This window comes from Streptomyces sp. NPDC060232, from assembly GCF_042726555.1.
GTDB lineage: Bacteria > Actinomycetota > Actinomycetes > Streptomycetales > Streptomycetaceae > Streptomyces.
On sequence record NZ_JBHXAG010000008.1, the window covers coordinates 115,343 to 171,832 of the forward strand.

The 56,490-nt window shown below is 72.9% G+C and carries 51 protein-coding genes, 1 tRNA gene and 1 riboswitch (2 of these 53 only partly in view); of the genes, 14 read left to right on the forward strand and 38 right to left on the reverse strand.

Annotated features, from left to right (window positions below; all coding sequences use genetic code 11):
* Positions 1-335: the beginning of a LysR family transcriptional regulator ArgP gene (locus tag ACFWFZ_RS14210; RefSeq protein ID WP_387121572.1), read on the reverse strand. 574 nt of this gene lie to the left of the window's left edge; the window shows 335 of its 909 coding nt (coding positions 1-335); its start codon is at positions 333-335; the stop codon falls past the left edge of the window.
* Positions 336-404: 69 nt separating this feature from the next.
* Here ACFWFZ_RS14210 and ACFWFZ_RS14215 point away from each other — a divergent pair, with 69 nt between their 5' ends.
* The 3 genes from ACFWFZ_RS14215 (at position 405) to ACFWFZ_RS14225 (ending at position 3,425) form a co-directional block, all read left to right on the forward strand.
* Positions 405-1,028 carry a LysE/ArgO family amino acid transporter gene (locus ACFWFZ_RS14215; RefSeq protein WP_387121575.1) on the forward strand — a complete coding sequence of 208 codons (624 nt, stop codon included), beginning with the start codon at positions 405-407 and terminating at the stop codon, positions 1,026-1,028.
* 129 nt (positions 1,029-1,157) lie between these two features.
* Positions 1,158-2,192: an NUDIX domain-containing protein gene (locus ACFWFZ_RS14220; RefSeq protein ID WP_387121578.1), complete on the forward strand. Its 1,035-nt coding sequence runs from the start codon at positions 1,158-1,160 to the stop codon at positions 2,190-2,192.
* Between the two features lie 42 nt (positions 2,193-2,234).
* Positions 2,235-3,425, forward strand: a complete 1,191-nt coding sequence (locus ACFWFZ_RS14225; protein ID WP_387121581.1) for an MFS transporter — start codon at positions 2,235-2,237, stop codon at positions 3,423-3,425.
* Positions 3,426-3,528: 103 nt separating this feature from the next.
* Here ACFWFZ_RS14225 and ACFWFZ_RS14230 read toward each other — a convergent pair whose 3' ends face one another.
* From ACFWFZ_RS14230 to ACFWFZ_RS14245, 4 genes are all read right to left on the reverse strand, one after another.
* Positions 3,529-4,974, reverse strand: coding sequence for a glyceraldehyde-3-phosphate dehydrogenase (locus ACFWFZ_RS14230; RefSeq protein WP_387121584.1), 1,446 nt, complete (start codon positions 4,972-4,974; stop codon positions 3,529-3,531).
* A 222-nt stretch (positions 4,975-5,196) separates the two neighbouring features.
* Positions 5,197-6,342, reverse strand: coding sequence for a PP2C family protein-serine/threonine phosphatase (locus ACFWFZ_RS14235; protein ID WP_387121587.1), 1,146 nt, complete (start codon positions 6,340-6,342; stop codon positions 5,197-5,199).
* 258 nt (positions 6,343-6,600) lie between these two features.
* The gene (locus tag ACFWFZ_RS14240) at positions 6,601-7,512 is read right to left on the reverse strand and encodes a hypothetical protein (RefSeq protein WP_387121590.1); all 912 of its coding nucleotides are present in this window, start codon (positions 7,510-7,512) and stop codon (positions 6,601-6,603) included.
* Entirely contained in the window at positions 7,509-8,921 is a 1,413-nt protein-coding gene (locus ACFWFZ_RS14245) for a phenylacetate--CoA ligase family protein (RefSeq protein ID WP_387121593.1), read from the reverse strand. The genes ACFWFZ_RS14240 and ACFWFZ_RS14245 overlap by 4 nt, the downstream gene beginning before the upstream one ends.
* Before the next feature lie 369 nt (positions 8,922-9,290).
* On the opposite strand from ACFWFZ_RS14245, the gene ACFWFZ_RS14250 reads away from it, so the two are divergent.
* The 5 genes from ACFWFZ_RS14250 (at position 9,291) to ACFWFZ_RS14270 (ending at position 15,950) form a co-directional block, all read left to right on the forward strand.
* On the forward strand, positions 9,291-10,139 hold the full coding sequence (locus ACFWFZ_RS14250) for an IclR family transcriptional regulator (RefSeq protein ID WP_387121596.1): 849 nt from the start codon (positions 9,291-9,293) through the stop codon (positions 10,137-10,139).
* Between the two features lie 357 nt (positions 10,140-10,496).
* Positions 10,497-11,711: a cytochrome P450, cyclodipeptide synthase-associated gene (locus ACFWFZ_RS14255; protein WP_387121599.1), complete on the forward strand. Its 1,215-nt coding sequence runs from the start codon at positions 10,497-10,499 to the stop codon at positions 11,709-11,711.
* Positions 11,712-11,823: 112 nt separating this feature from the next.
* Positions 11,824-12,216 (forward strand): nuclear transport factor 2 family protein, encoded by a 393-nt coding sequence (locus ACFWFZ_RS14260; protein ID WP_387121602.1) that lies wholly within the window; start codon positions 11,824-11,826, stop codon positions 12,214-12,216.
* A 155-nt stretch (positions 12,217-12,371) separates the two neighbouring features.
* Entirely contained in the window at positions 12,372-14,372 is a 2,001-nt protein-coding gene (locus ACFWFZ_RS14265; protein ID WP_387121605.1) for an ATP-binding protein, read from the forward strand.
* Positions 14,373-14,591: 219 nt separating this feature from the next.
* Entirely contained in the window at positions 14,592-15,950 is a 1,359-nt protein-coding gene (locus ACFWFZ_RS14270) for a carotenoid oxygenase family protein (RefSeq protein ID WP_387121609.1), read from the forward strand.
* A gap of 152 nt (positions 15,951-16,102) precedes the next feature.
* Here the strand turns inward: ACFWFZ_RS14270 and ACFWFZ_RS14275 are convergent.
* From ACFWFZ_RS14275 to ACFWFZ_RS14325, 11 genes are all read right to left on the reverse strand, one after another.
* Positions 16,103-16,179: transfer RNA gene (locus ACFWFZ_RS14275), tRNA-Pro, on the reverse strand.
* A gap of 104 nt (positions 16,180-16,283) precedes the next feature.
* The gene (locus tag ACFWFZ_RS14280; RefSeq protein ID WP_387121612.1) at positions 16,284-16,646 is read right to left on the reverse strand and encodes an MmcQ/YjbR family DNA-binding protein; all 363 of its coding nucleotides are present in this window, start codon (positions 16,644-16,646) and stop codon (positions 16,284-16,286) included.
* A gap of 149 nt (positions 16,647-16,795) precedes the next feature.
* Positions 16,796-17,341 carry a GAF domain-containing protein gene (locus ACFWFZ_RS14285; protein ID WP_387121615.1) on the reverse strand — a complete coding sequence of 182 codons (546 nt, stop codon included), beginning with the start codon at positions 17,339-17,341 and terminating at the stop codon, positions 16,796-16,798.
* Complete coding sequence (locus tag ACFWFZ_RS14290; protein ID WP_387121618.1) at positions 17,341-17,949, reverse strand: ATP/GTP-binding protein; 609 nt, start codon at positions 17,947-17,949, stop codon at positions 17,341-17,343. The genes ACFWFZ_RS14285 and ACFWFZ_RS14290 overlap by 1 nt, the downstream gene beginning before the upstream one ends.
* The gene (locus tag ACFWFZ_RS14295; protein WP_387122008.1) at positions 17,927-18,262 is read right to left on the reverse strand and encodes a DUF742 domain-containing protein; all 336 of its coding nucleotides are present in this window, start codon (positions 18,260-18,262) and stop codon (positions 17,927-17,929) included. Before ACFWFZ_RS14295 ends, ACFWFZ_RS14290 begins: the two co-directional genes overlap by 23 nt.
* 98 nt (positions 18,263-18,360) lie before the next feature.
* Entirely contained in the window at positions 18,361-18,816 is a 456-nt protein-coding gene (locus tag ACFWFZ_RS14300; RefSeq protein WP_387121621.1) for a roadblock/LC7 domain-containing protein, read from the reverse strand.
* A complete protein-coding gene (locus ACFWFZ_RS14305; protein ID WP_387121625.1) occupies positions 18,813-21,026 on the reverse strand; it encodes an ATP-binding protein in 2,214 nt (737 codons plus the stop codon). The genes ACFWFZ_RS14300 and ACFWFZ_RS14305 overlap by 4 nt, the downstream gene beginning before the upstream one ends.
* Positions 21,027-21,320: 294 nt before the next feature.
* A complete protein-coding gene (locus ACFWFZ_RS14310) occupies positions 21,321-21,752 on the reverse strand; it encodes a TspO/MBR family protein (protein WP_387121629.1) in 432 nt (143 codons plus the stop codon).
* A gap of 358 nt (positions 21,753-22,110) precedes the next feature.
* Positions 22,111-23,352 (reverse strand): MBL fold metallo-hydrolase, encoded by a 1,242-nt coding sequence (locus tag ACFWFZ_RS14315; RefSeq protein ID WP_387121632.1) that lies wholly within the window; start codon positions 23,350-23,352, stop codon positions 22,111-22,113.
* A gap of 612 nt (positions 23,353-23,964) precedes the next feature.
* Positions 23,965-24,750: an SGNH/GDSL hydrolase family protein gene (locus ACFWFZ_RS14320; RefSeq protein WP_387121635.1), complete on the reverse strand. Its 786-nt coding sequence runs from the start codon at positions 24,748-24,750 to the stop codon at positions 23,965-23,967.
* A 163-nt stretch (positions 24,751-24,913) separates the two neighbouring features.
* A complete protein-coding gene (locus tag ACFWFZ_RS14325) occupies positions 24,914-25,879 on the reverse strand; it encodes a LysM peptidoglycan-binding domain-containing M23 family metallopeptidase (protein ID WP_387121638.1) in 966 nt (321 codons plus the stop codon).
* A 4-nt stretch (positions 25,880-25,883) separates the two neighbouring features.
* Positions 25,884-26,091: riboswitch (cyclic di-AMP (ydaO/yuaA leader) on the reverse strand.
* Positions 26,092-26,372: 281 nt separating this feature from the next.
* Here ACFWFZ_RS14325 and ACFWFZ_RS14330 point away from each other — a divergent pair.
* Positions 26,373-27,164, forward strand: coding sequence for a tyrosine-protein phosphatase (locus tag ACFWFZ_RS14330; RefSeq protein WP_387121641.1), 792 nt, complete (start codon positions 26,373-26,375; stop codon positions 27,162-27,164).
* Positions 27,165-27,229: 65 nt separating this feature from the next.
* Here ACFWFZ_RS14330 and ACFWFZ_RS14335 read toward each other — a convergent pair whose 3' ends face one another.
* The 15 genes from ACFWFZ_RS14335 to ACFWFZ_RS14405 form a co-directional block, all read right to left on the reverse strand.
* Positions 27,230-28,636 carry an aspartate aminotransferase family protein gene (locus tag ACFWFZ_RS14335; protein WP_387121644.1) on the reverse strand — a complete coding sequence of 469 codons (1,407 nt, stop codon included), beginning with the start codon at positions 28,634-28,636 and terminating at the stop codon, positions 27,230-27,232.
* Entirely contained in the window at positions 28,633-29,664 is a 1,032-nt protein-coding gene (gene hpnH / locus ACFWFZ_RS14340) for an adenosyl-hopene transferase HpnH (protein ID WP_387121647.1), read from the reverse strand. Before hpnH ends, ACFWFZ_RS14335 begins: the two co-directional genes overlap by 4 nt.
* Positions 29,665-29,669: 5 nt before the next feature.
* Positions 29,670-30,356 carry a 1-hydroxy-2-methyl-2-butenyl 4-diphosphate reductase gene (locus ACFWFZ_RS14345; RefSeq protein ID WP_387121650.1) on the reverse strand — a complete coding sequence of 229 codons (687 nt, stop codon included), beginning with the start codon at positions 30,354-30,356 and terminating at the stop codon, positions 29,670-29,672.
* On the reverse strand, positions 30,356-32,581 hold the full coding sequence (gene shc / locus ACFWFZ_RS14350; protein WP_387121653.1) for a squalene--hopene cyclase: 2,226 nt from the start codon (positions 32,579-32,581) through the stop codon (positions 30,356-30,358). The genes ACFWFZ_RS14345 and shc overlap by 1 nt, the downstream gene beginning before the upstream one ends.
* 120 nt (positions 32,582-32,701) lie before the next feature.
* A complete protein-coding gene (locus ACFWFZ_RS14355) occupies positions 32,702-33,802 on the reverse strand; it encodes a polyprenyl synthetase family protein (RefSeq protein WP_387121656.1) in 1,101 nt (366 codons plus the stop codon).
* A gap of 74 nt (positions 33,803-33,876) precedes the next feature.
* Positions 33,877-35,256 carry a hydroxysqualene dehydroxylase HpnE gene (hpnE, locus tag ACFWFZ_RS14360; protein WP_387121659.1) on the reverse strand — a complete coding sequence of 460 codons (1,380 nt, stop codon included), beginning with the start codon at positions 35,254-35,256 and terminating at the stop codon, positions 33,877-33,879.
* Positions 35,257-35,554: 298 nt separating this feature from the next.
* Positions 35,555-36,535 carry a presqualene diphosphate synthase HpnD gene (gene hpnD / locus ACFWFZ_RS14365; RefSeq protein WP_387121662.1) on the reverse strand — a complete coding sequence of 327 codons (981 nt, stop codon included), beginning with the start codon at positions 36,533-36,535 and terminating at the stop codon, positions 35,555-35,557.
* Positions 36,532-37,416, reverse strand: coding sequence for a squalene synthase HpnC (gene hpnC / locus ACFWFZ_RS14370; protein WP_387121665.1), 885 nt, complete (start codon positions 37,414-37,416; stop codon positions 36,532-36,534). Before hpnC ends, hpnD begins: the two co-directional genes overlap by 4 nt.
* A gap of 593 nt (positions 37,417-38,009) precedes the next feature.
* On the reverse strand, positions 38,010-38,792 hold the full coding sequence (locus tag ACFWFZ_RS14375) for an ABC transporter ATP-binding protein (protein ID WP_356811940.1): 783 nt from the start codon (positions 38,790-38,792) through the stop codon (positions 38,010-38,012).
* A complete protein-coding gene (locus tag ACFWFZ_RS14380) occupies positions 38,785-39,714 on the reverse strand; it encodes an ABC transporter permease (RefSeq protein WP_387121669.1) in 930 nt (309 codons plus the stop codon). Before ACFWFZ_RS14380 ends, ACFWFZ_RS14375 begins: the two co-directional genes overlap by 8 nt.
* Positions 39,715-39,808: 94 nt before the next feature.
* On the reverse strand, positions 39,809-40,690 hold the full coding sequence (locus tag ACFWFZ_RS14385; protein WP_387122010.1) for a glycosyltransferase family 2 protein: 882 nt from the start codon (positions 40,688-40,690) through the stop codon (positions 39,809-39,811).
* Positions 40,691-40,698: 8 nt separating this feature from the next.
* A complete protein-coding gene (locus tag ACFWFZ_RS14390; protein WP_387121672.1) occupies positions 40,699-41,478 on the reverse strand; it encodes a CDP-alcohol phosphatidyltransferase family protein in 780 nt (259 codons plus the stop codon).
* Positions 41,456-42,517, reverse strand: a complete 1,062-nt coding sequence (locus ACFWFZ_RS14395) for an iron-containing alcohol dehydrogenase family protein (protein WP_387121675.1) — start codon at positions 42,515-42,517, stop codon at positions 41,456-41,458. The genes ACFWFZ_RS14390 and ACFWFZ_RS14395 overlap by 23 nt, the downstream gene beginning before the upstream one ends.
* Positions 42,505-43,257: a sugar phosphate nucleotidyltransferase gene (locus ACFWFZ_RS14400; protein ID WP_387121678.1), complete on the reverse strand. Its 753-nt coding sequence runs from the start codon at positions 43,255-43,257 to the stop codon at positions 42,505-42,507. Before ACFWFZ_RS14400 ends, ACFWFZ_RS14395 begins: the two co-directional genes overlap by 13 nt.
* Entirely contained in the window at positions 43,254-44,888 is a 1,635-nt protein-coding gene (locus tag ACFWFZ_RS14405; protein ID WP_387121681.1) for a DUF5941 domain-containing protein, read from the reverse strand. The genes ACFWFZ_RS14400 and ACFWFZ_RS14405 overlap by 4 nt, the downstream gene beginning before the upstream one ends.
* Here ACFWFZ_RS14405 and ACFWFZ_RS14410 point away from each other — a divergent pair.
* The 3 genes from ACFWFZ_RS14410 to idi all read left to right on the forward strand — a co-directional run bounded on the left by ACFWFZ_RS14410 (position 44,865) and on the right by idi (position 47,554).
* A complete protein-coding gene (locus ACFWFZ_RS14410) occupies positions 44,865-45,002 on the forward strand; it encodes a hypothetical protein (protein ID WP_387121684.1) in 138 nt (45 codons plus the stop codon). The two genes, ACFWFZ_RS14405 and ACFWFZ_RS14410, sit on opposite strands and share 24 nt — an antisense overlap.
* 439 nt (positions 45,003-45,441) lie before the next feature.
* Positions 45,442-46,752, forward strand: coding sequence for a GNAT family N-acetyltransferase (locus tag ACFWFZ_RS14415; protein ID WP_387121687.1), 1,311 nt, complete (start codon positions 45,442-45,444; stop codon positions 46,750-46,752).
* 202 nt (positions 46,753-46,954) lie between these two features.
* Entirely contained in the window at positions 46,955-47,554 is a 600-nt protein-coding gene (gene idi / locus ACFWFZ_RS14420) for an isopentenyl-diphosphate Delta-isomerase (RefSeq protein WP_030899773.1), read from the forward strand.
* 44 nt (positions 47,555-47,598) lie between these two features.
* Here idi and ACFWFZ_RS14425 read toward each other — a convergent pair whose 3' ends face one another.
* A complete protein-coding gene (locus tag ACFWFZ_RS14425) occupies positions 47,599-48,129 on the reverse strand; it encodes an ATP-binding protein (protein ID WP_387121690.1) in 531 nt (176 codons plus the stop codon).
* Positions 48,130-48,223: 94 nt separating this feature from the next.
* On the reverse strand, positions 48,224-48,919 hold the full coding sequence (locus ACFWFZ_RS14430; protein WP_387121693.1) for an HdeD family acid-resistance protein: 696 nt from the start codon (positions 48,917-48,919) through the stop codon (positions 48,224-48,226).
* Positions 48,920-49,005: 86 nt separating this feature from the next.
* On the opposite strand from ACFWFZ_RS14430, the gene ACFWFZ_RS14435 reads away from it, so the two are divergent.
* Entirely contained in the window at positions 49,006-49,758 is a 753-nt protein-coding gene (locus tag ACFWFZ_RS14435; RefSeq protein ID WP_387121696.1) for an enoyl-CoA hydratase/isomerase family protein, read from the forward strand.
* 24 nt (positions 49,759-49,782) lie between these two features.
* Here ACFWFZ_RS14435 and ACFWFZ_RS14440 read toward each other — a convergent pair whose 3' ends face one another.
* Positions 49,783-50,412 (reverse strand): DJ-1/PfpI family protein, encoded by a 630-nt coding sequence (locus tag ACFWFZ_RS14440; protein WP_387121699.1) that lies wholly within the window; start codon positions 50,410-50,412, stop codon positions 49,783-49,785.
* Positions 50,413-50,567: 155 nt separating this feature from the next.
* Here ACFWFZ_RS14440 and ACFWFZ_RS14445 point away from each other — a divergent pair, with 155 nt between their 5' ends.
* Entirely contained in the window at positions 50,568-52,205 is a 1,638-nt protein-coding gene (locus ACFWFZ_RS14445) for an ABC-F family ATP-binding cassette domain-containing protein (protein ID WP_387121702.1), read from the forward strand.
* Positions 52,206-52,220: 15 nt separating this feature from the next.
* Here the strand turns inward: ACFWFZ_RS14445 and ACFWFZ_RS14450 are convergent, their stop codons facing one another.
* The 4 genes from ACFWFZ_RS14450 to ACFWFZ_RS14465 form a co-directional block, all read right to left on the reverse strand.
* Positions 52,221-52,997 carry an SDR family NAD(P)-dependent oxidoreductase gene (locus tag ACFWFZ_RS14450; RefSeq protein WP_387121705.1) on the reverse strand — a complete coding sequence of 259 codons (777 nt, stop codon included), beginning with the start codon at positions 52,995-52,997 and terminating at the stop codon, positions 52,221-52,223.
* Entirely contained in the window at positions 52,994-54,196 is a 1,203-nt protein-coding gene (locus ACFWFZ_RS14455) for an MAB_1171c family putative transporter (protein WP_387121708.1), read from the reverse strand. Before ACFWFZ_RS14455 ends, ACFWFZ_RS14450 begins: the two co-directional genes overlap by 4 nt.
* Positions 54,186-54,686 (reverse strand): hypothetical protein, encoded by a 501-nt coding sequence (locus tag ACFWFZ_RS14460; RefSeq protein WP_387121711.1) that lies wholly within the window; start codon positions 54,684-54,686, stop codon positions 54,186-54,188. The genes ACFWFZ_RS14455 and ACFWFZ_RS14460 overlap by 11 nt, the downstream gene beginning before the upstream one ends.
* Before the next feature lie 343 nt (positions 54,687-55,029).
* Positions 55,030-56,490, reverse strand: the 3' portion of a protein-coding gene (locus ACFWFZ_RS14465) for a Tex family protein (RefSeq protein WP_387121713.1). Its footprint extends 1,005 nt past the window's final position; the window shows 1,461 of its 2,466 coding nt (coding positions 1,006-2,466); its start codon lies beyond the right edge, outside the window; the stop codon is at positions 55,030-55,032.

Genomic DNA, 56,490 nt, shown 5'->3' on the forward strand with positions numbered 1-56,490 from the left:
AGCGCCGGCAGGAACCATGTCGCGAGGGAGTCGGCGTTCACCGCGATCGGCAGCCGCACGGGGCCCCGCTCGTCGGCCATGCCCAGCTCGGCGCGCGCGTCCCGCTCCAGCCGGGCCAGCTGCCGGGCGAAGCGGACCACCACCTCACCGGACTCCGTCGCCCGCACCGGCTTGGTCCGCATCAGCAGCACCCGGCCGGTGCGCTGTTCGAGGGCCTTGACGCGCTGGCTGACCGCCGAAGGCGTCACGTGCAGGGCGGCCGCCGCCGCGTCGAAAGTGCCCTCGTCGACCACGGCGAGGAGGGTGCGTACCTGGTCCAGGGGAAGCTCATCCATCACAAACACTAATGGTACGTAAAAATCTTTAGCTGTACTGAAAAGTGTCGGCTGCCTACGGTCGGAGCCATGACACACGGCATCATCACCGCCGCCCTGGCCGGCTTCGGCACCGGGCTCTCCCTCATCGTCGCCATCGGCGCGCAGAACGCCTTCGTCCTCCGCCAGGGCGTGCGCCGACACGCGGTCCTCGCCGTGGTCGCCATCTGCGCCGTCTCCGACGCGCTCCTCATCGCCCTCGGCGTCGCCGGCGTCGGGGCGTTCGTGACCGCCTGGCCGGCCGCCCTGACGGTCGTGGGGCTGGCCGGGGGCGTCTTCCTCGTCTGTTACGGGGTCCTCGCCGCGCGCCGGGTGCTGCGGCCCGTCCCCGGTGCCGCCCTCACCACGGAGGGAGCGTCCGCCGGATCCGCCCGCCGGGCCGTACTGACCTGCCTGGCCATGACCTGGCTCAACCCGCACGTCTACCTCGACACCGTGCTGCTCGTCGGATCCCTCGCCGCCGACCGCGGCGACCTGCGCTGGGCCTTCGGCGTCGGGGCCGGCCTGGCCAGCCTGACCTGGTTCGCCGGCCTGGGCTACGGGGCCCGGCTGCTGAGCGGCCTGCTCGCCCGCCCCTCGGCCTGGCGGGTCCTGGACGGCCTCGTCGCGGCGACGATGGTCACCATGGGCGGCTTCCTCCTGGCCCGCGCCTGATCCCTGGCGGGCTCGGCAGGACGGCCCCGGTCCGCCCGCCGCCGTCGGGGGTCCCGCATGTCGGCGCGGGGCGGCGGCCGGCGCCCGGCATAGTGCTCCTGCCGACGACCCGAGCCCCAGGAGCCCGCCGTGCCCGACCGTCCCTCCCCCGACGCGGTGCGCGCGTACTACGCCGCGCAGCCGGCGCCGCTCGTGGCCGCCACCGGGATCGTCCTGGACACCCGCGGGCGGGTCCTCGTGCTGACCACCTCGTACAAGGCGGACCTGGAGCTGCCGGGCGGCTCGGTCGAGGACACCGAGACGCCGGAGCAGGGGCTGGCCCGCGAGCTGCGGGAGGAACTGGACCTCGGTGTGCCGGTCGGCCGGCTGCTGGCGGTGGACTCGCGGCCGCCCGGCCGGCTCGGCCGTTCCCTGATCGTGCACGTCCACCTCGTCGGGCCGCTCTCGCCCCAGGAGGCCGCGGCGATCGCCTTCGCCGACGGCGAGATCACCGGGGCGCGCTGGCTGGGGCCGGAGGAGGCCTGCGCGGTCCTGCCCGACCGGGTCGCGCCCCGGCTGCGCGCGGGACTGGCCGCCCTGCACGCCGGTTCCTTCGCCCACCTGGTCGACGGTGTGCCCCAGCCGGGCTCGCCGGCCGGTCTGGATCCGGCGCGTCGGGCGGCCCTGGAGCACGCGGGCGCACTCGACGCGGCCAGCCACCGGGCCAGCCGGCCGAAGGTGCTGACCGCGGCGAGCGTGGTGTTCACCGCCGCCGACGGCGGGATCCTGCTGGTGCAGCCCGCGTACGGCCGCACCGACCGCTGGAACCTGCCGGGCGGCGGCATCGACAGCGACCTCGGTGAGATCCCGCGCGCGGCGGCCCGGCGGGAGGTCCGCGAGGAGCTCGGCCTCGACCTCGCCCCGGGCCGCCTGCTCGCCGTGAACTGGTCGCACAAGCCCGGCCGCCCGGCCCGTATCCGCTTCCTCTACGACGGCGGCGTCCTCGACGCCCCCACCCTCGCCCGGATCCGGCTGGACCCCACCGAGCTCCTCCAGTGGCGCACCGTCCCGCGCGAGGAACTCCCCGCCCTGGTCAAGGGTGCGCTGCGGCGCCAGATCACCGCCTGCCTCGACGCGCGGGCCAGCGGCGCCGGCCCGTTGGAACTCCACGCGGGCCGCCCCTGACCCGCCCTGCGGGCCCGCGGAGGCCGCGTTACCGTCGGCGGCATGGACGGTGATCGCCGAGGGTGGCGCCAGTGCTTGCTCAGCGGGGCGGTGTTCGCCGTGTGCATGGCCGGCACCACGCTGCCGACCCCGCTCTACGGCCTCTACCAGGAGAAGTTCGGGTTCTCCGAGCTGGTGGTGACCGTCGTGTACGCCGTGTACGCCTTCGGGGTCATCGGCGTGCTCCTGCTGGCGGGCAACGCCTCGGACGCCGTCGGCCGGCGGCCGGTGCTGCTGGCGGGCCTGGGGTTCTCCGCGGCCAGCGCCGTCTGCTTCCTGTGCGCCACCGCGATGGGCTGGCTGTACGCCGGGCGGCTGCTGTCAGGCCTCTCCGCCGGGCTGTTCACCGGAGCCGCCACGGTCTACGTGATGGAACTGGCGCCGCCCGGCGGGGCCTCCCGGGCCACGTTCGTGGCCACGGCCGCCAACATGGGCGGGCTGGGCTGCGGGCCCCTCCTCGCCGGGGTGCTGGCGCAGTACGCCCCCTGGCCGCTGTACCTGCCGTTCGCCGTGCACCTGTTCCTGGTGGCCGTCTCGGCCGCCGTCGTGCTGGGGCTGGACGAGACCGTACGGGAGCGGCGGCCGCTGAGCACCGTACGGCCGCAGCGGCCCGGCGTACCCCCGCAGGTGCGGTCCGTCTTCGGGCCCGCCGCGGTCGCCGCGTTCGCGGGCTTCGCGCTGTTCGGGGTGTTCACCTCGGTCAGTCCGGCCTTCCTCGCGCAGTCCCTCGACGTGACCGACCACGCCGTGAGCGGGCTGGTCGTCGCGCTGGCCTTCTTCTCCTCGACCGCCGGACAGCTGGCGGTCGGCCGGGTCGGGGTGGCACGGTCGCTGCCGCTGGGCTGCGCGGGACTGCTCGCCGGGCTGGCGCTGCTCGCGGGCGCTCTGGTGTGGGACCTGCTGGCACTGGTGGTGGCGAGCGCGGTCGTCGGCGGGGCCGGGCAGGGGATGGCGTTCCGCGCGGCGCTGGCGGCGGTGGCCGCGGCCTCGCCGCCGGACCGGCGCGCGGCGGTGATCTCGACGCTGTTCGTCGTGGCCTACGCGGGCATCTCCGTACCGGTGATCGGTGTCGGACTGCTCGTGGACCCGATGGGCCTGGAGGGCGCCGGGCTGGTGTTCATCGTGTGCATGGCCGCTCTGGTCGGGGCCGCCGCCGTCTACCTGCTGCGACGGCCGGTGCCCGCGGACGCCTGAGCGGGCGGGCAGGCCCGGGGGGGCGGAGGACCGGGCGCGGGAAACACCGCCGCCCCGCGGCGCGGAGCGGCGGGGCGGCGGTGCGGACACCGGTCGGGCGGGATCAGACCGCCGGAGCCGGGTAGGTCGGGTACTCCACGCCGGAGACGTGCTGGACGACGCGGATGACCTGGCACGAGTAGCCGAACTCGTTGTCGTACCAGAGGTAGAGGATCGCGTTGTCGCCGTCGACCTTGGTCGCGCCGGCGTCGACGATGGACGCGTGGCGCGAGCCGACGAAGTCCATGGAGACGGCGTCGGGGGCGGTGGTGAAGTCGATCTGGCGCTTCAGCGGCGAGTTCAGCGAGACGTCGCGCAGGTGGTCGAGGACTTCCTCGCGGGTGGTCTCGCGGCCCAGGCGCAGGCTGAGGATGGCGATCGAGACGTCCGGGACGGGGACGCGGATCGAGCTGCCGGTGATCGGCGCCTTGAGCTCGGGCAGCGCCTTCGCGACGGCGGATGCGGCGCCGGTCTCGGTGATGACCATGTTCAGCGGCGCGGAGCGGCCGCGGCGGTCGGCCTTGTGGTAGTTGTCCAGCAGGTTCTGGTCGTTCGTGAACGAGTGGACGGTCTCGACGTGGCCGCGCAGGACGCCGTACTCGTCGTCCATGGCCTTCAGCGGCGGGACGATCGCGTTGGTGGTGCAGGACGCGCAGGACAGGATCCGCTCGTCCGGCTTGACGGTGTCGTGGTTGACGCCGTGCACGATGTTCGGGACGTCGCCCTTGCCCGGGGCGGTCAGGACGACCTTGTCGATGCCGGGGCGCAGGTGCTTGGACAGGCCCTCGCGGTCGCGCCACTTGCCCGTGTTGTCGATGAGGATGGCGTCCTTGACGCCGTACGCCGTGTAGTCGATCTCGGAGGGGTCGTTGGCGTAGATCACCTTGATCGCGTTGCCGTTGGCGACGATGGTGCTGTTGGCCTCGTCGACGGTGATCGTGCCCTGGAACTGGCCGTGGATCGAGTCGCGGCGCAGCAGCGAGGCGCGCTTGACCAGGTCCTGGTCGCCGCCGCCCCGGACGACGATGGCCCGCAGGCGCAGGCCCTTGCCGGAGCCGGCCTTCTCGATGAGCAGGCGGGCGACCAGGCGGCCGATGCGGCCGAAGCCGTACAGGACGACGTCGCGGCCCTCGCTGCGCTCCAGCTTGTTCTCGCCCGTGGCGCCGGCGACGGCCTGGGCGGTGAACTCCTCCACCGACAGGCCGTGGTCGTCGGCCTTGTACGTGGCGGCGAGCATGCCGAGGTCGATCTGCGAGGGACCGAGGTCGAGGGCGGTGAGCGCCTGCAGGAACGGCATGGTCTCGGTGACCGACAGCTCCTCGCCGTCGATCTGCCGCGCGAAGCGGTGGGTCTTGAGGATGCTGACCACCGATTTGTTCACCAGGGAGCGGCTGTGGAGCAGGATGTTGACGTCCCGCTCCCGGTGCAGCTTCCCGATGATCGGGATCATCGCCTCCGCGATCTCCTCGCGGTGGTTCCAGTTGGTGAACGAGTCCTCGTTGACAGTCACAGGCTTTATCTTTCGAGCTAGGCGGCGCTCATATGCTAACCCCACTGCCCATTGGCCGCTTAAGGGGTACCCGTCCAAGGACACGGCGTACCGGTTCGCCCGCGTTCACGCTGGTACGCGGCGCCCTCGGACCGGCCGCGGCCGCCGCCCGGAAGGCCTCGAAGGCGGCGACGGGCTCGCACAGCGAGCGCCGCGCACCAGGAGCCACTGCACGCGTGTCTGTCATCGGGCCTGCCCTCCGGCGTCGTCGAGCCGGTCGACGACGATCATCGCCACGTCGTCGTCCAGCCGGTCCTCGGTATGGCGGACCAGTGCCTGGCACAGCCGGTCCAGGAACTCCCGGGGCCCTCGGTCGGGCATCGCCTCCATGGCCTCCGGCAGGGCGAAGAAGGCGTTGCCGCGGTCCCGGGCCTCGTTGACGCCGTCGGTGTGGAGCAGCAGGCGGTCGCCGGGCAGGAAGGCATAGCCGTCGCGGGTGCCGGGCGGGCCGGTGATGAACTCGCCCAGGCCGAGCGGCGGCAGCGGAGTGCTGGGCATCAGGGGCTGGACCTTGCCGTCGCGCAGCAGCAGCGGCGGCGGGTGGCCGCGGTTGACCACCTCGACCACGTGCCCGGCGGGGACCTGGGCCACCACCGCGGTGACGAAGCCCTCCACGAGCGCCTCCTCGTCGACCGCGCCCGGCACGGCGGCGTCCCGGCGCATCGCCTCCTCGCAGTGCCTGATGACGTCCACCAGGTCGTCCTCGTAGTGCACCGCCTCCCGGAAGGCGCCCAGTACGGCCGCGGCCGTCCGTACGGCGGGCAGGCCCTTGCCCCGCACGTCTCCGACGATCATCCGGATCCCGTACCGGGTCTCCATGGCCTCGTAGAGGTCCCCGCCGATCTGCGCGCCCTTCTCGGCCGCGAGGTAGAGGCTGGCCGCGCGCAGGGGGCCCAGCCGCTCGGGGACGGGCCGCAGCAGGACCTTCTGCGCCGCGGAGGCGATCCGGCGGACCTGGTTCAGCTCGCTCGCGCTGCGTGCGCGGGCCATGCGGCTGGTCGTCACGCTGGCCACCGACACCAGGAAGAGGGCGATGAAGTTGCTGTAGACCTGCTGGTTGCCCCACGCCTGGTTGTACGTGGCGGTGGTGATGCTCACGGCCACGGCGAGGGCCGCCGCGGCGACGGTGCCCTTGGGGCCCATGGTCACCGCGGCCAGCGCCGGCGTGGCCACCAGGAAGGGCCCGGTGTACAGGACGTGCGCGGGCGTGAACTCGATGGCCAGCACCAGGAGCGCGATCGCGAAGGGCACGCACTCCGCGAGGACGAAGAGGACCTGGTGGTGGCCGCTGCCTCCCGGTCGGGGAGTGGAGCGGATGGACACCCGCATGCATACAGCCTGCGCCGTCGGAGCTCGTCACCGCCACTCGCCGCGACCCCACAGCGTGCCGCGCGGCGCCACGCCACACCGGGTCGGGGCCGGTCGGGGCCGGTCGGGGCCGGTCCGCGCCTCCGTACGGCGGCCTGGCGAAGTCCCCGGCGCAGGGCCGCGGGGCGGCGGGCATGTCCTTGCGTGCGCACACCGGGGAACGCGTCCCGGCAGTGCAGCACCGCCGCGGCCGGCGTCCCGGCCCCCGGACCTGTCCGATCAGGCCACCGGCCGGGCCTCGGCGCGGACCGGGGCCTGCCGCGGGGCGTCCGCGCGGTCGCGGCGGAAGACGATGTCGGCCATCCGGCGCTCCGGCCCCCGGCGGCGCAGGACCTGGTAGGCGGCGAAGGCGGCCGGGCCGAAGAACACCTGGGCGGGGATGATGCCGGGGGCGTCGCCGGTGGCCGCCGAGATCAGGTGCAGGGCCGCCACGGGCGCCGCGGCCCCGAACAGCACGACCAGGGCGACCCCGGTCCGCAGCCCCGGCTTCCCGTACGCCTTGTAGGCGGTGGTCGTGAAGAGGGCGTAGGCCAGCAGGTCGCCCATGCCGACGACGGCGCCGAGGTCCTCACCGATGCGCAGGCCCGCGGCCGGTGCGTACGGATAGCCCTGGACGGCGTCGGCGAGCTCCTGGGTCAGCGGCACGACCCAGGCGAAGAAGGCGTCGTAGGCGGCGAGGGCGAGCAGGAACCACGCCACGTTCTTCAGCCGCATGCCGCCCTGGACGTTGAGGTTGGTGGCGGAGACGACGACCAGGCCGACGACACAGCTGTTCGCCACCCAGTACGGCGGTGCGGTCTCGCCGAAGGCCAGGTGCGTGACGAGTACGCTCGCGATCAGCGCGGTGATCAGCGCCCAGCGCAGCCGGCCGTTGCCGACGAGGGGCTGGTAGCCGACGGACAGTCCCCCGGCGAAGACCAGGGCGAGCACGGCGGGGAGGACGGCGCCCGGCAGTGCGAGGTAGACGTACGGCAGCGCCAGGACGAAGCCCATCATCAGGAAGATGTCGCGGCCGTTGAAGACGCCGACGGGCGGCCTCGCCGTGCGGACGGCACGGAAGTAGGCGATGGTGCCGGCGACGACCGCGAGCGCGAGGGCCGCGGTGACCACGAGCTGGAAGAAGACCGTCATGCGTGGCTCCGGGTGAAGGTGTGCTCCAACAGGTCACAGCGGAGGGGGAAGCGGCGCGCGGCCTCCTCGTCGTCCAGCGGCAGGACGGTGACCCGCGCGTCGATGTCGCGGGCCCGCAGCCGCTCGGTCACCTCGGCCGTGGTCGCGGCCGGCGAGGCGACCTCCACGTGGAGGCGGCCGTCGGGCCCGACCTGCGCCCGGTGGCGCAGCGGCCACGGCATGCCCGGGGTGCCGTCCAGGGCCTCGACGATGTCGCGCGGCGTCACGACCGCGTCGGCGGTGCGCAGCAGGGTGCCCGCCTTGCCGAGGATCTGCGAGACGGCGGGCACGGCGGCCAGTTCACAGTCCGGTTCGCCCTGAAGGGTGCGTACGACGTCGCCGGTGTTGTACCGCAGGACCGGCATGCACTCCCGGTAGGGGTAGTACGGCGTGACGGTCAGTTCCCCGAGCTGTCCGGGGGCGACGGGCTCACCCGTGTCGAGGCCGAGCACCTCGGTGTACCCCATGTTGGGATCGATGTGGAGGTGGTGGTGGCTGCAGGTGCGGCCGCCGACGGGCAGCAGCTCGGTCATGCCGAAGTTGTCGCCGATCGTCTGCGCGCCGAAGGTCTCGCGCAGGGCCCGTACGAGGGCCGGCGACACGATCTCGCCGCCGGCGTAGATCGACCGGAGGCCGAAGTCGTCCGGCCCGTAGCCGCGGCGGCGTGCCGCCGTGAGCATCCGGGCCAGGTAGCTGGGGTTGCCGGTGAGCAGGGTGGGGCGGGTGCCGTTGCCGCCGAGCAGATGCTCGACGGACTCCTCGGGCGGGACCTGCCCGACGACGTGGCAGGAGGCGCCCACGAGCCGGCAGACCTCCACGTCCTCCTGTACGGCGGCCGTCGCCCGGGAGCTGAGGTTGATCTGCATCCGGTCGCCGGGGCGGATGTCGCCGCGCAGCACGACGGACAGCGCGATCAGTGCCGGCCAGAGCTCCATCTCGTAGCGGGAGAGCCACATCTGGACGGGGCGGCCGGTGGTGCCGGTCGTCTGGGTCGCGAGGTAGGGGGGGCTGCACAGGAAGTCGGCGGGGCGCTCGACCAGGTCGGCCTTGCGGGTGACGGGGATCCGGGTGAGCGTCTCGGTGGTCAGTCCGTCGAGGTCGATGCCGGCGAGCCGCTCCTGGTAGAAGGGTGATCGACTGGCGAGTCGGCGCACGGTCCGCTGGAGCGCGCGGTTCTGCAGGTCGCGGCGCTCGTCGGGGTCGGCGAACGGCCCGTCGGCCAGTTCGTCGACGTCGTCGCCGAGTGAGCCGAACTCCTCAAGCGTGGCGAGGGCGTCGGCGACCAGCCGCTCCACGGCCCGTACGTTCAGCTTCCGGCCGAACACCATGGCCATCGCCACGCGGACCTGCCGGACACCGGTCTCCAGCACTCATGCCTCCCTAGAACGTGAAGAAAAGGGGTGGGGGCGGCACGCCGCCCCCACCCCCCGAATCTGCGTCAGCTGGCAGAGCAAGAGCCGAAGAAGACGGCCGTCATGGCACCCATGACGTACTTGAACTGCTTGGCGCTGGTCTTGATCGCGCTCATCGGATCCTCCTTTTGTCGCTCCTGGCGGACGGGCGTCCCGTGCCCGGTTCAGGGGCCGGTCCGAACGTCCCTGGGTGACAACACCCTGGCGCGATCGAGATGCACGGGCAATGATCTGGTCCGTCCAACGGACCGGCGAAAGCGGAGGGCGGTACCACCGTTCTTGCTGATGGGCCGGGACGAACGGGGAGTTACGGACACCATCCGACCGATGACGTCCGTACGGAAGGGGGAACCGCTCATGGCCAGATCCGGCACTGAGGGGCGGGGTGTCCTGGAGGGCGCGTTTGCACTCATGGAGGTGCTCGCGCACGGCGACGAGATCGGCCTGACCAGGCTGGCGGCCGACGCCGAACTGCCCAAGGCAACGGCGCACCGGCTGCTCGGGCAGCTGGTCGCGCTCGGCGCGGTGCAGAGCTGTTCGGGCCGCTACCGGCTGGGCCCGAGGACGTTCCGGCTGGGGCAGGCGTGGCACCCGGCGCGGACACTGCGGGCCGCGTCGGCGCGGCCCTTGCGTGAACTGGCTTCAACGAGCGTCAGGTTGGCCGTCAGCCTGTCGGTTCCCGAGGCGGGGCACGCCATCGTGGTGGGGAGCACGCGCAGCGAGGTGGACGACGTCTTCGCGCTGCATCCCGGGGTCGTCCTGCCGCCCGGGAGTGCGGCCGAGCTGATCCTGACGGCGTCCGCTCCCGAGGCGGCCGCGCCTGCGGGGTGGTCGCGGGCCGCGTGGTCGCGGGAGGCGGCGCGGGCCCGGGAGCAGGGCATGGCCTTCCAGTACGGTCAGTGCGTGAGCGCGCTGTCGTGCGTGGCGGCGCCGGTGTTCTCCGATACGGGGCAGGCGGTGGCCGCGGTGGCGGCGACCGCGCTGGACGGCAAGCAGATCGCCCCGCTGGGCGAGGCCGTGGTCCGTACGGCGGCGATGGTCAGCGCCAACCTGTCGAGGCTGCCGGCCCCCGCGGCGCGGCCGCGCCGCGCGTGGGAGCCCGCCCGGGGTCCGGCGGCCCAGGACCCGGCCGACGGGGAACCGCACGCCGCGCTGGCACCGGCCCGTCGGACCTAGGGTCTGTATCGAGTTGCCCCGCGGGGCAACTCGATACAGGCCCTAGTGCTGTCGTCGGGCGGGCGGGGCGGCGGACGCCGCCCCGCCCGCGCGCGCCCGCCCGTACGCGGCGCGTGCGTCCTCGATGACCGACGCGGGGCGACCTTCGATGGTCATGGGACCACAGTGCCACGAGTGACGGCGGGGCCACCGACCGGCGGGTACGACGACCGATGGTCCGACCGGCATCGGTAGCATCCCTCGGACTCCCGGACGAGGCCCCACGCGCCCACCCCCACCCCCACCCACCCCCACACCGCACCATGCGCAACCTTCGAGAGGTCGCCGAACATGCCCCTGGCAACTCCCCCTTTCAGTGTGCTGTCCGATGCGTTCGCCGCCGCGCCCCACCACTTCTACGCGCACCTGCGGGAGCAGGCTCCGGTGCACCACGAGCCGGCGATCGAAAGCTGGTTCGTCTCCCGCTACGAGGACGTGAAGCGGGTACTGACCGACCACGACGCCTTCACCACCGAGATGTTCCAGGCGCGCGCCGAGCCGGTGATGCGCGGGCGGGTCCTCGCCCAGATGACCGGAGCCGAGCACACCGCCAAGCGGAAGATCGTCGTACGGGGTTTCACCGGAGCCGCCCTCCGGGCCCAGGTACGCGCCATCCGCACCAACGCAGCCGAACTCCTGGCGCCGTTCCTCCCCCGCGGCCGGATGGACCTGGTCAACGACTTCGGCAAGCCGTTCGCCGTCCACGTGGCCCTCGACGTCCTCGGCCTGGACCGGGCGGACTGGCAGCAGGTGGCCGAATGGCACGGCGGCATCGCCGAGTTCGTCACCAGCCTGTCCCTCACCCCGGAGCGCCGCCGCCACTGCCTGGACTGCGCCGAGCAGTTGGAGGCCTACCTCGCTCCCGTGATCGAGCAGCGGCGCCGCCACCCCGGCGAGGACCTGATATCGGGCCTGTGCACCGCCGAGTTCGACGGCGTCGCGATGAGTGATCGCGATGTCACCGCCCTGATCCTCAACGTGCTGATCGCCGCCGCCGAGCCGGCGGACAAGACCCTCGCACTGCTCTTCCGGCATCTGATCGACCACCCCGAGCAGTTGGCGCAGGTCCGCCGGGACCCGGACCTGCTGGGCGCCGCCGTCGCCGAGACCCTGCGCTTCACCCCGCCCGTCCAGCTCATTCCCCGCCAGGCGGAGGCGGACGTGGTGCTGGCGGGCACCACCGTCCCGGCGGGCGCCACCGTCTTCTGCATGATCGGCGCCGCCAACCGCGACCCGGACGCGTTCACCGCCCCGGACACCTTCGACATCCACCGCGCGGACCTGGGCACGGCCCGCTCCTTCACCGCGGCGGCCCAGCACCTGGCCTTCGGGGCCGGACTCCACCAGTGCGTCGGCGCGGCCTTCGCCCGTGCCGAGATCGAGACCGTCGCCGCCATGCTCCTGCCCCTGCTGGACGGGGTCCGCTACAGCCCCGGCTTCCGCTACCGGGAGGCCGGCCTGTACACGCGGGGTCCGGTCGCCCTGTCACTGGACTTCACTCCCGTCCAAGGACGTGGAACCCGCCGTGGGTGACGCCCGTCTTGTATGGCGGCCACGGCCGGGACCGGCCGCGGCCCGTACTGCCCGGCCCCGCAAGCCGGTTACGGACAACCCCCCACTCCCCCAGGCGAAGACGAAGACGACGATGACATCGACCGACATCACCAGAGCCATCACCGACCTGCTCTTCACCCCCGGCCTCGACCTCACCGAGGCCGTCGACCGGCACTTCACCCCCGACTACCGCCAGCGCACCGACGGCGTCCGGAGCGACCGGACCGCCTTCGTGCAGCACATGGCGCGACTGCGCACCCTGGTCCGCGACGGGCACATCGAGGTCCACGACGAGCTGCGGGACGGTGCGCGCTACGCCGACCGGCACACCGTCACCCTCACCCAGCACAACGGACGCACCTCCCGCACCGAGGTCTACCTCTTCGCCCGGATGGCCCCGGACGGCCGCTTCCAGTCCGTCGAGGAGACCACCCTCCTGGTCACCGGCCACCCCGACGACGGGAACCTCGGCAGCGTCAAGTGACGCGAAGGGGGCTCCGACCGGGGGCTCCGACCGGGGGCTCCGACGGAGGAATCCGACGCGGGAGATCCGACGGGGAACCCGACGCCAAAGAGAGCGCTCTCCGTGGCCTCGGGCTGCGGAGGGCCGGTGCTGTGACAAGGAGAAAGCAGACCACCATGGTGTCCGTAGGAGAAAGACTCAGCAGGGCCCGAGTGCAGGCCTTCATCGGTCGGGAGGAACAACTCGGTCTCTTCGAAAGTGCGTTGGCCGGCGATGCGCAGGCCCCGTTCGCGTTCTACGTGTGTGGGCCGGGCGGCATCGGGAAGTCCACGCTGCTGCGGCGTCTGGCCGACCACGCCCGGGACGCGGGCCGGCTGCTCGTCGAGCTCGACGGCCGGTTCGTCAGCCGCGACCCGGCCGATTTCGAGCACGCCGCCGGCCCGTTCCTCGACGTTGCGGGCACCGTCCTGTTCGTGGACTCCTTCGACCACTGCCAGTGGCTGGAGAGCTGGCTGTGGCACCACTTCCTGCCCCGCGCGGCGGACGGCACCCTGGTCGTCCTGGCCGGGCGGCGCGCCCCGCAGCCGCAGTGGACCGCCGACCCGGCCTGGTCCCGGCTCCTGCACGTGAGCGAGCTGGAGCCGTTCTCCACGGAACAGGCCCTGAGCGTGCTGGTCGCGGCGCAGATCCGGCCCGAACTGCGCGACCGGGTGCTCCGTTTCGCCGGCGGCAACCCGCTCGCCCTGTCCCTGGCCGCCGCGGCCGGATCGGCGGGCTGCGCCAGGGAGGAGGTCTGGGCCCCGTCGGCGGACGTACTGCGCACCCTGCTGGCGGGGCTGATCGGCGAGGTCCCCACGGCCGCCCACCGCCGCGCCCTGGAGGTGGCGGCGCAGGCCCACTCGACGTCCGAGGAGCTGCTGTCCTGCGTACTGCCCGGGGAGGACGCCCACCTGCTGTTCTCCTGGCTGAGGGACCTGCCCTTCATGGAGTCCACGCACCGCGGACTCCACCCGCACGACGCGGCACGCGAGACCCTCGCCGCCGACCTGCGCTGGCGTGCCCCCAACGCCTTCGCCACGATCCGCCAGCGCCTCGCGGACGAATACCTGCGCCTCCTGCGCGAGGCGGCCGAGGAGCGGGTGTGGACCGTCACCGACGAGCTCTTCTACCTCTTCCGGGAGGGCGAGACCCTGGCCCGGCTGCGCACCTGGTCCCGCGACGACGAGCTGCACGACCGTCCGCTGCACCCGGACGACATGGAGGTCGTGCTGCGGATGGCGGAGGAGACCGAGGGGCCCGCCTCGGCGGAGCTGGTCCGCTACTGGGCACGGCGCCGACCGCAGGACTTCAGCGTCTACCGCCGGGTGGGCACCGGCCGCGTCGTCGCCTTCACGGCCCGCCTCGCCCTGCCGGCCCCTCCCGACCCCGAGGACCTCGCCACCGACCCCGTCGTCGCCGCCGCGTGGCGGTACACGGATACCACCGCCCCGGTGCGCCCCGGCGAGCACATCGGGATCAGCCGTTTCTCGGTCTACCCCGAGCGCTACCAAGTCCCCTCGCGGGTCATCGACTTGAGCAGCTCCCGGGCCCAGGCGGAGGCGGCCCGCGCCCGCGGCCGCGCCTTCGGCTTCGCCGTCTTCCAGGACGCCGAGGCGTGGGCCGAACGTGTCGAGGGCACCCTGGTCGACACCGGGGAGCGCCCCCGGGTCGGCGAGCACACCTACGGGCTGTTCGGTGTCGACTGGCGTGAGATCCCCGTGGAGGCCTGGCTCTACCGATTCATATCGACCCCCGACTCACCGGTCCCGTCGGCGCCGTCGGCCCTCTCGCGCAGCGCCTTCGACCAGGCCTTGCGCGAAGCGCTGGCACACTGGCGTGATCCGAACGCCTTCGCCGCCTGCGCCCTGATGCGTACGCGTCTCGCGGCCGATCTCGGCGATCCCGTCGAGGAGTTGCGCACGCTGCTGCGCGAGAGCGTCGACGGCCTCGCCGGTGACCCGCGCGGGGTGCGCGCCCGTGAGGCCCTGACCGCGGGGTACCTCGCCGGGGTGCCGACCCAGGAGGGCGCGGCCCGCCGCCTGGGACTCCCGTACGGCACCTACCGTCGCCATCTGCGTCAGGGCCTGGACCTGCTCTCCGAGGCCCTGTGGCAGCGGGAGCTGACCGGCCCGCGATAGCAGCGGCCGGCGCGCCGGCCGGCCGGCGGGGAGCGGGTGGACAGGTGCGGACAGCAGTGGACACCGATCCCCTCCGGCGGGCCTGGATAGTGGACACCGCCCGGCGTGAGCCTGTGTGCCATGAAGGCGGCACGCGGCACGCAGAGCGACGGCCCGGGAGGCCGCCGGAGTGGCGTGGCTCCTCACGTCCCGCCCCGAGCACTCGAAGGAACTCTCGGCATGACCACATCGAAGCCCTATCTGACCGGCCACTTCACTCCCGTGGTGGAGGAGGTCACCGCCACCGACCTGACCGTCGAGGGCGCCATCCCGCCCGAGTTGTCCGGTCGGCTGCTGCGCAACGGCCACAACCCGAAGCCCGGGATCACTCCCACCCACTGGTTCAAGGGCAGCGGCATGGTCCACGGCATCCGCCTGCGCGCCGGGCGCGCCGAGTGGTACCGCAACCGCTGGGTCCACACCCCCGCCCTCGACGGCGCCCCCTACATGACCGACAAAGGCCCCGACCTCACCGCCAGCGCCGCGGGCACCCACGTCATCGAACACGCCGGCCGGCTCCTGGCCCTGTGCGAGGCCAACCTCCCCTTCGAACTCACCGGCGACCTCGACACCGTCGGCGCCTACGACTTCGACGGCACGCTGCGCACCGCGATGACCGCCCACCCCAAGGAAGACCCCGTCACCGGCGAACTGCACTTCTTCGGCTCCTCACCCGTCCCCCCGTACCTCACCTACCACGTTGCCGACGTCAAGGGTGCGCTCGTCCACAGTGCCGAAGTCCCCGGCGCGAGCGCCGCGCTCAAGCACGATTTCGCCCTCACCCGGCACCACATCGTCTTCGTCGAGGGCAACGTCACCTTCGACCCCGCCGAGCGATCCGGCATCCCCTACGGCTGGAGCGACCAGCAGCCCTCCCGCATCGGCGTCATGCCCCGCGGCACCGACGGGGCCCGCCACATCCGCTGGTTCTCCATCGAACCCGGCAACATGCTCCACGTCTCCAACGCCTACGAAGACGGCCAGGGCCGCATCATCCTCGAAGGCCCCACCGTCGACCGCGAAGGCTTCCGCCTCTCCTGGAACTGGTGGACCGGCGCCCCCGGCCGCGGCACCGAACCCGTCGCCCGCTCCTACACCCGCCGCTGGACCATCGACCTCACCGCCGCCACCGTCGACGAACACATCGTCGACGACCTCCCCGTCGAGTTCCCCACCCTCAACGAGGACTACCTCGGCGCCGAGAACCGCTACCAGTACGCCATCGCCTTCCCCGACGAGAACGGCCTCGGCGGCTACGGCCTGGTCAAGTACGACCGCACCACCGGCGCCCGCCGCATCCACCAGGTCGGCGACGCCCGCCTGCCCAGCGAAGCCGTCTTCGTCCCCGCCGCCGGCGCCACCAACGAAGACGACGGCTACCTCCTCACCGTCGTCTCCGACCTCAAACAGGACGCCTCCCAACTCCTCGTCCTCGACGCCACCGGCCTCGACCGCATCGCCACCGTCCACCTCCCCCACCGCGTCGCCGCAGGCCTCCACGGCTCCTGGATCCCCGACACCGCCCACAGCACCGCCTGACACGGCCCAACCACTCAGGGGCCGCCCCAGACCACTCTGGAGCGGCCCCTGACCCGTGAGTCGCCGAGCGTGGCTGCGACCACCACGGACCCGGACACACGAAAGGCCGTTCTCCCGTGTACGAGAGAACGGCCTCCGACCTGCGTAAACGCTGGTCGGGACGACAGGATTTGAACCTGCGACCCCTTGACCCCCAGTCAAGTGCGCTACCAAGCTGCGCCACGTCCCGATGCCCGCTGACCTGGGGTTTCCCCTGGCCGAACGCGCATGAGAACGATACCGCATTTCCGTGGGTGGTCGCGCGCGCCTTTCCGCCACCGGGCCGCGGGCAGGTCAGCCGGGCCCGCCGGCCAGCTCCGGGTGGGCTGCGACGAGGCGTTTCGGGGCCGCCTGGAGCCAGGAGTCGAGCAGGATGGAGCGCAGTTCGGCCTCGTCCTGCACCGCCGCCAGGCGGACCCGGATCCACGCGTAGTTGTCGTCGTGGCCGGCGCGCAGGAAGAACTTCTCCGGTTCCGCGGCGATCAGCTCGGCCCGGTCCTCCTTGGGACATTTCACCCCGATCGAGGTGTCGTCGTCGCCGAGGGCAGCGAAGATCTTCCCGCCCACCCGGAAGGCCGGCATGCCCCATGCCGGTTTCTCGCTGCTGTCCGGGAGGGACAGTGCGATCATGCGGACGTCCCGCACGGTGGTGGCCATACCCGGAACTCCTTTCCAGCCTCCGGTTCCGGTTTCGCTTCCGGTTCCGGTCCTCCGTTTCCGGTAGATCCTCCGGTTCCGGTTCCGGTCCTGCGGTTCCGGTGGATCCTCCGTCCGACGACCGTAGCCCCCACCGCCGGCAGGGGCGCTCATGCACGCCGGTCCTCGCGCTCGTGCAGCAGGGCCACCAGCTCCGCCGCCAGCCCCTTGGCGGTGGCGAGCCCCTCCGTCCCCCAGCGCCGCGGCACCACGTCCACCGCGCACACCGTGCCCAGTACGAACCCGCGCCGGTCGGTCAGCGGCGCCCCCAGGTAGGACCGGACCCCGCTCCCGTCCACCACCGCGTTCCCGGCGAACCGGGCGAAGTCCCGTACGTCCTCCAGCACCAGCGCGCGCCTGCGTACGACCACGTGGGGGCAGTAGCCGTGATCGCGGGCCAGGACCCGTGCCGGGTAGCCGCTCTCCGGGGCGTCGGGCGCGTGGTGCAGGCCGGCGAAGAACTGGCGTTCCTCGCCGACGAAGTTCACGCCCGCGTAGGGCGCGTCGAGGACGTCCGCCACGCGTCGCGCGAAGGCGTCGAGTTCGGTGTCCGCCCGCTCCCCCAGTCCCAGTTCGCGCAGCCGGACGGCCCGCGCGGGCGCCTCCCGGTCCACGGGCGTGAGCAGCAGGTGTCCGGTCGATTCGTAGGAGCTCATCACGTTTCCCCCGACTCCGTTGACGATGACAATGACGCTGACGCTGACGACAGGCACAGCAGGTGACGGACCAGGGCGGCCAGCGTCGCCGTCCCGGAGCTGGTCAGGCGCGCGTCGCACCTCACGACGGGCACCTCGGACCCCAGTCCCACCGCTTCCCGGACCTCGTCGGGCGTGTAGCGGTGGCAGCCGTCGAACTCGTTGACGGCGACGATGAAGCCGATCCCGCGCCGCTCGAAGAAGTCCACCGCCGGGAAGCAGTCCTCCAAGCGGCGGGTGTCCGCGAGCACCACGGCTCCGAGCGCGCCCGCGCACAGCTCCTCCCAGAGGAACCAGAAGCGGTGCTGGCCGGGCGTGCCGAAGAGGTAGAGCACGTGGCGGTCGTCCAGGGTGATCCGCCCGAAGTCGAGCGCGACGGTCGTCGTGGTCTTGGCCTCGACCCCGTGCAGCGGGTCGGAGCCCGCGCCGAGATCGCTGAGCAGTTCCTCCGTGCTCAGCGGCTCGATCTCGCTCACCGCGCCGACGAAGGTGGTCTTGCCCGCCCCGAAACCCCCCGCGACCAGGATCTTCAGGGTGACGGGGGCATCACAGTCGTCTGCGCAGGCCATCGAGCACCGCCAGGAGGAGGGACTGGTCATCGGCGGCGAACGACCCTCCGCCCGGGAACCGCGGCGACTGCGCCATGACGGCCCCGTGTTCCATGAGGTCGGACAGCAGCACCTTCACCACCGCGGCCGGGAGTCGCAGCTGCCCCGCCAGCTCGGCGACGGTGACGGCGGCGCCGGCGCACAACCGCAGCGCGAGGGTGTGCTCGGCCCCGAGCGGAACGCGCGGGCGCACCCCCGTCGCGGTCATCCGGGACAGCAGGTCGAGCGCGACGCCCGGTCTCGTGCGGCCGCCACAGGCGGTGTACGGGCGCATCACCCGCCCCGCCGAGCCGTCGAGCCACGGTGTGTCCCACCCCTTCCCGTAGGCGCCGTGCGCCCCGTACCCCCCGTGCGCCCCCCTGCCGTGGGCCCTCATCGCTCCACGTTCGCGGCGGGCCGCCGGGGTGCGGCGGAGAGGTACGGCCGGACGCGCTTGACCAGCATCGCCATCTCGTAGCCGAGCACGCCGGCGTCGGCCTCCCGGTCGGCGAGCACGGCCAGGCAGGTGCCGGATCCGGCGGCGGACACGAAGACGAGCGCGGAGTCGAGCTCTACGACGACCTGCCGTACCTCGGCGCCGTCGCCGAAGCGGGCGCCGGCGCTGCGGCCGAGGGAGTAGAGGCCGGAGGCGAGGGCCGCCAGGTGGTCGGCGCTGTCGGGGTCCAGGCCGTGTACGCAGCTCACGAGCCCATCGGCGGTGAGCAGTACGGCGCTGCGGGTGTACGGCACGCGTTGGACCAGGCCGCTGAGCAGCCAGTCGAGATCCGAGAGCCGGCTGCCGGTCTTCGTCGCCACTTCGCCGCCCATGGTGATGCGCTCCTTCGTCATGCCTGGTTCTCCGACTGCGCGAGGCCGAAGCCCCGCTGGAAGGCGGCCATGAGGCCGGGGTCGTGTACGGGTTGCTCGGTGTCGGCGGAGGGTCGCGGCGCGGGTGCGTCGCGCAGTTGGGGCGCGAGGTGCGACTGGGCCCGACGCCGCGGCAACACCGGCCTCTCACCCGCGAGGCCCTCGTCCCCGTCTCCGTCTCCGTCCCCGTCCCTGTCCCCGTCCCCGTCCTCCGATGCGAGCCCGTGCCCGCCCCCGGGCTCACCCTCCGGCCGCCCGCCTGCTCCGGCCCACACCGCCGCCGATTCGATCCCCTGCCCGGCCGTCCATCCGCCCCTCGGCGTATCCTCCGACCCGGCCGCGGGCCCGCCCGACGGCTCGTCGCCGAGCCGGCCCCGCGCTGCCGCCTCGAAGCCGTCCCGTCCGACCGTCCATCCGCCCGCGGCCGCCGGCGCGGCGCTGGGTGCGGCCCACTCTGCCGCCTCGGCAGCGGGCCCCCGCCCGGCGAGCCGTCCGCCCGCAGGCACACCCTGCGGCCCGGCCTCGAACTCGGCCGCCGGGCCGGTCCGGGGCTCTGCCGACGGCCCGGCGTCGGCCACGGCCCACGACGCCGCCGCCGGAGCGGGCTGCCGCTCGGCGGGCCATCCGGCTGGGGGTGCAGCCTGCGTCCACGCCCTGGGCTCGGTCGCAGCTCCTGGTCGGGCATCCTGCCCGGTGGCGGGGGCGCCCGACGGGCCCGGCGCAGGGGCCCGCCATCCTGTCGCCGTGCGCCCGGAGTGCGGCTCCGCCCCCGGCTCGGGATCGGGGCTCGGGCCGGACGCCGGCTGCGGCTCGCCGCCGGGTACGGTCCAGGCGTCCCCCGTCGGCGCGGCCGGCCCCGGGTGGGGCTCGGGGCGGGGGGCGGGGATGGTGGGCGGGGCTTCCACCCTGCGCGGCATCGGCACCGCCGGCATCGGCACCGGCATCGGCACGCGCGCCGGCTCCAGCGGCGGCGTCACCCGCGAGCCCTCGGCCGCCTCCGCGCCCAGCAGCTCCTGCGGCAGCACCAGCACAGCGAGGACACCGCCGTAGATGTTCGACTTGAGCTCGACGGCGATCCCGTGCCGGCGCGCCAGCGCCGAGACGACGTACAAGCCGATCCGCCCGTCCGCGAGCAGGCTCCGGACGCTGACCTGGTCGGGGTCGCCGAGCAGGGCGTTCATCCGGTGCTGCTCCTCGGCCGGCATGCCCAGTCCCCGGTCCTCCACCTCGACCGCGATCCCGGCGGTGACCCGCTCGGCCCGCAGCACCACGTCCGTGTCGGGTGGGGAGAACACCGTGGCGTTCTCGACGAGTTCGGCCAGCAGGTGCACGACGTCCGCGACGGCGTGTCCGCGTACGCTGCCGCCCGCCGGCGGCACGACCTTGACCCGGGTGTACTGCTCGACCTCCGCCACCGAGGAGCGGAGCACCTCGCTCAGGTCGATCGGCCGGGTCCACTGGCGGCGGGACGCCGCACCGCCCAGCACCGCGAGGTTCTCGGCGTGGCGGCGGATCCGGGTGGCGAGGTGGTCGACGTGGAAGAGCTCCTTGAGCAGGTCGGGGTCCTCGACCGTGTCCTCCAGGTCGTCCAGCAACGAGATCTCGCGGTGGACGAGGGACTGGAGCCGGCGCGCGAGGTTGACGAAGACCTCGACCTTGCGCTCGCTGTCGGACGGGGTGACCGGTCCGGCGAGCCGTACGAGGGCCGTGTGGGCCTGTTCGCGGGCACCGCGCAGCTCCTGGGAGAGCAGCCAGAACTCGTCCACGCCGGCCGGGTCCGCGCCGGTGAGCGGGGCGTTCGGCCCGCCCCGGACCGGCCGCGGCGGGGTCTCGCCCCGCTCCAGCCGTTCGGCAGCCGTCCGCAGCTCCTGGCGTCCGCGCACGCTGGAGCGGCGCAGCGCCTCGCACCGGTCGCGTACGGCCTTGGCCGCGCGCTGCGCGCCGAGCAGGGCGGCGGCCAGGGCGCCGACCACGAGCAGGGCGCAGCCGGTGAGCACCGGCCAGAGCCGGGCGTCGCGGTCGCCGGCCCCGCCGCCGAGCTGGAGGGTGAAGATCACCGCGGCGGCGCCGCTGAGCGCGGCGGCGAGCGTGGGCAGGAGGGCGGCTCGTACCAGCTGGGGGCGTATCTGCCGGGCGGGACCGGTGACGGCGTGTCTCGACGGGGCGTGGCGGGCGGCGCGGGGTCCGGACATCGGCGTCCTCGGTACGTGGGGCCCGGCCCCCAGCGTTCCCGGGGCCCGGTGTTGATCACCGAATACCCACGCTAGACCCCACCATCCCGCCGCGGGCTGCCAGTTGGCGAACTTCGCGGGGGTGCTTCCCGCTCCCGGTGGAGCGCTCGCACAGCAGCCCGAAATGCGCCGGTCAGCACGCTGCGGCCGCCGGCGCCGCCCCTCCCGGCGCCCGAACGGCGCCGGCCGGCGCACCCGGACGAGGGCGGGACAGCATAGACCGCTGGGCGACCCGCTCCGTCCGCGGTGCCCGCGCTACCCGTTGAGCTGCCAGACGGCAGCGTTGAGGGCGGTCGCGAACGCCACCCACAGCAGGTAGGGGACGAGCAGGAACGCGGCCGTACGGTTCAGGCGGTAGAAGCGGACCAGGGTGACGCCGAGCGCCGCCAGCAGCAGGGCGATGTCCAGCAGGGCGAGTCCGTACTCGCGGGCGCCGAAGAACAGGGGGGTCCAGGCCAGGTTGAGGGCGAGCTGTACGGACCACCAGGTGAGGGCGCGCCGCACCCGCGGGCGATCCGGATGGCGCCACACCAGCCATGCCGCGATGGCGATGGTGGCGTAGAGGATGGTCCAGACGGGGCCGAAGAGCCAGGCTGGTGGAGCCCAGGCGGGACGCCGTAGGGACTGGTAGACCGCGTCCGCGTCGAGGGAGACGAGCGCGCCCACGGCCGCGACCCCGTAGGTCACGGCGAGGAACGCGGCGAGGGATCCCCAACCCCTGCTCGCGCGGCGTCGTGTCGGTGTCGCAGGTGGCGCCACGGCTGGCCTCCCGGTCGGTCTCTATGGCCTCTGGCACGGGTGGGGAGGACCGAGCGGCCCGGCGGCGCCGTCCCCGCCCCACGGCCTCTCTTCCCATTCCACACGTCGGCCGGACGCACCGCATCTGCGGGCCTGGACGCGCAAGCCCCGGCCCTGCTCCGCCGGCAGGCTCCTGCCGGCGGAGCACGAGAGCCACTGTGTCGAGTTGCCCCGCGGCGTCGCGGCGCCCGGCACGCACCCTCGGCACCGAACGCCGCTCGCTCCACGGGGCAACTCGATACAGACCCTAGGAGCCGACGGACTCCGGCTTCTCCTGACCGCCGACCGCCGCCGACGCCACGCGGGCCGCTGTCGCCGCTGCCCCGCCGGCCTCGTGCGCGGGCACGGCCGCGGGCCCGTCGACGGGTCCGGCCGTCGTCACCCCGGCCACGAACGGGCGCCACCACGGTTCGGCGGGCGCGCCCTCGGTTCCAGGCTCGAACGGCCGGCCCGGGATCGGGAGTGCCACGGCCGCTCCGGCCCCCTGGGCGGCTGCCAGGGTGCCCTCGCCGGGCTCCTCCCACGGGTGCAGGGCCAGGTTGAAGGTGCCCCAGTGGATCGGCAGCATCGTGCCGTGCGCGGCGCCGCCCTGGAGGTCGAGGTGGGCGCGCATGCCCTCCTCGGGGGTCATGTGGATGTCGGGCCAGTACTCCGAATACGCCCCGATCTGGATCATCGTGGCGTCGAAGGGGCCGTGCGCGGCGCCGATCTCCGCGAAGCCGGGGAAATAGCCGGTGTCCCCGCTGTGGTAGATCCGGTGCTCGTCGCCCGCGACCACCCAGGAGGCCCACAGGGTGTGCTGCTGGTTGCGCAGGCCGCGGCCGCAGAAGTGCCGTGCGGGGGTCGCCGTGAGGGACAGTCCGGCGATCTTGGTGGATTCGTTCCAGTCGAGCTCGCGCAGCCGGTCGGCCGGCACGCCCCAGCGCTCCAGGTGCGCGCCGACTCCGAGCGGGACGGCGAAGACCGTGTCCGTACCGGCCAGTGCCTTGATCGTCGGCAGGTCGAGGTGGTCGTAGTGGTCGTGAGAGATGACGACGACGTCGACCTCGCCCAGCGCGGCCAGCGGGACCGGGACCGGGTGCAGCCGCTTGGGGCCGGCGAAGGGGAAGGGGGAGCAGCGCTCGCCCCACACCGGGTCGAACAGCACCCGGTGCCCGTCGATCTCCGCGAGCACGCTGGAGTGCCCCATCCAGGTAAGACGCAGGCCGCTCACCGGCGGCTTCGCCAGGTCCGCGAGGGTGGTCGGGTGCACCGGGATCGCAGACCCCGGGCTGCGCCGGATCCGCTGCTCGCGGTGGAAGTAGATCTTCGCGAACTCCGCCATCGACCCCGACGGCCTGTTCCGGGCCCCGACCGGGTTCTGGAAGACCCCGTCGGCGAAGTTCGGCGAGCGGCGGATCCGCTCCAGCCGGGCGCCGGACGGGTCCGCGCCGAAGGCTTCGGGCCGCAGGGCGCGCAGCCGCGGACGGAGGGGACGGGAGCCGGTCAAAGCGCCTCCAGGGAGGGGTGGGGTCGGTGCGGTCGTGTGGCCACGACCATGCAAACGCACACCGGCCCCGAAGGATTCCGCCTGCCGCTCCCGCCCCCTCGTGTCGGTGTCCTGCCGCTGGGTCCTGTCGTCGAAGGAGCGCCGGTGAGGCCCGCGGTGTCCGGCGCCGTGCAGCGCAAGGCGGAGGGGCGCCCGCGTACCGGACGTACGGGGGCGCCCCGACCACGCGGCGAGGTGCGGTGCGGGCGCCGCGGGCCCGGCGGGACCTTGACGACAGGAGCTGGCCAGTGCCGCGTCAGGCGACGTTTGCCCGTCAGGAGCGGCGTCCGGTGCGTGCTCTCGGCGTGCCGGCCGGGAGCGCTCGTACGGGACGTACGTGGCTTTCGGCCGGTGTGGCAAGAGTGCGTGCCGGACGCCGCGACGGGGCGAACGTCGCCTGACGCGGCACTAGGGTCTGTATCGAGTGGCCCCGTGGAGCAAGGAGCGGCGTTCGGTGCGTGCCCTCGGCGTGCGGGACGAATGTCCTCGTAGCGGAGCTACTAGGGCATGTGGCTCGTGCGCCGAGGGTGCGTGCCGGGCGTCGCGACGCCGCGGGGCAACTCGATACAGACCCTAGAGCGGCAGGAGGTCCGGCCGCTTGGCCTCGACGTGATCTCCGGAGGACTCGCCGCGCAGCCGGCGGCCGATCCACGGCACCAGGTACTCGCGGGCCCACTGGATGTTGTCGCGGGTCACGTCCACCGAGCCGCGCGGGCGCAGCTGCGGCCACGGCTGGTCGGGGTCGGCGGGCACCTCCAGGCCGAGGACCTGCGCGGCGCGCAGTGCGACGCGGGTGTGTCCCTCGGGCGAGAGGTGCAGCCGGTCCGCGTCCCAGGCGCGCCGGTCCTGTACGGACTTCAGCGACCAGAGGTCGAGGACCGGGCAGTCGTAGCGGTCGGCGATGGCGCGCACGTGCGCGCTGTACGTCGCGACCTTGCCGCGGAGGTGTTTGAGGACGGGCACTCCCCGGGTGTCGAAGCCGGTGGTGATCATGACGCGGCCGACGGCTCCGGTGAGGTCGGCCACGGCCGCCTCGAACCGTTCCGCCACGTCGTCCGGGTCGCTGCCGGGCCGGATGATGTCGTTGCCGCCCGCGCAGAAGGTGACCAGGTCCGGGGCGAGGGCCTTGGCCCTCGGCACCTGGTCCGCCACGATCTGGTCGAGGAGCTTGCCGCGCACCGCGAGGTTCGCGTACCGGAAGTCGTGCTCGTCGCGCTGATCGGCCAGGAGCACGGCGAGCCGGTCCGCCCAGCCGAGAAAAGAATCCCCAGGCCCCGGGTCCCCCACGCCCTCTGTGAAGCTGTCCCCGATCGCCGCGTACGAGCCGATGGTCTTGAGTTTCGTCGTCGTCGCTGCCACGAGAACCCATCCTTCACTCCCGCAAGCAACCTACGCCAACGTAATGAGGGGTTGACGGGCCGTGATCTCTACCACGCCGGGCATAAGGAATAAGTACACGTGAGGCCGGGACCCCCCTCGGGTCCCGGCCTCACGCGTGTCGGTGCTCCGTCGGCGGGTGCCGTCAGAGGCTGGCGCCCTTCGAGCGGAGGTAGGCGATGGGGTCCATGTCCGAGCCGTAGGACGGGCTCGTACGGATCTCGAAGTGCAGGTGCGGGCCGGTCGAGTTGCCCGTGGAGCCGGAGAGGCCGATGCTCTGGCCGGAGGTGACGCTCTGGCCGGAGGAGACCGAGAGCTGGGAGAGGTGGGCGTACTGGGAGTACTTGCCGTCCGCGTGCCGGATGACGACCTCGTTGCCGTACGAGCCGCTCCAGCCGGCGGAGACGACGGTGCCGGCGCCGACGGCCCTGACGGTGGTGCCCATGGGGGCGATGAAGTCGACGCCGGTGTGGTAGCCGGATGACCACATGGCGCCCGCGACCTTGTACTGGGTGGAGACGCCGCCGCTGACCGGGGCCACGAAGCCGGAGGCGGCGGGCTGCGCGGCGGGGGCCGGGGCCGCAGGGGCGGAGTCCTGCCGCGCCTGCGGGGCGGCGGGGCGGCCGGCCGGCTTCGCCGCCTTCGGGGCCGCCTTCGGCGCGGCCTGGGGGGCGGTGCGCGGGGCGGGGACGGCGTCGACCGGTGCGGCGGCTTCACCGCGGCCGCCGAGGGTCAGCTTCAGGCCGGGGTGGATCAGCGACGGGTTGGTGCCGACCGCCTCGCGGTTGTCGGCGTACAGCTGCTGCCAGCCGCCGGAGAGGTTGCGCTCCGCGGCGATCTCGGAGAGGCAGTCGCCGGGGACGACCGTGTAGACGGTCGGCGCGGCCTGCACGGCGGCCGCGGGAGCGGCGGGCGCGGCCTGGAGGGCGGCAGGGGCCTGCGGGGCCACCGCGGGTACGACGGCGGGGGCCGCCGCCGGGGCGCCGGCCGCGTTGGCGCCGGCGGCACCCATCAGCGGCAGGGCGAGGGCCGCGCCGCCGGTGCCTGCGACCGCGAATCCGCGGGAAATGGAAAGGGACTTGGGACGGCGGTGCTTACCCTTTGCAGGCATGGCGCATTCCTCTCCGGCGCCTGCGAGGTGAGCTGTCGGGTTCGGACTGGAGATGTCCGGCCGTACATGCACGGGACATGAACGGCTTCACCCCGAGCCGTACCGGAGGAAAGATCTCCGGAACAGCGGCTTACCTGGTTCCCCCGCTCCTGCCGCGCGAAATGGTTCGGGTGCGGTTTCCGGGCGGCGGCAGGATTCGGCGATCCACCCGGATCGATCGCGAAGGTAATCCCTTGCGGGCACGCCGAACAAGCTGCGAATTCCCTGACGGATTCACAGGTATGAGGGACCGCCGGAATTCCGGTCACCCTCTGTCCATTCCGCTCCGCCAACAGCCGTCCCCACCGGGCCATTCGGCCTCGGCGATCAGGCACTCACGGTCACCGTATGATCTGGCTCACGGGGACGTGCCCGATCTCGCCTCCGGTTATTGCAAGTTGGCGCCAAGTAGCTCAATTCGGACAGAGCCCCCACGAGAGGCGGAGGAGTTCCCTTGACCCAGCAGATACAGGAGCCGGAGCTGACCGGAGTGCGCAATTTCCGCGATGTGGGCGGATTGCCGACTTCTGATGGACGAACGGTCGGGACGGGACGACTCTTCCGAAGCGGACATCTCGCACATGCCACCGAAACTGATGCAGAGTTCCTCACTTCGCTCGGTCTCCACACCGTCTTCGACTTCCGCAACGGCGCCGATCACGCCCTGGAGGGCCCGGACGTCGAACTGCCCGGCGTACGGAACGTCAACATCCCGCTCTCGGACCCGGCGGACGGCCGGGAGTTCTGGCGGCTGGTCCGCGACGGCGACCTCGACCAGCTCCGCTCGATCCTGGGTGACGGCAAGGCGGCGGCCCGGATGTCGGACTCCTACCGCCGGATCATCCGCGACCGCACCACCGAGCACAGCCGGGTCGTCCACGCCCTCGCCGAGGACAGCGTCCCCGCCCTCCTGCACTGCGCGGCCGGCAAGGACCGGGCGGGGCTCTCCGTCGCCGTCACCCTCCTCGCGGTCGGCGTCGAGCGCGAGGCGATCGTGGCGGACTACCTGGAGTCCAACGCCCCGCACCGCCGCTACCGGGTGCACCGCAGCTCCGCGTCGGCCGAGGCCCGCTCGCCCGAGGTGATGGAGCTGCTCGCGCCGCTCTTCGACGCCCGCGCCGAGTACCTGATCGCCGCCTTCGACACCATCGACCAGGTCTGGGGCGGGGTGGACCGCTACCTGGCGCAGGGCCTCGGGCTGACGCCCGAGACCCTCGACCGGCTCCGGGACCGGCTGCTGGTCTGATCCGCCCGCCGAGGGACGCGTACCGGGCGACGGACACCGGGGACGGACACCGCGGAGGCAGGCCGTCAGCGCGCCGCGACGGCCTGCTTCACCAGCGTCCTGCCGAAGTCCCACATCAGAGCGGACCCGCCGTGCGCCTCGTCCATGACCTCGCGGAAGGCGCCGACGAACCGGTCGACGTCCCGCTCGTCCAGCACCAGCGGCGGAATCAGCTTGATCACCTCCAGGTGGTCCCCGGAGACCTGCGTGAGGATCCGGTGCTTCTGGAGCAGCGGCGCCACGACCATCTGCGCGAAAAGGCCCTTGCGGGCCGCCTGCAGCACCGTCCAGCGGCTGCGCAGCCCCAGCGAGGACGGCCGGCCGAACTCGATGCCGATCATCAGCCCGCGCCCGCGCACCTCGTGCAGCAGCTCGTACTCGTCCACCAGGGCGGCGAGCCGCCCGCGCAGCAGGTCACCCGTCGTCCGGGCCCGGTCCACGAGGTGCTCGTCCTCCATGACGGACAGCACCGCCAGCCCGGCCGCCATCGCCTGCGCGTTGGACCCGAAGCTCGCGGAGTGCACGAGCACCCGGTCCATGGACGAGTAGACCTTCTTGAAGATCCAGTCCTTGCCCAGGGTCGCGCCGACCGGCACGTAGCCGCCCGACAGCGCCTTGGCCACGCACACCAGGTCGGGCTCCACACCCGGCTCGTGCTGGTACGCGTAGAAGTCCCCGGTGCGTCCCAGTCCGGTCTGCACCTCGTCCGCGATCAGCAGGGCCTTGTGCCGGTGCAGCAGCTCCTGCGCGGCGCGCAGGAAGCCGGGCGGGGCCGCGAGGACCCCCTTGCCCTGGATCGGCTCGACGACGAAGGCGGCGACGTCGCCGCGCTGCAGCTCGCGCTCCAGGGCTGCCAGGTCGCCCAGCGCGACCTTGGTGTCGGGCAGCAGCGGTGCGAAGCCGTCCCGGAACCCGCCCTCGCCGTTGACCGAGAGCGAGCCGGCCGTCAGCCCGTGGAAGGCGTGGTCGCAGTAGAGGATCCTGGGCCGCCCGGTGGCGTACCGGGCGAACTTCAGGGCCGTCTCTACCGCCTCGGTGCCGCTGTTGCCGAAGAAGACGCGGTCCAGGTGCGGGCTGTACGAGAGGAGCTTCTCGGCCAGCAGTCCGGGCAGCGGCTGGCAGTCGAAGCGTGTGAGGTCTGCGAGCTGGGCGTCCAGGACGTCGTGCAGGGCCCGTCGGACGACGGGGTGGTGGCGGCCGAGGCCCATCACCCCGAAGCCGGCCAGCATGTCGAGGTAGTCGTTGCCGTCCGCGTCCCAGAAGTGGGCTCCCTCGGCCCGCTCGTAGACCTTGTCGAAGCCGATGGCGCGCAGCATCCGGGGCAGTTGGTGGTTGAGGTGGCGGGTGTGCAGCTCGTACCGCTCCGCCCCGCGTGCGGCCAGCAGGGCGCCGAGGTCGAAACCGGCGCCCCGCCCCTCTTCCGCCGGGCTCATGCCGACCTGTCCCGGTTGCCTCCGACCGTCTCCCGGGCGGCCCGCAGGGATTCCTTGAGGGAGCCCATGGTGGCGAGGACGGCGGTGGGCTCGTAGCCGCAGTGCGCCATGCAGTTCGCGCAGCGCGGGTCCTTTCCGCGGCCGTACTTGTTCCAGTCGGTTTCCTCGACGAGTTCCCGGTAGGTGGGGACGTAGCCGTCGCTCATCAGGTAGCAGGGGCGCTGCCAGCCGAAGAGGGAGTAATTCGGAATGGCCCAGGCCGTGCAGGGGAAATCGACCTTTCCTTCCAGGAAGTCCAGGAAGAGCGGTGAGTGGTTGAGCCGCCAGCGCCGCCGGTTGCCGCCCGCGAAGGCCTTTCTGAAGAGTTCACGGGTCTGGTCGACGCCCAGGAAGTGTTCCTGGTCCGGTGCCTTCTCGTAGGCATAGGCGGGCGAGATCATCATTTCGTCGACCTGGAGGTCGTCATTGAGGAAGTTGAGCACCTCGATGATCGTCTGCGGGGTGTCGGTGTTGAAGAAGGTGGAGTTCGTGGTGACCCGGAATCCGCGCCTCTTCGCCTCCTTGATGGCCTCGACCGCCTCGTCGAAGACGCCCTCCTTCGCCACCGACTCGTCGTGGCGCTCGCGCAGGCCGTCGATGTGCACCGCGAACGCGAAGTACGGGGAGGGGGTGAACTTCTCGATCTTCTTGCGCAGCAGCATGGCGTTGGTGCAGAGGAACACGTACTTCCGCCGTGCCACCAACTGCCGCACGATCTCGTGGATCTGCGGGTGCATCAAGGGCTCCCCGCCCGCGATGGACACCATGGGCGCACCGGATTCCAGTACGGCGCCTACCGCCTGGGCCACCGGCATGCGCTGCTTGAGCACTCCTGCCGGGTGCTGGATCTTCCCGCACCCCTCGCAGGCCAGGTTGCACGCGTAGAGGGGCTCCAGCTCGACGATCAGCGGGAACTTCTCACGCTTGCGAAGCTTCTGTTCGAGCAGATAGGTCCCGACCCTGATGGTCTGGCGCAGCGGCATGGCCATCTGGCTCACCTCCTGGGGAGCAGCGAAGAACGGTGCCATTGGTAAAACGCGGGCAGTACGGCACGCAGAACACGGAAGGCCGATATTCCCCCGCGCACCGTGCCGATCCGGACGAGCTCATGCTCCGGAGCGTCCACGATCACCCGGACGGCCGCAACAGGGCGGTCGGCGCCCCGGACGGCGGCCCAGAGGGTCGCCGCGGACTCCATGTCGACCGCGACGGCGCCCGTGGCGCGCAGTTGCGCCCGCTCCTGGCCGCGGACGACGTGGTCGGAGCCGGTCAGTGGGCCGATGTGCACGGTCCGGCCGGGGGCGGCCCGGGCCAGCGCCTCGGCGAGCAGCGCGGTCCCGGTGCACGGGACGGTCCCCCGCGGGTCGCGGGTCTCCTGCGCGACGACGAGGTCGCCGGGGCTCATGCCGGGGACGAGCCCGGCGCAGAACCCGGTGGCGAGAACGGCCGCCCGTTCCGTCCCGGGCCGCTCCAGGGCCCGGCGGACGGCGCGTTCGGCCGCGCGCGGGCCCATCCCGGTGCGCAGCAGGGTGTACGCCCCGGCCGGAGCCCGGTCGGGGCCGCGCGTACCGCGTAGGGGGTCCCGCCCGGCGCTGCGCAGCGCCACCTCCTCGATGCGCAGCGCGCAGGCGACCAGCAGCGGGCCGGCCTGCGCGGCCCGGTCCTCTCCGGAGGCGGGCATCAGGGGCCCCCGGGGGCCGAGCGGGCCGGGGCGGGCGGCTCCCCGTACAGGTAGCGGCCGAGCGCCGTCAGCGGGAACACCTGCCGGTACAGGTGGTAGTTGATGGAGAAGTCCCAGGGGAAGCCGGTGCCGGTGAAGTACGGCTCGTCCCAGGAGCCGTCCTCCCGCTGGGTCCGGACCAGGTGGGCGATGCCGCGTTCCACGGCCTTGCCGTCCCGCTCGCCGGCCGCCAGCAGGGCCATGAGCGCCCAGGCGGTCTGGGAGGCGGTGGAGGCGCCCTTGCCGGCCCACGACCGGTCCTTGTAGGAGCGCTGGTCCTCCCCCCAGCCGCCGTCCTCGTTCTGTACGGATTCCAGCCAGCGCACGGCGCGCCGGACCGCGGGGTGCCCGGGGGCGAGGCCGGCCGCGGTGAGGGCGGGCACCACCGACCCGGTGCCGTAGACGTAGTTGGTGCCCCAGCGGCCGAACCAGCTGCCGTCCGGCTCCTGTGCGTCGAGCAGCCAGGCGATGCCGCGCCGGGTCCGGGCGTCGCCCGCCCGGCCCTCGAAGGCGAGCATCTCCACCACGTGGGCGGTGACGTCGGCCGACGGGGGGTCGATGACCTCGCCGAAGTCGCAGAAGGGCAGCCTGTTGGGCAAGGGGCTGGTGTTGTCGGCGTCGAAGGCGCCCCACGCGCCGTCCTTCGACTGCATGCCGAGGGTCCAGGACACGCCGCGGGCGATGGCCGCGTCGAGCCGCACCGGGTCGGGGTGCCTGATGCGGCGCAGGGCGAGGACGACCTCGGCGGTGTCGTCGATGTCGGGGTAGGTGTCGTTGTGGAACTCGAACGCCCAGCCGCCCGGGGCGAGGCCGGGCCGGCGCACCGCCCAGTCGCCGGTGCGGGTGATCTCCTCGCCGAGCATCCAGTCGGCGGCCTTGACCAGCGCCGGATGGTCGGGGCGCACGCCCGCGTCGGCCAGTGCGATCGCGGCGAGGCAGGTGTCCCACACCGGGGACTGGCAGGCCTCGATCATCCGTGCGCCGTCCTCGCGCCGCACCGCGAAGCGGTCCAGGGACTCCAGTCCGGCGCGCATCACCGGATGGCCGAGGTCGTAGCCGAGCAGGTGCAGCGCGATGACGGAGTACACGGCGGGCGGCTGGATCCCGCCCCAGCAGCCGTCGTTCTCCTGGCGCTCGACGATCCAGCGGGCGGCCGTGTCCATGGCCGCCTTGCGCAGCCGGCGCGGCGCGAACCGCCGGTAGACGTGCAGCGCCTTGTCCATCCGCTGGAAGGCGCCGTCCCAACTGGTCAGCGGTGCCATACGGGTGGCGGGGTACGGGGTCCGCGCGTCGGTGTGGAGCTCGTCGAGGGCGAAGGGGGCCGGGCGGACCGGGCGCAGCGCGGAGACCACCGTGAGCGGGACGATCGTCTGGCGGGCCCAGCAGCCGAAGTCGTAGATGTTCAGGGGGACCCAGGGAGGCAGGAACACCAGCTCGGGCGGGAGTTCGGGCAGGTGGTCCCAGCTCCACCAGCCGAAGAGGGCGAGCCAGATCCGCGTGAAGACGCGGGCGGCGGCGATCCCGCCGTTGGCCCGGATCCAGGCCGAGGCGCGGCTCATGTGCGGGGCGTCGGGCGGGTCCCCGGCGAGGCGCAGCGCGACGTAGGCCTCGATGGTGGCGGAGAGTTCGGGCGGTCCGCCGTGGAAGGTGGCCCAGGTGCCGTCCTCGCGCTGCTCGCCGCGGATGAAGAGGGCGGCGGCGTAGGTGGTGGCCTCGTCCCGGATGCCGAGGAACTGCCGCAGCAGGAGGTCCTCGGCGTCCATGGTGACGTTGGTCTCCAGGTCGCCCTTCCACCAGCCCGCGGGGTCCTGGCGGTCCAGGAGGTGCAGGGTGGCGCGCGCGGTGGCCTCGTACACCTCGCGCGGGCTGCCGTCGGGCGGCCGGGGCAGGTCCGCCGCCGTGGCCGTCCGGCCCGCGCCGGGCTTCCCCGGCGGCCGGTAGGCGGCCGGCGGGCCGGTTCGCCGGCCCGGGTCGGGCGGCGCGGCGGGCCGCTCGGTGACCGCGACCGGCAGGGAGGGCGCCGCGCCGGGCGCGGGGCCGGCCTGGGCGGCCGGGTGGAGCGGACCCGGGAGCCCGTACTCGGTCCGCGGGGCGGCCGCCCCGGCGGGGCCGGGCGGCGGGGCGCCCGGCGTGGATTCGCTGCCGGCGCCGGCGCTCTCCGCGCTGCCGTCGGTCGTCGCTGTCATGGCTTCCCCTTAGAACAGTGTCCTGTGCTGTGCTGGGGTCTGCCGTCGGCCGGAGCCCGCCACGCTCAGGCGGGGGCGCCGGCCGGCGACTCGCGATTCATATCCGCTGTCGGGTGGCGGTCACCTCTTGCGTACGACGACGAAGTCGGCGAGGTCCACGAGCTGTTCGCGGACCCGCTGCGGCATGTCGACGTCGTCCAGGGCGCGGATGGCGACGGCGTGCTGGCGGCGCGCCTCGTCCGCGGTCCACTGACGGCCGCCGGCCTCCTCGATGAGCGCCGCGCGGGCCGCGAACTCCTCCTCCGAGAAGTTCGCGAAGTCGCTGCTCTTGGCGTCGGCGGCGAGCAGCTCGGCGAGCCGCTCGGAGGCCGGCCCGCCCGCGGCGAGGGCGGCGACGACCGGCAGGGACTTCTTGCGCTGGCGCAGGTCGCTCCAGGTCTGCTTGCCGGTGGACTCCGGGTCTCCCCAGATGCCGAGGAGGTCGTCGACCGCCTGGAAGGCGAGGCCGAGGTGGTAGCCGTACTCCTCCAGCTTGTCGGCCGTACGGTCGTCCGCGCCGCCGAGCACCGCGCCGATGGAGACCGCGCAGGCGAGCAGCGCGCCGGTCTTGTTGCCCTCCATCTCCAGGCACTCCTCGACGCTGACGCGCTCGCGGTGCTCGTAGGAGATGTCCTGTGCCTGGCCGTCGATGAGCTTGCGGCTGGCGGTGGTCAGCCGGCGGGTCGCGCGGCCCGCCTCGACGGTGCCGAGTTCCAGCAGGATCTCGTTGGCGAGGGCGAAGAGCGCGTCGCCGACGAGGATCGCGAGGGCCGGCCCGTGCACCTTCCAGACGGTGTCGCGGTGGCGGCGCTGCTCGTCGCCGTCCATCAGGTCGTCGTGGAGCAGCGAGAAGTTGTGCACGAGCTCGACGGCGACGGCGCCGGGGATGCCGACCTCCGGTGCGGCGCCCGCCGCCTCGGCGGAGAGCAGGGCGAGGGCGGGGCGCACGGCCTTGCCGCCGTCGCCGTCGGCCGGGTGGCCGTGGGCGTCGATCCAGCCGAAGTGGTAGGCGGCGACGGTGTCCATGGGCGCGGCGAGCCGGTCCACGGCGTCGCGGAGGGCGGGGGTCGACAGCGTACGGCCGCGTTCCAGGAGGGCGACGGTGTCCGCCTTCTCCACGCCCCTTCCGGCTGTGCCCACACTGGCATCCGTGTTCTCGACAGCCGGATTCCCCGGGTTCACTGGCTCTCCTCTTGTTCCTGTACGTGCTGTGCTCGTGGTGCTGGTGGTGCCGGCCGCGCCGGTGGTGGTGGTCGTCATGCCGCCTCCTGCAGAGGATGTTCGCGGTGGCGGCCGAGTGCGGCGAGTGCGGCCTGCGCCGCGCTCAGTCCGCTCCGGACGGCGCCCTCCATGGTCGCGGGCCAACCCGTGGCAGTCCACGCACCGGCCAGGTAGAGCCCCGGCGTGTCGGTCCGCGCGCCGGGCCTCAGCCGGCCGACGCCGGGCGTGGGCGCGAAGGTCGCCGTCCGCTCCCGGGTGACGAAGAAGTCCCGTACCTTGGCACCTCGCGCTGCGGGCAGCAGTCGTTCCAGCTCGGGCAGGTACTTGGCGCGCAGCACCGAGACGGGCTCGTCGATGTCGTCCTGGGCGGCGGACTGGGACAGTGCCAGGTACTGGCCGCCGTCGGGGAGTCCGGAGGAGTCGGTACGGTCGAAGACCCACTGGACCGGGGAGCCGAGTGCGGCGAAGAAGGGCTGCTTGAGCACCTTGCGGTCGTAGACGACGTGGACGTTCAGGATCGGCGCGGTGCCGATGTCGAGGAGCTTGTCGGGGTCGGCGAGGGCGCCGGCGGGCAGCAGCCCGTGCGCCTCGCGCTGCGGTACGGCGAGGACGACGGTGCCCGCTTCGAGGGACTCCTCCTCGGTGTCGACGCGCCAGGAGCCCTCGGGGGTGCGGGTCACGGCGGTGACGCGGGTGCGCAGCTCGGTCCGTACCCCGGCCGCGTCGAGCTGCTTGCGGGCGAGGGTGTCGTGCAGGACGCCGAGCGGGACGTGGGCCCAGCCGATGTCGGCGGCGCTCTTCTCGGAGAGCAGGCCGGTCTTGAAGACCATGGCGGCCAGGCCCAGCGAGGAGTGTGCGGCGGGGGCGTTGAGGGTGGCGACGCCGACGAGGTCCCACAGGGCCTCGATGGTGCGGGCGGACTGCCCGTAGCGGCCGAGCCAGGTGGCGAAGTCCAGTCCGTCCAGCGCGGGGTCCGCCGGGTCGAGGCGGCGCAGCGCGAGGGCGGCGCGGCCCACGCTCGCGCGCTCGGCGAGCGACATGTGGGGGTAGCGTGCCAGTGCCCCGGCGAGGTGCAGGGGCACGGGCAGGCCGCCGCGGCGCAGCCGTCCCAGGCGCGGCCCGCCGGGGTGGGCGACGTCGAGGACGGGTACGTCGAGCCGGTCCTGGAGGGGGGCGAGGGCTGCGCCGCCGATGCGGTCGAGGAACCACCGGTAGGCCGTGCAGCACCGCAGGTAGACGTGCTGGCCGTTGTCGACGTCGAGGTCGCCGCGCTTGAAGGAGAAGGCGAGCCCGCCGAGCCGGGGGCGGCCTTCGAGCAGGGTGACGCGCAGTCCCGCGTCGGCGAGTTCGAGGGCGGTCGTGACCCCGGCGAGTCCGCCGCCGACGACGACGGCGTGCTGGTCGGTACCCGTCATGCGCCCTCCCCCGTGATGCGGACCCCCTCCGGGCCGGTCGGCAGGCCTCGGTCCGCAGGAAGGGACGCGCCCGCCGTCGGCGTGGTTGCCCCGGCCGGCGCGCGGCCGGGGCGGCGCGCCGCGCCCGTACGCCGGGCGCCGCCGGCGCACGCCGGGTGGGCGCTCGGGGGCGTCCCCGGAGCGCCGGACAGCCCGCCGGCCGGGATCACGGTCGGCAGGGCCGTGGAGTGCCGGCGGCCGGTGCCGGACCGCCGTCGGGCGGTGGCGGCGCGCGGCGGGAACGCCTTCGTCCGGATCGTCACATCCGCCTCCGGACGGCCTGGCGGGAGACGGTCCGCGCGTCGAGGCCGGACAGGCCGCGCACGGCGACGTACGCCTTCTCGTGCGGCGGCAGCGAGACGCGGCCGCGCAGGACCGCCTCCGGCTCCCGCTCGATGCGGTCGAGGAGGCGCCGGTAGATGCCGGCCATGGCGGCCACGCAGGCCCCGCTGCGCCGGTCGAGCATCGGCAGCAGCCGGTAGCCCTCGGCGAAGAGGGCGCGGGCGCGCCGGACCTCGTGGTGGACCAGTCCGGCGAAGTCGGCTCCGGCGGGGAGCCGGCCGGCCTGGAAGCCTTCCGAGCAGCCGAACTTGGCGAGGTCCTCCGCGGGCAGGTAGGTGCGTCCGTTGGCGGCGTCCTCGCGGACGTCGCGGAGGATGTTGGTGAGCTGCAGGGCGAGGCCGAGGGTGTCGGCGTACTCGGCGGCGCGCGCGGCGTCGGAGCTGCCCGGGCCCGGTGCGTTCACCGTGCCGAAGACGCCGAGGGAGAGCCGTCCGATGGCTCCGGCCACGCAGCGGCAGTAGGTCTTGAGGTCGTCCCAGGTCTCGTAGGTCTCGCCGCGGACATCCATGAGCACGCCGTCGATGAGCTCGTCGAGGCCGCCGAGCGGGATCGGGAAGCGGCGGGCGGAGTGCGCGAGCGCGACGGCGACCGGGTCGGTGTCGTCCTCGTCGACCTCCCCGGCCCGGATCCGCCCGAGGACGGCGCGGGTCTCCTCCAGGCGGGCGAACTTCGCCTCGGTGGGCAGTAGGCCGTCGCCGATGTCGTCGACCCGCCGGGAGAAGGCGTAGAGCGCGGACATCGCATGGCGCTTGTCGGTGGGCAGCAGCCGGATTCCGTACGCGAAATTGCGCGCCTGTGAACCGGTGACGGCCTCGCAGTAGCTGTAGGCCGCCGAGACCGGTGCGGACACCGCGGTCAGTGCGGACGCGTGTGTGGGGCCCTCCACGGTCGGGCTCACCTCTTTCTCGGCGCTGTGCGCAGGACGGCGGCAACCTCGCGGAGCAGGCCGCTCTTGGTCGGTTTGGGCGGGCCGGGGAGTACGTCGAAGCCGGCGGCGGTGACGGCTCGTACGGCTGCGCGCCCGCCTCCCACGAAGCCCGCGAGCAGCAGCCGGAGTCTGCCGTGCACGCTCCCCACGAGCGGGACGCCTTCGTCCAGCAGCGTGGCGGCACGCTCGGCCTCGAACGCGACCAGGGCGCGTACGGAGGCGCCGGCGGACGGGGCCGCCAGGTCGGCCTCGCAGACGTGGAAGCGCCGCATGTCCTCGGCGGGCAGGTAGATCCGGTCGCGGCCCAGGTCCTCGGCCACGTCCTGGACGTGCTCGACGATCTGCAGGGCGGTGCAGACGGCGTCGGAGAGGCGGACGCGTTCGGGCGTACTGGTCCCGGTGAGGGACAGCACGAGGCGGCCGACCGGGTTGGCGGACAGCTCGCAGTAGGCGACGAGGTCCCCGTACGTCTCGTAGCGCGTGACGTGCTGGTCCTGGCGGTTGGCCTCGATGAGTCCGAGGAAGGGCTCGGGGGTCAGGCCGTGGGCGCGCACCACGGGCCGCAGCGCGAGCAGCAGGGGGTGGCGCGGGGGGCCGTCCTCGGAGCCGAAGACGCGCAGCAGGTCGGTCTCGAAGGCGTCGAGCATGGCGAGCCGGTCGTCGACCGCGGCCGGGTCGAGGCCGAGGAGCACGGCGTCCCGTCCGCCGGGGGCGAGGTCGCCGTCGCCGATGTCGTCGACGAGGCGGGCGTAGCCGTAGACGGCCGTCAGCCCGTCGCGCCAGGCGCGGGGCAGGAAGGCGGGGGCGACGGGGAAGTTCTCCGCCGTCGCCTTGTCGAGGGTGGCGCTCACGTGGACCGTGTCGGACAGGGGTCGGGTGCCGTGCCCCGGGTTCACCGCCCGCCGCCCGGGGCGGGGACGGCCGCCGTCCCTGGGGGCCGGAGAATTCCCGTAGCCATTGCCGTCACATCTCCCGTTCTACACTGCCGACCCAATGCATCCTATTTCGGACACGCCGCCGGGGTTTTACCGGGGCCGCCCCGGGGCCGTTCACCTGCGGGGAATCGTCCCCTCTTGCCGCGATTCAGGACCGCATCAGCTTACGCTGTAGAACGTCGCGGAGGCCGCTCGGGTATTCGCTGCGCCACCGAATGTCGTCGCGCAATACGAGAACGCGCATGCGACGTAATGCGGGAGCACGCTTAGGTCCTGTCTGGAGTTCCGGCGCGGGAGAAGGAGCGGCGTCCGGTGCCGTCGAATCCAAGGCGGAGGAGGGAGTCGACGCGGAGCGTCGGCGACTGACGACAACGCCGGAAGCGGCGGCACCAGACACCGCAACGCCGCGGGGGAACTCCAGACAGGACCTTAAGGCCCCCGCCGCTCTGCGGCGGGGGCCTTCGGCGAAGCGGAGAGGCGCCTCGGAGGGGGTCCGCGCGACCCGGAGGTCAGCCGTTGGTGGCCTTCTCGTACGCCGAGACGACTTCCTCCGTCGGCCCGTCCATCAGGAGCTCGCCCTTCTCCAGCCACAGCACCCGGTCGCAGGTGTCCCGGATCGACTTGTTGTTGTGGCTGACCAGGAAGACCGTGCCGGCCTTCTCCCGGAGTTCCTTGATGCGGTTCTCCGAACGCACCTGGAAGGAGCGGTCACCGGTGGCCAGGGCCTCGTCGATCATCAGGACGTCGTGGTCCTTGGCCGCCGCGATGGAGAACCGCAGTCGCGCCGCCATGCCGGAGGAGTAGGTGCGCATCGGCAGGGAGACGAAATCGCCCTTCTCGTTGATGCCCGAGAAGTCGACGATGCTCTGGTAACGCTGCCTGATCTGCTCGCGGCTCATCCCCATGGCGAGACCGCCGAGGACGATGTTGCGCTCGCCAGTGAGGTCGTTCATCAGCGCGGCGTTCACGCCCAGCAGCGAGGGCTGGCCGTCGGTGTAGACCTTGCCCTCCTCGCAGGGCAGCAGGCCGGCGATGGCGCGCAGCAGGGTGGACTTGCCGGAGCCGTTGGAGCCGATCAGGCCGATGGCCTCGCCGCGGTAGGCGGTGAAGGAGACGCCGCGCACGGCGTGGACGCGGCGGACGCCCGGGGCGTCGCCCTTCTTCCGGCGCACGATCTTGCTGAGCGCGGCGGTGGCCGCGCCCCTGCCGCTGCTGCCGGTGTTGACGCGGTAGACGATGTGGACGCCGTCCGCGATCACGGTGGGGACGCGCCCCTGGGTGTTGTCAGCCACGGCCGTAACGCTCCTCAGACTTCCAGAAGTACACGAAGCCGCCGAGGCCGATCACCGCGGCCCAGCCCACCGCGAAGAGCCACACGTGCGGGGGCAGGTTGCTCGCGCCGTAGTCGTCGATCAGCGCGAACCGGATGAGGTCCATGTAGATCGCGACCGGGTTCCACAGCAGCACGTCGCTGATCCACTGCGGCTGGTCCTTGAGGTAGATCCCGATCGGGAACATGACGCCCGAGGCGTACATCCACGTCCGCATCACGAACGGCATCAGCTGCGCCAGGTCGGGGGTCTTGGAACCCATCCGCGCGAAGATCATGGCGAGGCCGGTGTTGAAGACGAACTGGAGCGCCAGGGTGGGGATCACCAGCAGCCAGGACAGCTGCGGGTAGTTGCCGAACCAGAGGGCGATCACGAAGACGACGATCATCGAGTACATCAGCTGCTGGAGCTGCTGGAGCGAGAACGACACCGGCAGGGAGGCGCGCGGGAAGTGCAGCGCGCGCACCAGTCCGAGGTTCCCCGAGATCGCCCGGACGCCCGCCATCACCGAGCTCTGCGTGAAGGTGAAGACGAAGATGCCCATCACCAGGAACGGCACGTAGACGTCCTTGGGCATCTCCCGGCCCGCGCCGAGGATCAGCCCGAAGATCAGCCAGTAGACGACCGCGTTCAGCAGCGGGGTCGCCACCTGCCAGACCTGGCCGAGCTTCGCCTGGCTGTACTGCGCGACCAGCTTGGCCCGGGAGAACGCCACGATGAAGTGGCGCCTGCCCCAGAGCTGCCGCACGTACTCGCCCAGACCGGGCCGGGCGCCGCTGACCGAGAGGCCGTACTTCCTGGCGAGCTCCGCGGCGCTGAGCCCCGCGTCTGCGGACGGCGGCCTGCTCGTGGCGAGGGCGCCGTCGTGGGTTGTGTCACTCACAAGTTGAAACTTTCGTCTTCAAGATGCGGCCAGGTGGGCATCAGGCTGGTGGCTCGAGGCCCGTGATCGCGCCATGTTCCCAGACGCGGGCTGGTCAGATGACGGGAGGTCGGCCCAGGCGGGTCAACCGCCAGACCGTACGCCATCTCATCGGGCGGCGGGGTCCGCAGGGGGTGGTCCATCCCTCACGGAATCCGCCGAACCACGCCTTGAGCGCGGGTCCCGAGGGCTTCCGTAGGAGCGTCAGCAGGAGCCAGACGCCCAGGTAGACCGGGACCAGCGGGGCAGGCAGGTTGCGACGGGCGAGCCACACCCGGTTACGGGCCACCATACGGTGGTAGACCGCGTGCCGGGAGGGGGCAGTTGTCGGATGGAGCAGGACCATGTCCGCGCGGTAGTCGATCAGCCACCCCGCGTCGAGTGCGCGCCAGGCCAGATCGGTCTCCTCGTGAGCGTAGAAGAACTCCCCCGGCAGCACTCCGGCCTGCTCGAACACCGTCGTGCGAACGGCGTTGGCGCCGCCCAGGAAGGTGGTCACGCGCGAGGACCGCATCGGGTCCGAGGCCCGCAGCCGCGGCACGTGGCGGCGCTGCGTCCGCCCGGTGTCCGGATCGGCGATCCGGAAGCTGATGATCCCGAGCGCGGGGTCCTCGGCGAAGGCCTGGCGGCACAGCTCGGCGGTGTCGGTGCGCTCCAGCAGCCCGTCGTCGTCGAGGAAGAGCAGCACGTCCACGTCGCGGCCGGCCGGGCCGAAGGCCTCGATGCCGACGTTGCGGCCGCCCGGGATGCCGAGGTTCTCGGGCAGGTCGACGGAGCGGACGCCCGGCGGCAGGTCCGTCACCTCGGCGACCTTCACGCCCTGGCCCACGACGACGACCTCGATCGGGTCGCCGTCCTGCCCGGCCACCGAGTCGAGGAGCGCCTTGAGCTCGTCGGGCCGGTTGCCCATGGTGATGATCACGGCGCCCAGCCGCATCGGGGCGGTCACTTGAGCCTGCTGGAGGCGAGGATCGACACCAGGTGCAGCACGGTCTGCAGCATCGCGATGCCCGCGAGGACGGCGACGCCGACCCGGGACCAGTACAGGTCTCCGCGCATCTGGTCGAGGACGGCCAGCAGCAGGATGAGCAGCGAGGCCTCGATGCCGAGGATCAGGCGGTGGAACTTGAGCGCGGCGGCGGCCCGGCGCGCGAGGGCCATGCCCTTGGCGCGCGGCTCGGCCGCGGCGTCCTTGACCACGGGCTTGCCGACCTGGTGGCGGGCGACGCCGACCAGGTCGGTCTCGGCCTTGACCAGGATGGCGCCGAGCCCCGCGAGGGTGCCCAGGAAGGCCCACAGCCAGTCGGCACCGCCGGTGCCCCACAGGTCGGCGGCGCGCAGGCCGAAACCGACCAGGACCGCCGCGTCGCACAGGTAGGCGCCGACCCGGTCCAGGTAGACCCCGGAGAGCGAGTACTGCTTCTTCCAGCGGGCGACCTCGCCGTCGACGCAGTCGAGCAGCAGGTACATCTGGACCGCGACCACGCCGAGGACGGCGCCCCAGACACCCGGCACCAGCAGGGCCGGCAGGGCCAGGACGCCGGCGAGGGTCATCAGGTAGGTCAGCTGGTTGGGCGTGACCTTCGTGGTGACCAGGAAGCGGGTGATGCGCAGGGAGATCTCGCGCATGTAGAGGCGCCCGCCCCAGTGCTCGCCGCTGACCCGGTCCTTCACGCCCGCGGGGTGGACGACGGGCCTCAGTTCAGCTACGGATGGTCTTGGCATAGTCGGCGTAAGCGTCCCTGATCTCGGCGGCGGACAGGTTGAGGTGCTCCAGGATGGTGAAGCGTCCCGGGCGGGTCTGGGGGGCGTACTCGACGGCCGCGACGAACTCGTCGATGCTGAAGCCGATCTCCTCGGGCGCCACCGGCAGGCCGTGCCTGCGCAGCACCTCGACGAAGTGGCCGGCCGCGTTCGCGGACCCGCGCAGGTGCATCGCGAAGGCCGCCCCGATGCCGACCTGCTCGCCGTGGAGCGCGGAGCGCCCCGGGTAGAGCAGGTCGAAGGCGTGGCTGATCTCGTGGCAGGCGCCGGACGACGGGCGGGAGTCCCCGCTGATCGACATGGCGATGCCGGAGAGCACCAGCGCCTCGGAGAGCACGGTGAGGAACTCGTCGTCGCCGCAGCCGCCGGGGTGGCGCAGCACGGACTCGCCCGCGGTACGCGCCATGGCGGCGGCCAGGCCGTCCACGGGCTCGCCGGTGGTCTCGTGCGAGAGCTCCCAGTCGGCGATCGCCGAGATGTTGGAGATCGCGTCGCCGATGCCGGCGCGGATGAACCGCACCGGGGCTTCCTTGATCACGTCGAGGTCGATCACCATGGCGATCGGGGTGGGGACGCCGTAGGAGCCGCGGCCGTTGTCGTTGTCCAGGATGGACACCGGCGAGCAGATGCCGTCGTGCGAGAGGTTGGTGGCGACGGCCACCATGGGCAGCCCGACCCGCGCCGCGGCGTACTTGGCCACGTCGATGATCTTGCCGCCGCCCAGGCCGACGACGGCGTCGTAGCGGCGGCCCTTTATGTCGTCGGCCAGCTTCACCGCGGAGTCGATGGTGCCGTCGACGACGGCGTACCAGTCGGCGTGCGGCAGCACGGGCTCCAGTTTGGCGCGCAGCGCCACGCCGGAGCCCCCGCTGATCGCGATGGCCAGCTTGCCGGAGGCGGAGATCCGCTGGTCCGCCAGGAGGCCGGCCAGGTCGTCCATCGCCCCGCGACTGATGTCGACGACGACGGGCGAGGGGATGAGCCTCGTCAGTACTGGCATGCGATCGTCCGGCCCTTGGCGAGGTCGTCGTGGTTGTCGATCTCGACCCACTTGACGTCGCCGATGGGGGCCACGTCGACGGTGAAGCCGTCGTTGACGAGCTGCTGGTAGCCGTCCTCGTAGTACAGGTCCGGGTCGCGCTCGAAGGTGGTCTTCAGCGCCTCGGCGAGGGCCTCGGCGGCCTCGGCCTCGATCAGCGTGACACCGATGTACTCGCCGGTGGCGTCGGCGGGGTCCATGAGCTTGGTGATCTTCTGGACGCCCTTGCCGTCGGCGGTGACGACCTTCATCTCCTCGTCGGCCAGGCTCTTGACCGTGTCGAGGGCGAGGATGATCTTCTGGCCGTTGCCGCGGGCGGCGAGGAGGGTCTCCTCGACGGAGACCGGGTGGACGGTGTCGCCGTTGGCGAGGATCACACCGCGCGCCAGGACCTCACGGGCGCACCACAGGGAGTAGGCGTTGTTCCACTCCTCGGCCTTGTCGTTGTCGATCAGCGTGATCTTCAGGCCGTACTTGGCCTCCAGCGCGGCCTGGCGCGCGTAGACGGCCTCCTTGCGGTAGCCGACGACGATCGCGACCTCGGTGAGACCGACCGCGGCGAAGTTGCCGAGGGTCAGGTCGAGGACCGTCAGGCTCTCCTCGTCGCCCTCGGGGCCGACGGGCACGAGGGCCTTGGGCAGGGTGTCGGTGTAGGGACGCAGGCGGCGTCCCGCACCGGCAGCGAGGACAAGGCCGATCATGCTGGTTCTCCTTCGTCATGTACGGCGGGTGCCCCGGAGGAGACCCAGAAGCGGATGCTCTCCACGAGCACCACCAGTGCCACGAACACGGCCAGGGCCGTGAGCGCGACGGGGAAGTCCGATGCGCGGCCCACGAGGACGGCGGCCAGGACCGTGGTCAGCAGGACCCGGCCCTCGTGGCCGCCGATCGTCCGCACCAGCCAGTGCGGGGGCGCGCCGGTGCCGCCGCGGATGCGGTACACCGTGTCGTAGTGATGGTAGGCGACCGCCGCGATCAGGCCGAATGCCGCGGGAAGGGCCCCGGGGACGTCCGCCTTGGCGGCGAGCGCGAGGACCGTCACGTACTCGGCCGCGCGGAACAGCGGCGGGATCAGCCAGTCGAGCGCGCCCTTGAGGGGGGCGGCGACGGCGAGACCGGCGGTCATGGCGTACATCACGGCGACCGCGATCAGCCGCGGGTCGCCGAAGGGGAGGTACACGGCGGCCCCGGCCATCAGCACGGTGCCGAGGGCGGCGACGTGGACGGAGCCGAAGGATCGGCCACGGCCGCGCAGCAGGCGGGCCTGGAGCTCGGCCAGGGGACCGGAGTCGGCGAGGTCGGCGAGTGCCTGGGCGGCGCGGTCGGTACGCCGGGCCTTGCGGGTCAGGGAGCGGAGCACCCGGCCGGCGGTGGTGTAGAGCGCGCCGAAGGCGCAGCCGACGATCAGGGCGTAGAAGACGATCCGGGGGGTGGTGAAGGCGGTCAGGACCGCGATCATCGCCCAGCGCTCACCGATCGGCAGGATGATCATCCGCCGGACCCAGACCGTCCAGCCGACGCTGTCGAGGCGGTCCGAGAGGGCGGCCGTCGGGCTGGTGTTGGCGGTGGCGTCGTGGTTGGCCTCGTTGAAGGAGAAGTCCACGACGTGCCGGCAGGTCATCAGGATCATGGCGCCGAGGGCGAGGCCCCAGACGTCGTCGCCGCCCCGGGCCGCGCCGAGCGCGAGGCCCGCGTAGAAGGAGTACTCCTTCGCCCGGTCGAAGGTGGCGTCGAGCCAGGCGCCCATCGTCGAGTACTGCAGGGAGTAGCGGGCGAGCTGCCCGTCGGTGCAGTCCAGGACGAAGGAGACGATGAGCAGCACACCGGCCGCGACATAGCCCCAGCGCTCACCCGTGGCGGCGCAGCCGGCCGCGATCAGCGCGGTGATCAGCGAGGCGGTGGTGACCTGGTTCGGGGTCAGGCCGCGGCGCGCGCACCAGCGGGCGATGTAGCGCGAGTACGGGCTGATGCAGAAGGTGGTGAAGAACCCGTCGCGGGACTTCACGGCGGAGCGCAGCCGTACGGCCTCCTCGTCCACGGCGGCGACGGCGGCGACGGCCGCAGCACGCTCGTCGGCGTCGGCGGGGACGGCGGCGACCAGGCTGCCGAGCTCGGGCCGCTGGACGGCGGTCCCGGTGGCCTCGACGGCGGCGGCGAGCCGGTCGGCGTAGGGGCCGGTTCCGTGGGCGCCCTCGGTGGCGACGGCCTTGTCGAGGGCCTCTCGGGCGCCCGCCTGCACGCAGAGCGCGCCGGTGACGGCGCAGGCGTCGAAGCGCGGGTCGGTCAGCGCGAGCCGCAGCGCGTGGACGTGCCCGACGAAGGCGGTGTCCACGACGGCCACCCGCTGGTCGGCGGGTACGCCGGCCAGTGCGGCGGCGGCGTCCTGGGGACCGGCGGCAGGGCGGACCTCGAAGCCGAGGGAGCGGAGCTCGTCCGCGAGCGGTGATCCGGGGACCGGCAGGCCGGTGAGGATGACGGTCGGCAGACGAACTCACTCCTTGTGACGGATCCGAACGGGCGCGCCCGTGGGGCGGCGGCACGTCGGCAGAGGCTATCGGATGAATGGAAGCAGGGTTTCATCACCCGTTTACGCCCCGATAAGCCGAATGTCCGGGCTCCGGGCCGGGTCGCGATCATCATCGGTGATCACGGCGCGATACCACAAACGGCGTGGATGTTACGGTGGGCACGCCCGTGTAGGTGTCGAGTGGAAAGAGGTGGGTCGATGACCGTCTCAGTGGTCGCGGCCGAGCGCTGCGAACTCCGGCGCATCCCCCCTTTCCTCCGGGCGACCGGCCGGGCCTGATCCGCCGTCCCCCCAGCGTGCGCTGATGCGCTGAGGGGACCCCACAGATCGGCCGGAGCCCCTCTTCCAAGGGTTCACGTTGACCGACGACACCGTCTTCACCCACACCATCGACGACGCCACCGAGGCGTTCTTCACCCTGCACCACGGACTGCCCCGGCAGGCTCCGGGCTCCGACGCGAGCACCCGCCGCCTGCTGTCCCTGTGCGGCCCCCTGCCCGAGCGGCCCCGCGTCCTCGACCTGGGCTGCGGTCCGGGCCGCAGTGCGCTGCTGCTCGCCGCCGAGGCGGGCGGGTCCGGCCGCGGCGGCGCCGAGGTGACCGCCGTCGACCTGCACGCCCCCTTCCTCGACGAGCTCCGCACGGCCGCCGCGGCCCGCGGGCTGGCCGACCGGGTCCGCACCGTCGAGGCGGACATGGGCGCGCTTCCCGCCGAGGAGGCCGAGGACGCCTCCTTCGACCTCGTCTGGGCGGAGGGCTCCGCCTACATCCTCGGTTTCGACACCGCGCTCGCGCGGTGGAAGCGGCTGCTCGCCCCGGGCGGCACGCTCGTGCTGACCGAGTGCGAGTGGACGGCGCGGGAGCCGTCCGCCGGAGCGCGCGCCTTCTGGGACCCGTACTACCCGCTGCGCTCCACCGCCCGCAACATCGCGGCCGCCCAGGCCGCCGGGTACCAGGTGCTCGGCGTGCACCACCTGCCCGGCTCGGACTGGGACGAGTACTACGGCCCGCTCGCCGGACGGGTCCGCGCTCACGAGCCGGCCGCGACCCCCGCGATGGCACGGGCACTGGCCGCCACCCGGGAGGAGCTCGCCGTACGGGCCCGCCACGGGCACGAGTACGGGTACACGGGCTATGTCCTGCGCCCGGTGGAGGCCGGTGGCGGCGGCGCCTGGCCGGCCCGGCCGGAGACCGCGGCGGACGTCGCCGCCGTGCGGGCGGTCAACCGGGCGGCCTTCGAGACCCCGCTGGAGGCGGATCTCGTGGACGCCCTGCGCGCGGACGGCTCCTGGCTGCCGGGGCTGTCGTATGTGGCCGAGGCCCCGGACGGGTCCGTCGCCGCGCACGCCCTGCTCACCCGGTGCGAGGTCGGCGGCGCCCCGGCGCTGGCGCTGGCCCCGGTGGCCGTCGATCCGGCGTACCAGCGCTCGGGGGCGGGCAGTGCGGTCGTACGGGCCCTGCTGGCGGCGGCCCGGGAACGGGGCGAGTCCCTGGTGCTGGTCCTGGGGCACCCGTCCTACTACCCGCGCTTCGGTTTCGTGGCGGCCTCGCGGTTCGGCATCCGGGCGCCCTTCGAGGTTCCGGACGAGGCCATGATGGCGCTGGTGCTGGACGGTTCCGTCCCGGTCCCGGCGGGCACGATCACGTATCCGGCCCCGTTCGGAGTCTGACGCGCGTGAGCGGTGTGTGACGTGCGCGTGAGCGGTGTGTGACGTGTCCGCCCCCCGTCGCCGAGGACCTGCCGGGCCAGGCGGGACTCTGACGCCAGGACCTATCACGGGACGGGGGGCGGACATGCGCGGATCTCCGAAGTGGGGACAAGCCTCTTTTGTACGGCAGACTGAAGGCCGAAGTCCGAAGCGAAGGATGGGTATGCCGACCACACCAGCCACCGCCGCGAACAGCGCGTCCAACGGCACCGGTACTCAAGAACCGATCATGCTCGAACTGGTCGACGAGTCCGGCAACACCATCGGCACGGCGGAGAAGCTCTCCGCCCATCAGGCGCCCGGGCAGCTGCACCGGGCGTTCTCCGTGTTCCTGTTCGACGAGCAGGGCCGTCTGCTGCTCCAGCGGCGGGCCCTCGGGAAGTACCACTCGCCGGGTGTCTGGTCGAACACCTGTTGCGGCCACCCGTACCCAGGGGAGTCCCCGTTCGCGGCGGCGGCCCGGCGGACCCACGAGGAGCTGGGGCTGTCGCCGTCGCTGCTCGCGCAGGCGGGAACGGTGCGCTACAACCACCCGGACCCCGCGTCGGGGCTCGTGGAGCAGGAGTTCAATCACCTGTTCGTGGGACTTGCGCAGGCTGCCGTGCGGCCGGATCCGGAGGAGGTCGAGGACACCGCCTTCGTCACCGCCGAGGAGCTGGCGAAGCGGCATGCCGAAGTGCCGTTCTCGGCCTGGTTCATGACCGTGCTGGACGCGGCGCGGCCTGCGATCCGTGAGCTGACCGGCGACGCGGCGGGCTGGTAGCCCGGAGCCCGTACTCCGTCCCCGCCTCCCCCGCCGTGCGCCGCTCAGCGGGCGGTCGGCGGGGCGGCGAGCGGGAGGGCCGCCCAGACGACCTTGCCGCCGGTCGAGGTGTGCTCGACGTCGCAGACGCCGCCGGACTCCAGGGTGATCTCCCGGACGAGCAGCAGGCCGCGGCCGCCGGTCTGGCCGTAGTCCGCCTCCAGCGCCTTGGGGCGGTAGGGGTGGTTGTCCTCGACGGCCACCCGGACCCACTCGCGGCCGATGGCGACCTCGACGGCGACCTCGGGCGAGAGCAGGGCGGCGTGCCGGACCGAGTTCGTCACGAGTTCGGAGACGATCAGGAGCAGCGAGTACACGAGGTCCTGAGGGGCCGGCACCCCCTGGCGCCCGAGCAGGTCCCGGACGGCCCGGCGGGCCTGCGGAACGGATTCTTCTACTGCGGGAGCGGTGAACCTCCACACACCCTCGTAGGCGAGGGGGTCGGCCGGAGCTCCCGGCGCCCCCTCCTCGGCTTGCGGGCCGCTCCCGCTGGCGTCCATCTTCCGGCCCCCGTCTTCACGCTCGATCGTCTCCACGCGACAAGAGTGGGGAAGGGGCGGGTGCGGGCCGCGCTGCTGACCAGAAGTCAGCACCAATCGGACACTTTATGACCGCCGGCTTATGACAGCGTCAGTTGTTGGTCTGTTCCTGATCTTCCACCGGACGCTTCTCGGCCGCCTCGGGCACCCCCTGTGCAGCGCCGGCCTCCGCCCCTGCCGCCGTCCCCGCCTCGTCTTCCCTGACCAAGCCCAGGATGCGCCGCGCCCCCATGCCCATGGCGATGAGGCTCAGGCCGTCGAACAGCAGGGCGAGCGAGAAGAAGGTTCCGATCACGTACAGACTGTTGCCGGGCCAGTTGGAGAGGATCAGGAAGCCGAGCAGCACACCGAAGGCGCCCTGGACGAGCGCGAGCCCGAAGTTGGCTCCGCGTACCACCAGTGCGCCGACCAGCCGGAACAGCCCCCCGGTGAGGAAGAGCAGGGCCGCGAACATGGTCAGCGCCTCGGCGCTCGCCTCGGGGCGGCGCAGGATCACGAACCCCGCCGCGATGTTGATCGCGGCGACGATGACGGCGAGCCAGAAGTAGCTGCTCCCCCGCGACTGCACCGCCTGCACCAGACCGACCACGCCGCCGATGAGCAGCAGCCAGCCGAAGAGGAACATCGAGGTGAGCGTGGCCAGGCCCGTGTAGACGAGACCGACCAGGCCGGCCAGCACGAGGAGCACCCCGAGCACGGCCATCAGCCCGAAGCTGCGGTTGACCTTCTTCTCCCGCTGCGCTTCCCGGTCCCCGGCCGCGGTGCGCCGCGCGCGGTCTGCACCCATGGACGTGCCACCTCCTCGCACCCCCGAAGCACCCCCGACGGACTCCCCTGATCATAGGATTCACCGCCCGGGATAGCATCCCGCGCATGGACGCAGCCCTGGACGCAGCCCTTCTGCACACGGTCTCCGACGGGGTCGCCACCGTCGTCGTCTCGCACCCCGCCAAGCGCAACGCCATGACCGCCGCGATGTGGCGGGCGCTCCCCGGGCTGCTGGACGGCCTGGCGGGCGACCCGGCCGTTCGGGTGCTCGTCCTGACCGGGGCCGGGTCGACGTTCTGCGCGGGCGCCGACATCTCCTCCCTCACCGGGGACGACGACCCCCGGGCCCTGGCCGTGGCGGCGGAGGAGGCCCTGGCGGCCTTCCCGAAGCCGACGCTGGCGGCGATCCGCGGGTTCTGCGTGGGCGGTGGCAGCCAGCTGGCGGCCGCCTGCGACCTGCGCTTCGCCGAGGAGGGGGCGTCCTTCGGGGTGACCCCGGCGAAGCTGGGCATCGTCTACCCGGCGTCCTCCACGCGCCGGCTCGCCTCCCTGGTGGGTCCGGCCTGGGCCAAGTACCTCCTCTTCTCCGCGGAGCTGATCGGGGCGGAGCAGGCGCTGCGCGCCGGGTTCCTGAACGAGCTGCTGCCGGCGGGTCAGCTGGACGAGCGTGTCGCCCGGTTCACCCGGGTCCTGGCCTCCCGTTCGCAGCTGACGCAGGCGGCGGCCAAGGAGTTCGCGGACGGCCGCACCGACCGGGACGCCCACTGGGAGGCGCAGGCGGCCGGGAGCGACGACACCGCCGAGGGGGTCGCCGCGTTCCTGGACCGCCGGGCTCCGCGGTTCACGTGGACGCCGTGAGGACCGGCTGGTGCGGTCACGGCACTACCGGGGCATCCCGCTCCCGCGCAGCCGCGCGACGAGGCGGGCGGGGGCCTTGTCGGGCGAGCCGGCGTCGTAGGGCGGCTGGGGGTCGTACTCGGTCATCAGCTGGACGGCCTGGGCGAAGTCGTCCCCGGCGATGCGGCCGAGCAGGGTGAGTCCCATGTCGATCCCGGAGGACACCCCGGCGGCGGTCACGTACTTCCCGTCGAACACCACGCGTTCGCCGGTGGGCTCGGCGCCGAGCTCGGGCAGCCGGTCCAGATAGAGCCAGTGGCTGGTGGCCCGCCGTCCCTTCAGGAGCCCTGCGGAGGCCAGCAGCAGGGATCCGGTGCACACCGAGGTCGTCCAGGCGGTGGTGGCGTCGACGGTGCGCAGCCAGTCCATGACCACGGGATCGGCCATCTCCCGTTCGGGGTGCGGCCCACCGGGCACGACGACGATGTCGGGCCGGGTGACCTCGTCGAGCCCCTTGTCGGCGACGAGGGCGAGCGACCCGTTGTCGGTGCGTACGGGCCCGGGCCGTTCGGAGACGAAGACGACCTCGGCGCCGGTCAGCCGGCCGAGGGTCTCGAACGGGCCGATGGCGTCGAGGGCGGTGAAGCGGTCGTAGAGCAGTACGGCGATCTGCATGGCTCCTCCGGAGCGGTCGAACGGCTGCGGCCCGGCCCCTGCACCCCCCGCACCGGGCCCGTGGCAACGTACCGTGCCCGGGCGACCGCACCGTGTGACCACAGGGCCTCCGTCAACCGGAGCCGGGCCGACGCGCCGATAGGATCGGCCTCATCATGACTGCAACCCTCGTCGCCAAGAAGCTCACCGCCGCGCACGGCGAGCGCACACTGTTCGCCGATCTCGACCTCGTCGTCGCGCCCGGTGACGTCATCGGCCTCGTCGGAGTGAACGGCGCCGGGAAGTCGACCCTGCTGCGCCTGCTCGCCGGGCTGGACACCCCCGAGACCGGGGAGCTGCGGCTCTCGCCGCCCACCGCCGCCGTCGGCCATCTCCCGCAGGAGCCGGAACGCAGGCCCGAGGAGTCGGTCCGGGAGTTCCTGGCCCGGCGTACGGGTGTGGCCACCGCCCAGGCGGAGCTCGACTCGGCGACGCAGGGCCTGGTGGACGGTACGCCGGGCGCGGACGACGCCTACGCGACCGCGCTCGACCGGTGGCTGGACCTCGGTGGCGCCGACCTGGACGAGCGTGCCCAGGAGGTGGCCGACGAGCTGGGCCTCGCGGTCGGTCTGGACCTGCCGATGACGGCGCTCTCCGGCGGCCAGGCGGCCCGTGCGGGCCTGGCCTCGCTCCTGCTCTCCCGCTACGACGTCTTCCTGCTGGACGAGCCGACCAACGACCTGGACCTGGACGGTCTGGAACGGCTGGAGCGGTTCGTCAAGGGGCTGCGCGCCGGCACCGTCGTGATCAGCCACGACCGGGAGTTCCTGGCGCGGACCGTCACCAAGGTGCTCGAACTGGACCTGGCGCAGCAGCAGATCAACCTCTTCGGCGGCGGCTACGACTCCTACCTCGACGAGCGGGCGCGGGCCCGCAGCCACGCGCGCGAGGAGTACGAGGAGTACGCGGACAAGAGGGCCTCGCTGGAGGGGCGGGCCCAGATGCAGCGCAACTGGATGGACAAGGGCGTGCGCAACGCCCGCCGCAAGGCCACCGACAACGACAAGATCGGCAAGGCGCTGCGCGGCGAGTCCAGCGAGAAGCAGGCCGCCAAGGCCCGCCAGACGCAGCGTGCGATCGAGCGGCTGGAGGTCGTCGAGGAGCCCCGCAAGGAGTGGGAGCTGCGCATGGAGATCGCGGCCGCCCCGCGCTCGGGCTCCGTGGTGGCCACCCTGCGCGAGGCGGTCGTCAAGCGCGGGGACTTCGCCTTCGGCCCGGCCAGCCTGCAGATCGACTGGGCGGACCGGGTGGCGATCACCGGGGCCAACGGCGCCGGCAAGTCCACCCTCCTCGCCCTGCTCCTGGGCCGGCTGGCCCCGGACTCCGGCTCCGCCGCACTCGGTTCGGGCGTCCTGGTCGGCGAGGTCGACCAGGCGCGCGGCCTGTTCCTCGGCGACGAGCCCCTGCTGGAGGCGTTCTGCGCGGCGGTGCCCGACACCGAGCCCGCCGAAGTACGTACGCTGCTGGCCAAGTTCGGCCTGAAGGCGGCCCACGTCCTGCGACCGGCGGCGACCCTCTCCCCCGGCGAGCGCACCCGCGCGGCCCTCGCGCTGCTGCAGGGCCGGGGGGTGAACCTGCTGGTCCTGGACGAGCCGACCAACCACCTCGACCTGCCGGCGATCGAGCAGTTGGAGTCCGCCCTGGAGTCCTACGAGGGCACGCTCCTGCTGGTCACGCACGACCGCCGGATGCTCGACGCGGTCCAGGTGACCCGCCGGCTGCAGGTCTCGGCCGGCAAGGTCACCGAACTGTAGCGGCGGCCTGGCCGGTCATGCGGCCGGGGTCGGGGGGCGGCGCTTGCGGGCCATCTTGCGGGCGACGAAGGTGCGCGGGAGGTGGCGGACGGCGAGGGCGTAGGCCTGGTAGCGGCGGCCGGTGATGCTGACCGGGCGGCGCAGGGCCAGGTCCTTGAGCGCCTGCTCGACCACGGCCTCCGGCTCCAGCCAGACCGCGTCGCGCAGCGCGCTGACGTCCATCCCGGCGCGTGCCTGGAACTCGGTGCGGGTGAAGCCGGGGACCACGGCCAGGACCCGGACGTTGTAGGGCTCCATGTCCACCCGGAGGGACTCGCTGAAGGCGGTGATCCAGGCCTTGGCGGCCCCGTAGGTGCCCGTGGGCAGCAGTCCGGCCACCGAGGAGACGTTGACGACGGCGCCGTGGCGGCGCGCGCGCAGGCCGGGCAGCGCGGCGTGCGTGAGCCGCAGCGGGACCTTGACGAGGAGGTCGAGCATCCGCTCCTCGTCCTCGACCGGGCTGTACGGGAAGGGCGCGGGGAGCCCGAAGCCCGCGTTGTTGACCAGGATGTCCACGGGCCGGCTTCGGTCGGCGAGCCGTCCGGCCACCTTGTCGAGGTCCGCGGGGTCCAGCAGGTCGGCGGGCAGCACCTCGCAGGCGGTGCCGTACTCGCGGGCCAGCGCGCCGGCGACGGCGTCGAGCCGGTCCTTGTCGCGGGCGACGAGGACCAGGTCGCAGCCCTTGGCCGCGCATCCTCGGGCGAAGGCCGCGCCCAGTCCGGCGCTGGCTCCGGTGATCAGTACGGTGGTCACGGCGCTTTCACTTCCTCGGTGGTGGCCGGCGAGGTGTAGGCCTCGGCGACGTCGACGAGGAACCGGGCCTCGTCCGCCAGGTCCCCGCCTTCGTTCGAACTCTGGATGGCCGCGGGCAGTTCCAGCGCGGCCGTCTCGCCGGACTGTCCGGGCAGTCCGGGTCCGGGCAGTCCGTCGAGCTTGGCCCGCCGTGCGTCCTTCAGTACGCGGGCCAGCGCGGCCGCGGTGCGCCGCTGCTCGGGGATCCCGTGGCCGGCGAGGAGGCTGCGGGCCTGCTCCAGGGCGCCCGGGCGGGCGTACTCGCCCAGGATCAGGATGGCGTCGCGCGTCTCGATGACCTTGCGGTAGACCAGCAGGTCGCGCTGAACCGGCGGCCACAGCAGTTCCGCCACCCGGGAGCTCCTCGGCTTGTTGAGGGCGACGTGCGGGACCGCTTCGACCAGGTCCCGCCACAGGGGCCACAGCCGCCAGGCGGTGGCGATGTCGGCGACGCTGCGGCGGAGCGTGAACAGGGTGGGCACGAGGATCGCGGCGGCGCGCAGCAGGCCGTGCAGGTTCATCAGCAGCGGGAGGGCGGGCATCGCCCACGTGCTGCCGAACAGCGCCTTGGCCAGGTAGGCCAGCCAGAACAGTCCGGCGAGCGCGGTGCCGAGGCCGAAGAGGCGCAGGCCGGCCGCGAGGCCACGGCTGTCGGTGCGTCGGCTGTAACGCCAGCACAGGGACACGCACACGGTGTTGGCGATGACGTGGGCCGAGATCAGCACGAGCCAGTACGCGAGGGACGGCACCGGATCGCCGACCGGGGGCATGGTGTGCGTGCCGTGTCCGGGCGCGGCGGCGTCCAGGGCCACCAGGACGGCCGGCCAGGCCGCGGTGGCGGCGCAGGAGGCGAGTTGGAGGCGGCGGCCGCGGGTGGCGGCGGCGACGAAGTAGAGCACGGCGCCCGCCGACAGCACCCCGATGAGGTTGCGGACGAGGCCGATGGTGTGGGCGTAGGCCGCGCCCCGGTCCATCGCGTAGGCGACGACGTCCGGCAGGTTCAGGGTCATCGCTGCGGCGGCGGTCGCGACGGCCAGCCACAGCCCGCGCTGCTGGGGCGAGCGCAGGGCGCCCGGGGCGCGCAGCAGGACGGCGGCCCACAGGCACACCACGCTCGGGACGGCGAGCCAGTTGCCGAAGGCGGTCAGGTCAGCCGCCATCGGTGCCCCGCTCGTAGCCCATGGCGGACTCCAGCCGGGCCAGGGTGCCGCGGTCCCGGGCGGGGGTGCGCGGGCCGGCGTTCGCGGTACGGATGCGGATCATGCTGGCGAGCATCTCCGCCTCCTGCTCCTGGCGGGTGGTGTAGTTGGTGCGTCCGAGCACGACGGGGGCGCTGCCGTCGGTGTCCTCGCCCTCCAGCGAGTGGTGCCCGAAGAGGATGTGGCCGAGCTCGTGGAGGACGATGTGCTCGCGGTGCAGCGGGGTGGTCTGCGCCTCGTAGAAGACGTAGTCGACGCTGGCCGTGCCCACCCACAGGCCGCAGACCCCGGATTCCGCCGCCTCCTTGGGGAGCGGGTGGAGCCGGATGGGGCGGCCGCGCTGCTCGGCGATCCGCGCGCACAGGACGTCGAGGGAGAACGGATGGGTCAGATCCAGATGGCCGAGAATGTTCTCGCACCTTTTGCGAATGCTGAGTTGCCGGTGGGACATGTGATCCCTCTTCGGACCCTTTCCGGGGCAGCGTCGGTAGGCGTGTGTGGGCATGGGTATGACGTCCTGTGCCTTCAAGGCGGCCTCGGGGGAATGCAGTCCTGAGGGAGGAAACACGGAAGCCCGTCCGCCGGGTGACGAACGGGCGTTCCACCATGCCTACAGATCTTGTACGCGAGTTGGCAAGGAAAGTCCCCAGGTGGGGAACCTATTCGGCCATCACGTACGAAGATCCTCACGCGCCGGGTGGCCGGGGGCCGCCCCCAGGGGGTGCCCGGCGGACCAGGGTCGGACACCCCTCATGGGCGTGCGGGACCGCTCCCGCACGCCCCCGACGCCCGCGTCACCGCTTGCGGCGCTCCTCGGGCGCGGTGAGGCCGGCCCGGCGCAGGGCGTCGGCCATCGCGCTGTTCGCCGGGGCGGGCGCGCCGCCTCCCTGCCGCCGGCCCTGGCCGCCGCCCTGGCTCTGGCCGCGTTCGCCCTGGTTCCTGCCGCCGCCCTGCTGGCCGCGTTCGCCCTGGTTCCTGCCGCCGCCCTGGCCGCCCGCTCCGCCGCGCTGCTGCGGGGGACGGCCGCCGCCGCGCCGCTCGTCGCGCTGGCGCGGGGCGCCGGCGCCGCGTTCCGCCCCGGCCTCGTCCTCCAGCCGCAGGGTCAGCGAGATCCGCTTGCGCGGGATGTCCACGTCCATGACCTTGACGCGGACGATGTCACCCGGCTTGACCACGTCCCGGGGGTCCTTGACGAAGGTCTTCGACAGCGCCGAGACATGCGCCAGGCCGTCCTGGTGGACGCCGATGTCGATGAAGGCGCCGAAGGCGGCCACGTTGGTGACCACACCCTCCAGGATCATCCCGGGGGCCAGGTCGCCGATCTTCTCGACGCCCTCCTTGAAGGTCGCCGTCTTGAAGGCGGGGCGCGGGTCGCGGCCCGGCTTCTCCAGCTCGCGCAGGATGTCGGTGACCGTGGGCAGGCCGAAGGCCTCGGTGACGAACTGCTCGGGCCGCAGGGAGCGCAGGACGCCGGTGTTGCCGATCAGCGCGGCCACCTCGCCGCCCGCCGTCTTGCCCATCGCCCGGACCACCGGGTAGGCCTCGGGGTGCACGGCGGAGGCGTCCAGCGGGTCGTCCCCGCCGCGGATCCGCAGGAAGCCCGCGCACTGCTCGTACGCCTTGGGACCGAGGCGGGCCACGTCCTTGAGGCCCTTGCGGTTCCTGAAGGGGCCGTTGGCGTCGCGGTGGGCGACGATGTTCTCGGCGAGGGTCCCGCTGATGCCGGAGACCCGCGACAACAGAGGCGCGGAGGCGGTGTTGACGTCGACGCCGACGCCGTTCACACAGTCCTCGACCACCGCGTCGAGGGAGCGGGACAGCTTCACCTCGGACAGGTCGTGCTGGTACTGGCCGACGCCGATCGACTTCGGGTCGATCTTGACCAGTTCGGCCAGCGGGTCCTGGAGGCGGCGGGCGATGGAGACGGCCCCGCGGAGGGACACGTCCATGCCGGGCAGTTCCTGCGAGGCGAAGGCGGAGGCCGAGTACACGGAGGCGCCCGCCTCCGAGACCATCACCTTGGTGAGCCCGAGGTCGGGGTGGCGGGCGATCAGGTCCCCGGCCAGCTTGTCGGTCTCCCGGGACGCGGTGCCGTTGCCGATGGCGACCAGCTCGACCGCGTGCTCCTTCGCGAGGCGGGCCAGCTTGGCGAGGGACTCGTCCCACTTGTTGGCGGGCACGTGCGGGTAGACCACGTCGGTGGCCACGACCTTGCCGGTGGCGTCCACCACGGCGACCTTCACACCGGTGCGGAA

Bases quoted from the DNA above. Each gene is read 5' to 3' on its own strand.
- ACFWFZ_RS14265 (WP_387121605.1), top strand. From the start codon at position 12,372: ATGGTGTCCGTAGGAGAAAGACTCAGCAGGGCCCGAGTGCAGGCCTTC.
- ACFWFZ_RS14400 (WP_387121678.1), bottom strand. From the start codon at position 43,257: ATGATCGGCCTTGTCCTCGCTGCCGGTGCGGGACGCCGCCTGCGTCCC.
- ACFWFZ_RS14250 (WP_387121596.1), top strand. From the start codon at position 9,291: ATGACGTCCGTACGGAAGGGGGAACCGCTCATGGCCAGATCCGGCACT.
- ACFWFZ_RS14295 (WP_387122008.1), bottom strand. From the start codon at position 18,262: ATGCGCCCGTACACCGCCTGTGGCGGCCGCACGAGACCGGGCGTCGCG.
- ACFWFZ_RS14280 (WP_387121612.1), bottom strand. From the start codon at position 16,646: ATGGCCACCACCGTGCGGGACGTCCGCATGATCGCACTGTCCCTCCCG.
- shc (WP_387121653.1), bottom strand. From the start codon at position 32,581: ATGACAGCGACGACCGACGGCAGCGCGGAGAGCGCCGGCGCCGGCAGC.
- ACFWFZ_RS14335 (WP_387121644.1), bottom strand. From the start codon at position 28,636: ATGAGCCCGGCGGAAGAGGGGCGGGGCGCCGGTTTCGACCTCGGCGCC.
- ACFWFZ_RS14440 (WP_387121699.1), bottom strand. From the start codon at position 50,412: ATGCAGATCGCCGTACTGCTCTACGACCGCTTCACCGCCCTCGACGCC.
- ACFWFZ_RS14235 (WP_387121587.1), bottom strand. From the start codon at position 6,342: ATGCGGGTGTCCATCCGCTCCACTCCCCGACCGGGAGGCAGCGGCCAC.
- ACFWFZ_RS14325 (WP_387121638.1), bottom strand. From the start codon at position 25,879: ATGCCTGCAAAGGGTAAGCACCGCCGTCCCAAGTCCCTTTCCATTTCC.
- ACFWFZ_RS14260 (WP_387121602.1), top strand. From the start codon at position 11,824: ATGACATCGACCGACATCACCAGAGCCATCACCGACCTGCTCTTCACC.
- ACFWFZ_RS14460 (WP_387121711.1), bottom strand. From the start codon at position 54,686: ATGTCCCACCGGCAACTCAGCATTCGCAAAAGGTGCGAGAACATTCTC.
- hpnE (WP_387121659.1), bottom strand. From the start codon at position 35,256: ATGACGGGTACCGACCAGCACGCCGTCGTCGTCGGCGGCGGACTCGCC.
- ACFWFZ_RS14225 (WP_387121581.1), top strand. From the start codon at position 2,235: ATGGACGGTGATCGCCGAGGGTGGCGCCAGTGCTTGCTCAGCGGGGCG.
- ACFWFZ_RS14270 (WP_387121609.1), top strand. From the start codon at position 14,592: ATGACCACATCGAAGCCCTATCTGACCGGCCACTTCACTCCCGTGGTG.
- ACFWFZ_RS14305 (WP_387121625.1), bottom strand. From the start codon at position 21,026: ATGTCCGGACCCCGCGCCGCCCGCCACGCCCCGTCGAGACACGCCGTC.
- idi (WP_030899773.1), top strand. From the start codon at position 46,955: ATGCCGACCACACCAGCCACCGCCGCGAACAGCGCGTCCAACGGCACC.
- ACFWFZ_RS14430 (WP_387121693.1), bottom strand. From the start codon at position 48,919: ATGGGTGCAGACCGCGCGCGGCGCACCGCGGCCGGGGACCGGGAAGCG.
- ACFWFZ_RS14395 (WP_387121675.1), bottom strand. From the start codon at position 42,517: ATGCCAGTACTGACGAGGCTCATCCCCTCGCCCGTCGTCGTCGACATC.
- ACFWFZ_RS14300 (WP_387121621.1), bottom strand. From the start codon at position 18,816: ATGACGAAGGAGCGCATCACCATGGGCGGCGAAGTGGCGACGAAGACC.
- ACFWFZ_RS14385 (WP_387122010.1), bottom strand. From the start codon at position 40,690: ATGCGGCTGGGCGCCGTGATCATCACCATGGGCAACCGGCCCGACGAG.
- hpnH (WP_387121647.1), bottom strand. From the start codon at position 29,664: ATGGCCATGCCGCTGCGCCAGACCATCAGGGTCGGGACCTATCTGCTC.
- ACFWFZ_RS14290 (WP_387121618.1), bottom strand. From the start codon at position 17,949: ATGGCCTGCGCAGACGACTGTGATGCCCCCGTCACCCTGAAGATCCTG.
- ACFWFZ_RS14455 (WP_387121708.1), bottom strand. From the start codon at position 54,196: ATGGCGGCTGACCTGACCGCCTTCGGCAACTGGCTCGCCGTCCCGAGC.
- ACFWFZ_RS14345 (WP_387121650.1), bottom strand. From the start codon at position 30,356: ATGCCCGCCTCCGGAGAGGACCGGGCCGCGCAGGCCGGCCCGCTGCTG.
- ACFWFZ_RS14240 (WP_387121590.1), bottom strand. From the start codon at position 7,512: ATGACGGTCTTCTTCCAGCTCGTGGTCACCGCGGCCCTCGCGCTCGCG.
- ACFWFZ_RS14390 (WP_387121672.1), bottom strand. From the start codon at position 41,478: ATGCCAAGACCATCCGTAGCTGAACTGAGGCCCGTCGTCCACCCCGCG.
- ACFWFZ_RS14435 (WP_387121696.1), top strand. From the start codon at position 49,006: ATGGACGCAGCCCTGGACGCAGCCCTTCTGCACACGGTCTCCGACGGG.
- ACFWFZ_RS14445 (WP_387121702.1), top strand. From the start codon at position 50,568: ATGACTGCAACCCTCGTCGCCAAGAAGCTCACCGCCGCGCACGGCGAG.
- ACFWFZ_RS14285 (WP_387121615.1), bottom strand. From the start codon at position 17,341: ATGAGCTCCTACGAATCGACCGGACACCTGCTGCTCACGCCCGTGGAC.
- ACFWFZ_RS14215 (WP_387121575.1), top strand. From the start codon at position 405: ATGACACACGGCATCATCACCGCCGCCCTGGCCGGCTTCGGCACCGGG.